Source organism: Paenibacillus endophyticus, from assembly GCF_014192395.1.
Taxonomy (GTDB): Bacteria; Bacillota; Bacilli; order Paenibacillales; family Paenibacillaceae; genus Pristimantibacillus; species Pristimantibacillus endophyticus.
On record NZ_JACHXW010000006.1, the window covers coordinates 57,672 to 115,342 of the forward strand.

The 57,671-nt window shown below is 48.8% G+C and carries 48 protein-coding genes (2 of these 48 cut by a window edge); 37 read left to right on the forward strand and 11 right to left on the reverse strand.

Annotated elements, in window-relative coordinates:
- The 9 genes from FHS16_RS11820 to FHS16_RS11860 form a co-directional block, all read left to right on the forward strand.
- Window positions 1-119, forward strand: partial view of an S-layer homology domain-containing protein gene (locus FHS16_RS11820; protein ID WP_183562247.1) — the final stretch only. 907 nt of this gene lie to the left of the window's left edge; only the last 119 of its 1,026 coding nucleotides appear in the window; its start codon lies beyond the left edge, outside the window; its stop codon occupies window positions 117-119.
- 305 nt (window positions 120-424) lie between these two features.
- Window positions 425-1,663: an alpha-L-fucosidase gene (locus tag FHS16_RS11825; protein WP_183562249.1), complete on the forward strand. Its 1,239-nt coding sequence runs from the start codon at window positions 425-427 to the stop codon at window positions 1,661-1,663.
- Between the two features lie 412 nt (window positions 1,664-2,075).
- Window positions 2,076-3,461, forward strand: coding sequence for an alpha-L-fucosidase (locus tag FHS16_RS11830; protein ID WP_376769668.1), 1,386 nt, complete (start codon window positions 2,076-2,078; stop codon window positions 3,459-3,461).
- Between the two features lie 158 nt (window positions 3,462-3,619).
- A complete protein-coding gene (locus FHS16_RS11835; protein WP_246431732.1) occupies window positions 3,620-5,833 on the forward strand; it encodes a helix-turn-helix domain-containing protein in 2,214 nt (737 codons plus the stop codon).
- A 308-nt stretch (window positions 5,834-6,141) separates the two neighbouring features.
- Window positions 6,142-7,110, forward strand: a complete 969-nt coding sequence (locus FHS16_RS11840) for an ABC transporter permease (RefSeq protein WP_183562255.1) — start codon at window positions 6,142-6,144, stop codon at window positions 7,108-7,110.
- A gap of 12 nt (window positions 7,111-7,122) precedes the next feature.
- On the forward strand, window positions 7,123-8,022 hold the full coding sequence (locus FHS16_RS11845) for a carbohydrate ABC transporter permease (RefSeq protein ID WP_183562257.1): 900 nt from the start codon (window positions 7,123-7,125) through the stop codon (window positions 8,020-8,022).
- 109 nt (window positions 8,023-8,131) lie between these two features.
- Window positions 8,132-9,784 carry a type 2 periplasmic-binding domain-containing protein gene (locus FHS16_RS11850; protein ID WP_312890865.1) on the forward strand — a complete coding sequence of 551 codons (1,653 nt, stop codon included), beginning with the start codon at window positions 8,132-8,134 and terminating at the stop codon, window positions 9,782-9,784.
- A gap of 83 nt (window positions 9,785-9,867) precedes the next feature.
- Window positions 9,868-12,180, forward strand: a complete 2,313-nt coding sequence (locus FHS16_RS11855) for a glycoside hydrolase family 3 N-terminal domain-containing protein (protein ID WP_183562259.1) — start codon at window positions 9,868-9,870, stop codon at window positions 12,178-12,180.
- A complete protein-coding gene (locus FHS16_RS11860; protein WP_183562261.1) occupies window positions 12,173-15,310 on the forward strand; it encodes an alpha-mannosidase in 3,138 nt (1,045 codons plus the stop codon). Before FHS16_RS11855 ends, FHS16_RS11860 begins: the two co-directional genes overlap by 8 nt.
- A 232-nt stretch (window positions 15,311-15,542) precedes the next feature.
- On the opposite strand, the gene FHS16_RS11865 is transcribed toward FHS16_RS11860, so the two are convergent.
- The 3 genes from FHS16_RS11865 to FHS16_RS11875 all read right to left on the reverse strand — a co-directional run bounded on the left by FHS16_RS11865 (window position 15,543) and on the right by FHS16_RS11875 (window position 20,088).
- Window positions 15,543-16,430, reverse strand: coding sequence for a tetratricopeptide repeat protein (locus tag FHS16_RS11865; protein WP_183562264.1), 888 nt, complete (start codon window positions 16,428-16,430; stop codon window positions 15,543-15,545).
- A gap of 18 nt (window positions 16,431-16,448) precedes the next feature.
- Window positions 16,449-17,414, reverse strand: coding sequence for an ATP-binding protein (locus FHS16_RS11870; protein ID WP_183562266.1), 966 nt, complete (start codon window positions 17,412-17,414; stop codon window positions 16,449-16,451).
- 82 nt (window positions 17,415-17,496) lie between these two features.
- Entirely contained in the window at window positions 17,497-20,088 is a 2,592-nt protein-coding gene (locus tag FHS16_RS11875) for a winged helix-turn-helix domain-containing protein (RefSeq protein ID WP_183562268.1), read from the reverse strand.
- Window positions 20,089-20,250: 162 nt separating this feature from the next.
- On the opposite strand from FHS16_RS11875, the gene FHS16_RS11880 reads away from it, so the two are divergent.
- The 7 genes from FHS16_RS11880 to FHS16_RS11910 all read left to right on the forward strand — a co-directional run bounded on the left by FHS16_RS11880 (window position 20,251) and on the right by FHS16_RS11910 (window position 29,972).
- Entirely contained in the window at window positions 20,251-23,817 is a 3,567-nt protein-coding gene (locus FHS16_RS11880) for an S-layer homology domain-containing protein (RefSeq protein ID WP_183562270.1), read from the forward strand.
- 171 nt (window positions 23,818-23,988) lie between these two features.
- Window positions 23,989-24,900, forward strand: coding sequence for a Gfo/Idh/MocA family protein (locus FHS16_RS11885; RefSeq protein ID WP_183562272.1), 912 nt, complete (start codon window positions 23,989-23,991; stop codon window positions 24,898-24,900).
- A 13-nt stretch (window positions 24,901-24,913) separates the two neighbouring features.
- Window positions 24,914-25,711: an alpha/beta hydrolase gene (locus FHS16_RS11890; protein ID WP_183562273.1), complete on the forward strand. Its 798-nt coding sequence runs from the start codon at window positions 24,914-24,916 to the stop codon at window positions 25,709-25,711.
- Window positions 25,712-25,911: 200 nt separating this feature from the next.
- Window positions 25,912-26,277: a GntR family transcriptional regulator gene (locus tag FHS16_RS11895; RefSeq protein WP_183562275.1), complete on the forward strand. Its 366-nt coding sequence runs from the start codon at window positions 25,912-25,914 to the stop codon at window positions 26,275-26,277.
- Window positions 26,274-27,185 (forward strand): ATP-binding cassette domain-containing protein, encoded by a 912-nt coding sequence (locus FHS16_RS11900; protein ID WP_312890866.1) that lies wholly within the window; start codon window positions 26,274-26,276, stop codon window positions 27,183-27,185. The genes FHS16_RS11895 and FHS16_RS11900 overlap by 4 nt, the downstream gene beginning before the upstream one ends.
- Window positions 27,154-27,900 (forward strand): hypothetical protein, encoded by a 747-nt coding sequence (locus tag FHS16_RS11905; RefSeq protein WP_183562277.1) that lies wholly within the window; start codon window positions 27,154-27,156, stop codon window positions 27,898-27,900. Before FHS16_RS11900 ends, FHS16_RS11905 begins: the two co-directional genes overlap by 32 nt.
- 170 nt (window positions 27,901-28,070) lie before the next feature.
- Window positions 28,071-29,972: an ATP-binding protein gene (locus FHS16_RS11910; RefSeq protein ID WP_183562279.1), complete on the forward strand. Its 1,902-nt coding sequence runs from the start codon at window positions 28,071-28,073 to the stop codon at window positions 29,970-29,972.
- Between the two features lie 39 nt (window positions 29,973-30,011).
- On the opposite strand, the gene FHS16_RS11915 is transcribed toward FHS16_RS11910, so the two are convergent.
- A complete protein-coding gene (locus FHS16_RS11915; RefSeq protein ID WP_183562281.1) occupies window positions 30,012-30,263 on the reverse strand; it encodes an NHLP leader peptide family RiPP precursor in 252 nt (83 codons plus the stop codon).
- A gap of 329 nt (window positions 30,264-30,592) precedes the next feature.
- On the opposite strand from FHS16_RS11915, the gene FHS16_RS11920 reads away from it, so the two are divergent.
- Window positions 30,593-32,494, forward strand: a complete 1,902-nt coding sequence (locus FHS16_RS11920) for an ATP-binding protein (protein WP_183562283.1) — start codon at window positions 30,593-30,595, stop codon at window positions 32,492-32,494.
- A gap of 47 nt (window positions 32,495-32,541) precedes the next feature.
- Here the strand turns inward: FHS16_RS11920 and FHS16_RS11925 are convergent, their stop codons facing one another.
- Together FHS16_RS11925 and FHS16_RS11930 are read right to left on the reverse strand one after the other, a co-directional pair.
- Window positions 32,542-32,784, reverse strand: coding sequence for an NHLP leader peptide family RiPP precursor (locus FHS16_RS11925; protein WP_312890867.1), 243 nt, complete (start codon window positions 32,782-32,784; stop codon window positions 32,542-32,544).
- A gap of 103 nt (window positions 32,785-32,887) precedes the next feature.
- Window positions 32,888-33,835, reverse strand: a complete 948-nt coding sequence (locus tag FHS16_RS11930) for a class 1 isoprenoid biosynthesis enzyme (RefSeq protein WP_183562287.1) — start codon at window positions 33,833-33,835, stop codon at window positions 32,888-32,890.
- Between the two features lie 375 nt (window positions 33,836-34,210).
- Here FHS16_RS11930 and FHS16_RS11935 point away from each other — a divergent pair, with 375 nt between their 5' ends.
- The 10 genes from FHS16_RS11935 to trhA all read left to right on the forward strand — a co-directional run bounded on the left by FHS16_RS11935 (window position 34,211) and on the right by trhA (window position 43,592).
- A complete protein-coding gene (locus FHS16_RS11935; RefSeq protein ID WP_183562289.1) occupies window positions 34,211-34,780 on the forward strand; it encodes a C40 family peptidase in 570 nt (189 codons plus the stop codon).
- Between the two features lie 80 nt (window positions 34,781-34,860).
- Complete coding sequence (locus tag FHS16_RS11940) at window positions 34,861-35,943, forward strand: Gfo/Idh/MocA family protein (protein WP_183562291.1); 1,083 nt, start codon at window positions 34,861-34,863, stop codon at window positions 35,941-35,943.
- A 176-nt stretch (window positions 35,944-36,119) separates the two neighbouring features.
- Window positions 36,120-36,983, forward strand: coding sequence for an iron uptake system protein EfeO (gene efeO / locus FHS16_RS11945; RefSeq protein WP_183562293.1), 864 nt, complete (start codon window positions 36,120-36,122; stop codon window positions 36,981-36,983).
- Window positions 36,984-36,987: 4 nt separating this feature from the next.
- A complete protein-coding gene (efeB, locus tag FHS16_RS11950) occupies window positions 36,988-38,295 on the forward strand; it encodes an iron uptake transporter deferrochelatase/peroxidase subunit (protein ID WP_183562295.1) in 1,308 nt (435 codons plus the stop codon).
- Between the two features lie 66 nt (window positions 38,296-38,361).
- Entirely contained in the window at window positions 38,362-40,170 is a 1,809-nt protein-coding gene (locus FHS16_RS11955) for an FTR1 family iron permease (protein ID WP_246431719.1), read from the forward strand.
- 169 nt (window positions 40,171-40,339) lie between these two features.
- Window positions 40,340-40,669, forward strand: a complete 330-nt coding sequence (locus tag FHS16_RS11960; RefSeq protein WP_183562299.1) for a LapA family protein — start codon at window positions 40,340-40,342, stop codon at window positions 40,667-40,669.
- Window positions 40,670-40,694: 25 nt separating this feature from the next.
- Window positions 40,695-41,612 carry a TRM11 family SAM-dependent methyltransferase gene (locus FHS16_RS11965; RefSeq protein WP_183562301.1) on the forward strand — a complete coding sequence of 306 codons (918 nt, stop codon included), beginning with the start codon at window positions 40,695-40,697 and terminating at the stop codon, window positions 41,610-41,612.
- A 32-nt stretch (window positions 41,613-41,644) separates the two neighbouring features.
- Window positions 41,645-41,848: a hypothetical protein gene (locus FHS16_RS11970; protein ID WP_183562303.1), complete on the forward strand. Its 204-nt coding sequence runs from the start codon at window positions 41,645-41,647 to the stop codon at window positions 41,846-41,848.
- A gap of 318 nt (window positions 41,849-42,166) precedes the next feature.
- Window positions 42,167-42,862, forward strand: coding sequence for a lipase family protein (locus FHS16_RS11975; protein ID WP_183562305.1), 696 nt, complete (start codon window positions 42,167-42,169; stop codon window positions 42,860-42,862).
- Window positions 42,863-42,941: 79 nt separating this feature from the next.
- The gene (trhA, locus tag FHS16_RS11980; protein WP_183562307.1) at window positions 42,942-43,592 is read left to right on the forward strand and encodes a PAQR family membrane homeostasis protein TrhA; all 651 of its coding nucleotides are present in this window, start codon (window positions 42,942-42,944) and stop codon (window positions 43,590-43,592) included.
- Window positions 43,593-43,675: 83 nt separating this feature from the next.
- Here trhA and FHS16_RS11985 read toward each other — a convergent pair whose 3' ends face one another.
- On the reverse strand, window positions 43,676-44,491 hold the full coding sequence (locus FHS16_RS11985) for a lipase family protein (RefSeq protein WP_183562309.1): 816 nt from the start codon (window positions 44,489-44,491) through the stop codon (window positions 43,676-43,678).
- A 151-nt stretch (window positions 44,492-44,642) separates the two neighbouring features.
- On the opposite strand from FHS16_RS11985, the gene FHS16_RS11990 reads away from it, so the two are divergent.
- A complete protein-coding gene (locus FHS16_RS11990; protein ID WP_183562311.1) occupies window positions 44,643-45,611 on the forward strand; it encodes a Gfo/Idh/MocA family protein in 969 nt (322 codons plus the stop codon).
- A gap of 108 nt (window positions 45,612-45,719) precedes the next feature.
- On the opposite strand, the gene FHS16_RS11995 is transcribed toward FHS16_RS11990, so the two are convergent.
- Window positions 45,720-46,895 carry a magnesium transporter CorA family protein gene (locus tag FHS16_RS11995; RefSeq protein WP_183562313.1) on the reverse strand — a complete coding sequence of 392 codons (1,176 nt, stop codon included), beginning with the start codon at window positions 46,893-46,895 and terminating at the stop codon, window positions 45,720-45,722.
- 220 nt (window positions 46,896-47,115) lie between these two features.
- Here FHS16_RS11995 and FHS16_RS12000 point away from each other — a divergent pair, with 220 nt between their 5' ends.
- Window positions 47,116-47,670: a general stress protein gene (locus FHS16_RS12000; RefSeq protein ID WP_183562314.1), complete on the forward strand. Its 555-nt coding sequence runs from the start codon at window positions 47,116-47,118 to the stop codon at window positions 47,668-47,670.
- 96 nt (window positions 47,671-47,766) lie between these two features.
- Here FHS16_RS12000 and FHS16_RS12005 read toward each other — a convergent pair whose 3' ends face one another.
- Together FHS16_RS12005 and FHS16_RS12010 are read right to left on the reverse strand one after the other, a co-directional pair.
- Window positions 47,767-48,996: an NAD(P)/FAD-dependent oxidoreductase gene (locus tag FHS16_RS12005; protein ID WP_183562316.1), complete on the reverse strand. Its 1,230-nt coding sequence runs from the start codon at window positions 48,994-48,996 to the stop codon at window positions 47,767-47,769.
- 89 nt (window positions 48,997-49,085) lie between these two features.
- Complete coding sequence (locus FHS16_RS12010) at window positions 49,086-49,955, reverse strand: AraC family transcriptional regulator (protein WP_183562318.1); 870 nt, start codon at window positions 49,953-49,955, stop codon at window positions 49,086-49,088.
- A 201-nt stretch (window positions 49,956-50,156) separates the two neighbouring features.
- On the opposite strand from FHS16_RS12010, the gene FHS16_RS12015 reads away from it, so the two are divergent.
- The 4 genes from FHS16_RS12015 (at window position 50,157) to FHS16_RS12030 (ending at window position 54,641) form a co-directional block, all read left to right on the forward strand.
- Window positions 50,157-51,329 carry a galactokinase gene (locus tag FHS16_RS12015; RefSeq protein WP_183562320.1) on the forward strand — a complete coding sequence of 391 codons (1,173 nt, stop codon included), beginning with the start codon at window positions 50,157-50,159 and terminating at the stop codon, window positions 51,327-51,329.
- A 34-nt stretch (window positions 51,330-51,363) separates the two neighbouring features.
- Window positions 51,364-52,353, forward strand: coding sequence for a UDP-glucose 4-epimerase GalE (gene galE, locus FHS16_RS12020; RefSeq protein WP_183562322.1), 990 nt, complete (start codon window positions 51,364-51,366; stop codon window positions 52,351-52,353).
- Between the two features lie 32 nt (window positions 52,354-52,385).
- On the forward strand, window positions 52,386-53,975 hold the full coding sequence (locus FHS16_RS12025) for a UDP-glucose--hexose-1-phosphate uridylyltransferase (protein WP_183562324.1): 1,590 nt from the start codon (window positions 52,386-52,388) through the stop codon (window positions 53,973-53,975).
- Window positions 53,976-54,188: 213 nt separating this feature from the next.
- Entirely contained in the window at window positions 54,189-54,641 is a 453-nt protein-coding gene (locus FHS16_RS12030) for a hypothetical protein (RefSeq protein WP_183562326.1), read from the forward strand.
- A 109-nt stretch (window positions 54,642-54,750) separates the two neighbouring features.
- Here FHS16_RS12030 and FHS16_RS12035 read toward each other — a convergent pair whose 3' ends face one another.
- Window positions 54,751-54,978 carry a DUF1128 domain-containing protein gene (locus tag FHS16_RS12035; protein WP_183562328.1) on the reverse strand — a complete coding sequence of 76 codons (228 nt, stop codon included), beginning with the start codon at window positions 54,976-54,978 and terminating at the stop codon, window positions 54,751-54,753.
- A gap of 150 nt (window positions 54,979-55,128) precedes the next feature.
- Between FHS16_RS12035 and yyaC the strand changes: the two genes are divergently transcribed.
- The 4 genes in view from yyaC to FHS16_RS12055 are tightly spaced (at most 57 nt apart) and all read left to right on the forward strand, a layout consistent with a single transcriptional unit that may run on beyond the window.
- Window positions 55,129-55,710 carry a spore protease YyaC gene (gene yyaC, locus FHS16_RS12040; protein WP_183562330.1) on the forward strand — a complete coding sequence of 194 codons (582 nt, stop codon included), beginning with the start codon at window positions 55,129-55,131 and terminating at the stop codon, window positions 55,708-55,710.
- A gap of 15 nt (window positions 55,711-55,725) precedes the next feature.
- Complete coding sequence (locus FHS16_RS12045; protein ID WP_246431720.1) at window positions 55,726-56,586, forward strand: alpha/beta fold hydrolase; 861 nt, start codon at window positions 55,726-55,728, stop codon at window positions 56,584-56,586.
- Window positions 56,587-56,609: 23 nt separating this feature from the next.
- A complete protein-coding gene (locus tag FHS16_RS12050) occupies window positions 56,610-57,263 on the forward strand; it encodes a DUF6483 family protein (RefSeq protein WP_183562332.1) in 654 nt (217 codons plus the stop codon).
- A 57-nt stretch (window positions 57,264-57,320) separates the two neighbouring features.
- Window positions 57,321-57,671: the 5' end (the start) of a class I SAM-dependent methyltransferase gene (locus FHS16_RS12055; RefSeq protein WP_183562334.1), read on the forward strand. 837 nt of this gene lie beyond the right edge of the window; only the first 351 of its 1,188 coding nucleotides appear in the window; its start codon is at window positions 57,321-57,323; its stop codon lies off the right edge, out of view.

Below are 57,671 nucleotides of genomic sequence, written 5' to 3' on the forward strand. Positions count from 1 at the left end.
TATTCACTTTTGGCGTAATGAACGGTACGGGCAGCAACAATTTCAGTCCAAAAGGAACGTACACACGCCAGCAGGCTTATGCGACCATTTTGCGTTTGAGCAATTTAATGGCTGAATAACCATTGCATGCCATTGAAGAGATGCTGTATGGTCTACATGACCGAACAGCATCTCTTTTTTTATGCCAAGATATACAGGCGGAAGTTCTCTTTATTCTCCATATAGTTCATGAATAGAAAATAGTGATGCCGTCTATTCGCTATTATCGATTGTTTAATGGGAGCAACTGCTGAAAATAGGGGAAAAGGATGAATATTTCCTGTTGTACCAGGTTCAAAAACGGATTATGGTCAAAGAAACCTAGGCAGTTGCAAGGTGATGAAAGCTTGTGTATGTCGACACGGCATAAATGGAGGGGATAAATATGGATGAACCGTATTTAGCGAAGCCAACGCAGCAGCAGCTGGCATGGCAGGACTACGAGCTGGGCATGTTTTGTCATTTTGGATTGAACACGTTTTGCAATCACGAATGGGGAGAAGGCAAGGATAGCCCTGAGGCGTTCAACCCGACTGAACTGGATGCAAGGCAATGGGCAAAGACGGCTAAGCAAGCGGGATTTCGCTATGTCATGCTTACTGCGAAGCATCATGACGGCTTCTGCTTATGGCCGACGAGGACGACCGCATACTCCGTCCAATCTAGCCCATGGAGGAATGGAGAAGGGGATGTCGTTCGCGAATGCTCGGAGGCTTGCCGGGAAGAGGGGCTGGGCTTCGGCATTTACTTATCGCCTTGGGATCGGCATGATCCGCGCTATCTGGATGAAGCAGCCTATGATGAGGTTTACTGCGAGCAGCTTACGGAGCTGCTCACAGGTTACGGTCCGCTCGTTGAAGTGTGGTTCGATGGCGCGGGCTCTGAAGGCAGGCAATACGACTGGCCACGCATCATGAGTCTTGTAAACAAGTACCAGCCTAATGCCATGGTATTCAATATGGGTGCGCCGACCGTACGCTGGGTAGGCAACGAGGAAGGTTTCGCTCCTTATCCTTGCTGGAATACGGCGGATGCGGCGCGAGTCAGCATGTACACGAATGATATGACGACATGGCTGCCGGAAACCCCGGATTGGGTACCGGCTGAATGTCCCGTTCCGATCCGGGGCAATCATTGGTTCTGGCATCCGAATGACGAGACGCCGCTCCGTTCACTGGAGGAGCTCATCGATATATATGAAAGATCCGTCGGCCACGGCGCTATGCTGCTGCTAAACGCAGCACCTGACGACAGGGGCTTGATTCCGGATGCGGAGGTCAAGCGGTTGTTGGAGCTGGGCAACGAAATCAAGCGAAGATATGGAACCCCCCTTGCGGTGAGCAGCGGCAGCCATTCGGTTTCGATTCGTTTGGAACAGGAGGCGGATATCCATCGCATCGTTCTGATGGAGCAAATTGAGCGGGGGGAACGGGTTAAGAGTTATATAGTGGAAGCGGAAAGCGGCGGCGAGTGGACGGTAATCGCGAGAGGCAGTGCGATCGGCCATAAGAAGATCGATCCGCTTCCTCAACCTGCTCTAACCTCACATATTCGCCTAACGATATTGGAAAGTGTGGGAATACCCCATATTCGTTCTTTTTCCATTTATAATACGAAAGATTAAGGCAGGCTTTTTTGCCATGACAGTGGACGTATGATTGGTCGTAATAAAGCGGTATTCATTCCGCGGATATAGGATGGAATCGGAGAAAAGGCCGCACTTTGTTATGCAAAGTACGGCTTTTTTTTGTGGAAAACCGTTGTTTTACAGCGCTTTCCGAAAAATGCAATCTTTTCGAAAATGACGTACTTTACAGCAGGCATCTTTACAAAGGATTAACGAAAAAAGTGAGTTTGTTGGAAAGATGGCAATTGCGGGCGCTGCGGCTTTTGTATTATACATGAAGGAAATCTATTGTAGTATACATGAAGGAAATCAGCAGCAGTCATAGGCTCGGCAAATAAATATACGCGCACTTAGAGGAGGAGCAGGCAAAATGAGCAATGGGCAAATACAGCAGCACGAGGAAAGCGTTATGGACGAAGCGGCATTGGAAGCAGCAGAGGTGGAAAATGGCGTACATAACTTCAGCGCGGAGGAAGAGTGGGTCAAGCCGGATAATCCGCTTATTCTGGAGCGTCTGGAATGGTTCAAGGATCAGAAGCTCGGCATTATGATGCATTGGGGGCCTTATTCGCAGCTGGGTCTCGTGGAATCATGGGCGCTTAGTGACGAGGACGGAGATTGGTCCCGTGACGGCATCGACTGGGGCGTGGACAGCGAGGAGCTGAAAAGGCAATATTTTGGACTGAACAAAACGTTTAATCCGGTCCGGCTGCAGCCGGAGGCATGGGCAGAGCTAGCCGCAGAGGGCGGCTTCAAATATTTGACCTTTACGACAAAGCATCATGACGGCTTCTGCATGTGGGACACCCATACGACGGATTACCGGAGTACCGGCCTCGAGACGCCGTTCCATACGCATAAGTACGCCGATATTTGCAAGCATGTATTCGATGCCTTCCGCAATAAGGGACTAGCTATCTCGGCTTACTTCTCCAAGGCCGATTGGCACACGCCTTATTATTGGGCGCCGGGCATGGAGCGGGGTACGCATACTTGGCGCGGTCCCTCGTATGATCCGAAGCAATATCCATGGCTTTGGGAGAAGTTCGTGCAGTTTACTCACGAGCAAATGATGGAGCTGCTGACCAAGTATGGACGCATTGACGTACTGTGGCTCGATGCCGGCTGGGTAAGGGATGGCGGCAGAGTGCCGCAGGATATTCGCTTGGGCGAATTGGTCGATCGCGCGCGCGAAACGCAGCCGTGGCTGCTCTCGGCAGATCGAACGGTCGGCGGCCCTTACGAGAATATCGTAACACCGGAGCAGACGATTCCGGACGGACCGATGAACGTACCATGGGAGAGCTGCATTACGCTTGGGACCTCGTTCTCGTTCCGATATGAGGACAAGTACAAATCCTTGCGCAAGGTGGTCCATATTCTGATGGAGGTCGTTGCCAAAGGCGGAAATCTTGCGCTCAATGTCGGCCCTCAGCCGGACGGAAGGCTTCCGGAAGGAGCGATTGCAACGATCAAGGAATTGGGCGGATGGATGAAAACCTACGGTGACGCTGTGTACGGCACAAGAATATGTACCCCTTATTTTACCGGCGGCTTTGCGTTCACCCGCAAGGAGAACAGCGTATTCGCCGCTTATTTGTACCCTTCCGAGGATACGGCAGTTGTAGAGCATGTCGTGATTCCATATACCGAGCCCGTGAACAGCGTCGAGCTGTTCGGTACCGATGAAAGCCTGCCGTTTGAACGAACGGAGGCTGGCCTTATCGTTCAGCTGCCGCCAAGCGAGTATGCTGGCAAGGCTCCTGTTGCACATATATTCCGGCTGCTTGCCTAATTAATCGGTTGCCCGACCATTCGACTGAGACTGACGTCCTCCTGCAGGCGTCAGTTTTTTGGATATCCAAAATAGGAAATGATGTATCTTGTCCTGCTCTTTTAGATAAGGTACGCTTATAGGTAAACAAGAGGAAGGTGATACAAGGGTTGAACAAAATGTGGTTTCGCCGTTTGTTGTTATCGTATCTACCGATCTTTTTTATCGTGACGATGATACTATTCGTCGTTTTTTTCCAAACCTTGAATGAACAAAATCGAAGAGAAGCGATAAAAGCCAATGATTTTTTGGCGCAGCAGGTCATTCTTTTTACGGATAATTCATTAAAGGCAATCGATTATCAGGTCGTAAGGGAAATATTGACGAATCCCGATATCAGCCATTTTTTTAGCAGAGACAGCATGGATGTGGCTGCTAATATTAAAGCGCTTAAAGTGATGGATGAATTGAAATTCAATTATCCGATTATTGATTCCATCTATTTCATGCGATTCAAAGATGAGTTTATATTTGGGGATGTTCCAAGAACATACGAGGATTTCCAGGATAAATCTTTTATTGAGAAATATGAAGAGCAAGAAAGCGGGGCAAAGTGGTCGGGAGAGCGGACGTATAAAGCATTTTCCGATTCCGACATCGACGCCGAGAACGTCATCAGCTTAGTACGAACAGCTCCATTCAATATGGGAGTGAAACAGGGCTATTTTGTCGTAAATGTCAGCTTATCCAAGCTGCAGGATACGGTCAGCCGGATGTATAACTCCGATATAAGCTTTGTCAGCATGATAGACGATGAAGGCCGCAATCTGCTTGGGGATGAAGTTGATCCATCGGCTACGGGTCCGGTTTTAGCCAATTATACGTCTCCTTACACAGGGTGGGAGATTAACAGCGGTATTTTGGACAAGAATGGCCTGAAGTTCGTGCTTACCTTTTACAATGTATGGGTCGTATTTGCGATTGCTGTCGTGGTGTTCGGTATTCTATGGGTTATTTACGTGACCAAACGGAACTATAAGCCGATTCAGCAGCTCGTATCACTCATTCAGACGTATTCGTCCAAGAGCGAAGGAGCGGGAGCGACGTCTGAAAGTGAATTTATTTTTATCCAAAACACGCTTGAGAACCTAATGAGCGAAACGAAGCAATTCCAGCAGCAGTACCGGGAAAAACTTATTTTGCAAAAAAAATATCATTTTCACCAGGTGCTTGAGGGTGCCGTTCAAATGACCGATGAAGCCTGGATTTCCGAGCTTCGCAGCTATGATTTGGACGTAAAGGGGAAAATATCGACGGTTCACGTCATTGAAATCGATGATTATTTCGCATTTCAGGCGATTTACAATGAAAGGGATCAATCGCTGCTGAAATTTACGCTATACAGCGTTATTCATGAGACGGCCAAAAATCTAGGCGTGACGGTATGGGCGGAATGGACGACCGATCGCCGCGTATCCTTTATCCTTTGGCTGCCGCAGGAAGCGAACGTGATGGAGAAAAACGATTATATCATTCAGGAGTGCCGGACCTGGATTGAGCAAAATGTCAGCTTCAATATTACGATTGGGCGCGGAGAGCCGGCGAATACGCTGGAAGAGCTGCGCGGCTCCTACGAGAAGGCGAACTATTGCTTGCAATACAAAGCGGTTCTCGGAAGCAACCGGATCATAGCTTTGGAGGATACCATAAGACCGCAGACCGAAATTCAAGAGTATTTCAAAACCATTTATTTGCTTTCGCAGTCACTGCGCCTTGCCGAGAATGAATGGCTGAAATATTTAAACTTGTTTTTCGACCAGATCAGGGATTCACTGCTGCCCCGCAAAGAAATCGAGAGCCTTCTGCAATTTTTCGTCCATCATTTGGAGGGCGAGGTGCTTGAGTTATCGAAGGAGTATCGCAATATTTGGCGGGCCGTTCATACCGATTTGCGCGAGTTGGCGATGCGATGGGATAATCTCGATGATTTGCAGCAGGGCTGCAGCAGCATTTTCGCTATGATGAACGAGAAGATGCAGATGCAGCGGGAATCGCATAGCAACAAGGCGCTTTTTATAGAGATAAGGACTTACATTGAAGAAAACTATGCGAACTCCGAGCTTTCACTTGATTTTCTGAGCAACAGGTTCCAGTTCAACTCCAAATATTTGAGCAAAATGTTTAAAGAGGAGTTCGGGGAAAATTTCGTCGATTTCCTCATTGGCCTCCGTATCGCTAACGCGAAGCAGATGCTCTCGAAAACACAAAAGCCGATGCAGGAAATTAGCAGCGAGGTTGGTTATTATAATTACAATTCCTTCAATCGTGCGTTCAAAAATGTCGTTGGTTTATCGCCGCGCGACTTTCGAAAGCAGCTTGGGGAAGGCAGTTAAGCAGTGGAGATTCATGAAGGGAAGAGCCTTGAGCGCGGTGTTCCGCATACTCGGGGCTCTTTTTTTTGATTGCCAAGAAAAGCGCGGAATGCTTAGGCACTCTAGGTTGGAGAATTATGAATGGTAGGTGAAAAATGCATGAAACGGCTTAACTAGCAGCAGATCTTGCTCATTTAGAAAAAGGTGAGGTGCAGGAATCTTACGAATTGATGAAGATTTCGTAAACGGGCTAGAATTGATTTGTGGGCAGGACATCATCGACAACGGCCATAATGGCTTCGTCACATTGCTGCAAAGGAGAGCTGCGAATGAATCATGTACAGGCGAACGCGTTAGAGAAAACGAAAATCCACAATCTGCGTTTCAAAAGAAAGCTGTCGGCATGGAAAAAAATAAAGAAGCATTGGGAATTGTACTTTTTGGTTCTTCTGCCAGTCCTCTATTTAATTATTTTTAAATATGTGCCGATGTTCGGCGTGCAGATCGCGTTTAAAGATTTTAACGTCATACAGGGCATTTGGGGCAGTCAATGGGTGGGGCTGAAGCACTTTGAAACGTTTTTCAATTCTCCAAACTTCTGGCTGATTATAAAAAACACGTTAGGCGTCAGCTTCTATTCGCTGCTTGCCGGCTTTCCGATTCCGATTATGCTGGCTCTTGCTTTGAATGAAGTACGTACGGGGAAATTCAAGAAGTCGGTGCAAATGGTGACTTACGCGCCGCATTTTATTTCTACCGTCGTGATGGTTTCCATTATCATGCTCATGCTTACCCCGCATGTCGGCGTCATAGACAGATTGTTTTCCTTCTTGGGCTGGGAAATGACCAACTTTATGGGCGTTCCGGAATTTTTCAAATCGATTTATGTATGGTCGGGGGTTTGGCAGGAAATGGGCTATGCCTCCATTATATATATTGCGGCGCTCGCCAGCGTCGATCCTTCCCTGTATGAGGCTGCAAGAGTAGACGGAGCCTCCAGATGGAAGAAAATCATTCATATTGATCTTCCATCGCTGATCCCGATTACAGTGATCATGCTTATTCTAAGTCTTGGAAACGTGATGGGCGTCGGCTTTGAGAAAATATATTTGATGCAGAACCCGCTCAACTTAAGCTCATCTGAGGTTATATCCACTTACGTGTATAAAGTGGGGCTCGTCGGGGCGAACTTCAGCTTCTCATCGGCGGTCGGCCTGTTCAATTCTGTGATTAATTTGATATTGCTGCTGCTCGTCAATTCCTTTGCAAAGAAAATATCGGAAACCAGCTTGTGGTAGGGAGGGATGAACATGATAGAATCCAAAAAAATAAAGGAATCGTTTGGAGATCGCATGTTTTTGTTAGCCATTTACATCTTTTTGGCACTGCTTATGTTAGCCGTCATGTATCCGCTCCTTTATATTATCAGCTCATCCTTCAGCTCGCCGAGAGCTGTCGTATCGGGACAAGTATGGCTGCTGCCCGTGGAGTTCAGCTTAAAGGCGTACAAGTCGATCTTCAACAGCTCGCAATTAATGTACGGTTATTACAATACCATCATCTATACGGTGTTCGGTACGCTAATCAATTTATTATTCACGATACTGCTTGCTTATCCGTTGTCGGTCAGAAGCTTTTACGGCCGAAGCCTGGTCATGATCCTGATGATGATTACGATGTTCTTCAGCGGAGGGCTCATACCTACCTATCTCCTAGTCAAAGATTTGGACATGCTGGACACACGCTGGGCGATGTGGCTGCCAGGCGCTTTCTCGGTATTCCAGGTCATCGTGGCGCGAACGTTTTTTCAATCCTCGATTCCGCATGAATTGTCCGAAGCGGCGCAAATTGACGGCTGCAGAGATTTGAGATACCTGGTCAGCATCGTGCTGCCGCTGTCAAAGCCGATTATCGCGGTAATGACCCTCATGTATGCGGTTGGCCACTGGAATGCGTACTTTGACGCTCTCATTTATTTGCGATCGGAGAAGCTGTTCCCGCTGCAATACGTGCTGCGAAATCTGCTTATTCTGAATGCGTCAGATCCGGAAATGCTGGCCAATACCGCCCAGCAGGCGCGGGTGCAAGGCTTCGAGCAGGTGCTGAAATACGCATTGATCGTCGTAGCTTCGGTCCCGGTGCTTATTATGTATCCATTCGTGCAAAAGCATTTCGTAAAAGGCGTCATGATCGGTTCATTGAAAGGTTGAGCGGGTTTTCATTTATACTAGGGAGGTGATGCGGCGAGTTCATGATGCGCGGCTGGAATTGTAAGCAAGAAGCGATAAGGATATTATTACCATTTTAGGAGGGGTCCATTTGAAAAAAACATTCTTCAGCATGCTTGCACTTGTATTAAGTGTGACATTAGTATTGTCAGCTTGCGGTAATAGCAATGAGGGCAATAATACGACTGCGAACACCGGAGACAAAAATACAACCGAAGAAGCAGGGCCGGTTTCGATGACATTTTTTGCTCCTCAAGGGAAAGCTCCCTTAGAAGACAACAGCTATACGAAGCACGTTGAGGAAAAATTCAATGTCAAAATAAAATGGGATCTCGCTCCTGCGGACGCGCTGACGGACCGCCGTCAATTGCTGCTTGCCAGCGGTGATTATCCGGAGGTTTTCCTTGAGGGTAAATTCTCGCATACGGATTTGCTCACCTACGGCAAGCAAGGCGTATTCCTTCCTTTGAACGATTTGATTGATCAATATGCTCCGAACATTAAAGCGATGATGGAGAAGAAACCGTATTTTAAAGACGCCATTACGGCAACGGACGGCAATATTTACGCTCTGCCGCGTCTTAATGAATGCTACCATTGTACCTTCTCGCAAAAGTTTTGGATCAACCAAGAGTGGCTCGATAAGGTAGGTTTGGCTGTTCCGACTACGACAGACGAGCTTTATGCGGTATTGAAGGCTTTCAAAGAAAAGGATCCGAACGGTAACGGCAAAGCCGATGAAATCCCGCTCACAGGCGCACCTAACAAAAACGTATGGAACGGCAACATCGACGCTTACTTAATGAATTCCTTCATCTATAACGATAATGGCAAGTATTTGACCTTGAACGATGGAAAGGTAGACTTTGCAGCGAACAAGGAAGGTTGGAAGCAAGGCTTAATTTACATGAATAAGCTGTACAAGGATGGTCTGATCGATCCAGCGGCATTTACCCAAAACGATCAAGCGATCGGTCAGCTTGGCAATCGCGAGGGTGACGAAATCGTAGGCTCGATTTCGACTGCGCTTGTTAGTTACCTGGTTAATCCATATGATGAGAAGCTTACCAGACATAAGCACTGGGTCATTGTACCGCCGCTCAAAGGACCAGACGGCGTGCAGCTGGCAGGCGCTTCGCAGGGCATTAGCGAATTCCAATTCGCTCTAACGAATAAAGCTTCCGAGGCACAGCAAATCGCTGCGATTAAAATGATGGATTATGCCTTCAGCGAGGAAGGAGCGATTAAGAGCGAATATGGCTCGGAAGAAGGAATTGGCTGGAAAACAGCAGAAGCCGACGAGAAGAATATTGACGGTCAAGCTGCCAAATACAGCTTTAAAGGAATTCCGGTAGCTGATCCGGACGCGATCCGCAATGACAGCTGGTCTTTGATGGGCCCGAAGGATTTGACGAAGGAATTCCGCGATCTGTTTGCCGTAGGACAGGATCCGCTCGCTCCTGACGGCTACGAAACGCGCCTTGCGCAAGCGACAAACGCATTCGCCCCTTATTCGCCAAAAGAGATTTACCCGTCCGGCGTCTTTATTCGTCCGGAGGACACGGATGCCGCATCGCAATTGACGACATCGATTCAAGATTATGTAACAACCAATATGGCTCAATTCATTATAGGCAGCAAAGACATCCAGAAGGATTGGGATGCTTACGTGAAAGGCTTTGACGGCTTGAATCTCGCTAAATATATTGAGATCTACGGCAACGCGATCAAAAAAGCAGAATAAGAAAATAGAATGGCTGGCAGGGAGTATAACCTTAGGGTATGCTTCCTGCTGCTATATACGGAGCATGATAAGGAGAGCAGGCAATGAGCTATAAGGATTCGTCATTCTCAATCCCGGAACGGGCAGGGCATTTGCTGAAGGAAATGACGCTACATGAGAAAATTGGCCAGCTGCTGCAACCGTTTGGCTGGAAAACATATGCGAAGGAAAATGGAAAAGTCGTACTGTCGGAAGACTTCCAAAAGCAGGTAAAGGAAGGCGGTATAGGCTCGTTATATGGCGTTCTGCGTGCCGATCCATGGACGGAGGTTACGCTTGAGAACGGCCTCTCGCCTGAAGAAGGGGCAAGGGCGATTAATGATATCCAGCGCTTTGTAATCGAAAACTCACGGCTTGGCATTCCGATTTTGTTTGGTGAGGAATGCTCGCATGGCCATATGGCAATAGGCGCGACCGTCTTCCCTGTGCCTTTATCCGTAGGAAGCGCCTGGAATGTTGATCTGTACCGCGAGATGTGCCGGGCCATTGCGCTGGAAACGAGAAGCCAAGGAGGGGCAGCGACGTACTCGCCGGTGCTAGACGTCGTGCGCGATCCACGTTGGGGCCGGACGGAGGAATGCTTCGCCGAAGATCCTTATTTGATCGGCGAGCTGGCGGTAGCGGCAGTGGAAGGGCTGCAAGGAGAAAGGCTGGATGCGGAGGGAAGCGTCATTGCGACGCTTAAGCATTTTGTCGCTTATGGCAGCTCAGAGGGTGGACGGAACGCGGGACCTGTCCATATGGGCATGCGCGAGCTGCATGAATCGGATTTGCTTCCATTCCGCAAGGGCGTGGCGGCAGGCGCTCTCTCCGTGATGACCGCCTATAACGAAATCGACGGCATTCCCTGTACCTCCAATGCTTATTTATTAAAGGAGCTGCTCCGCGGGCAGTGGGGCTTTGACGGCTTTGTCATAACGGACTGCGGCGCCATCAATATGCTGGCATGGGGACATGACGTAGCCGAGGATGGCGAGCATGCGGCGGCACTTGCTCTGAAAGCCGGCGTTGATATGGAAATGTCGGGCGAAATGTTCGCCAAGCATCTAGAGTCGGCGGTGCAGAATCGCTTGCTGGATGAAACGGTGCTGGATGATGCCGTTAGACGCGTATTAAGCATAAAGTTCAAGCTTGGACTTTTCGAGAATCCGTACGTTAATCCTGCTAGAGCGGCGGAGGTCATTGGCTGCTCCGAGCATGTCCGGCTTGCCCGGCAAATCGCGCAGGAGAGCATTGTGTTACTGAAAAATACTGACCAGACACTTCCTTTGAAGAAGGACATGCGCAAAGTTGCCGTTATCGGTCCTAATGCCGACCAGATGTACAATCAATTAGGCGATTATACCTCGCCTCAGCAGCGCAGCCAGATTGTTACGCTGCTGGACGGCATTCGCAATAAGCTGGGCAGTGGCGCGGACGAGCAGGTGCTGCATGCGCTCGGCTGCCGAATAAGAGGCGATGCCAGGGAAGGCTTCGAGCATGCGATCTCCTGCGCGGAACAGGCAGACGTTGTCATCATGGCAATCGGCGGCTCCAGCGCACGGGATTTCGGCGAAGGCACGATTGATTTGCGTACTGGCGCATCGGTGGTTACCGAGCATGCATGGAGCGACATGGAATGCGGCGAAGGGATTGACCGTGCTGGTCTGGGGCTGCTGGGCGTTCAGTTGGAGCTCGTTCAAGACATTTATAAATTAGGAAAGCCGGTCATCATCGTTTATATCAATGGTCGTCCGATCGTGGAGCCATGGATTGACGAGCATGCTCACGCCATTGTCGAAGCATGGTATCCTGGGCAGGAGGGAGGAAACGCGATTGCCGATATTTTATTCGGAGATGTGAATCCTTCGGGACGTCTGACGGTATCCATACCTAAGCATGTGGGCCAGCTGCCTGTTTATTACAACGGCAAGAGAAGCAGGGGCAAGCGGTATTTGGAGATGGACAACAAGCCGCAGTATCCGTTTGGCTATGGGCTTAGCTATACGGAATTCCGGTATGATCGCTTGCAGATCTCTCCGCAGCAAATCGGTCCCGGCGAAGAAGCAACCGTTCAAATCGAAGTGACGAATATTGGTCAGGCAGCGGGCTCGGAAGTCGTACAGCTATATGTAACGGATAAGATCAGCTCGGTAACGCGACCGAATAAGGAGCTGAAGGGTTTCCGTAAGGTGCACATCGCCCCTGGCGAGACAACGACGGTGACGTTCTCGATTGCGCGGGAGCACCTGCAGCTTATTAATCAAAGCTTTGAGCCTGTAGTAGAAGACGGTGAGTTTATCATAATGGTCGGAAAAAATGCCGAGGATTTCGTTAGCGGCAGCTTAATGGTAAAGGATGAGGGAAAACATGCATAGAATAAACCGCTTTTTGAAGAAGCTGGCAGGCATGCAGTGGAAGGAGGCAATCCCGCTTCCCAATTGGGAAATGAGGAAAGCGCGTTATATCGTGCCCGGCGTTTATGAATATGAGTCAGATGATTTCTTCGTCCAGACGATGGACCCTTTGAACAGCGCGCAGGGCGTGACTTATTTTTTGCGAAAGCAGCTTGAAATACCTTCTGCTTGGCTGGGGGATCCCATTGGATTGTTTGTAGAAGGCGGGGGCGAAGGGATGCTGAAGGTAAACGGCGTTCCGTATCATGGCTTAGACCGCAACCACATGTTTGTCCCGCTGCACATGGAGGGAGTCGGTTTGAATCCATTGATCGAAATCGAGCTGTATGACCCGATACCGGAGCCGGTCGATCCTTTGAACGCGCAGGCGACGATCGCTCCGCCTATAGCCTATATCCGTATCCAGCTGGTCCGCGTGAATAAACCGATGCAAAGCCTGATGTATGGCATGAAAGCAGTCTGTGAATCGGTATGGCTGCTGCCGGAACAGGATCTGAAAAGGCTGAGGCTCCAGGATGCTTTGTATGAAACGATGGATGAGACGGAGCGTCGGCTGGATAATGGGAGCCTAGACGGAGAGAGGCTGCATGGCTTGGAGGAAAGGCTTGCCAAGCAGGTCAAAGCGTTCGCGCCTGCGCAGGGTGTTAACGGCAAGATGCATATGGTTGGCCAGTCGCATATCGATGTTGCGTGGTTATGGCCCGTGCGGGAGACTGTTCGCAAGGTAAGCAGAACCTTCTCCACGATGAATACGCTGATGCAGGAATATCCGAATTTCGTTTATTCGCAGAGTCAGCCGCTGCTGTACGCTTTCGCAAAGGAGCATTATCCCGAGCTCTACGAGCAAATCAAGCTTCGAGTAGCCGAAGGCCGCTGGGAGCTAGTGGGCGGCATGTGGGTCGAGCCGGATTTGAACATTCCGAGCGGAGAGTCGCTTGTGCGGCAAATTTTGTACGGACAGCTCTTTTATAAAGAGGAATTCGGCAAAACGTCCAGTATCGAATGGCTGCCCGATACGTTTGGTTATTGCGCGTCGCTTCCACAGCTGTTGAAGCTGGCAGGCGTCGACTACTTTATGACAACCAAACTAAATTGGAATGACACCAATCGGTTTCCGTATGATCTATTCCACTGGGTCGGCATCGACGGCACGTCTGTCCTATCGTATTTGAATCATGGCTTGAACGAGCATACGAGGCCGAAGGACGTACATGAGCATTGGGAAGCATACCGGCACAAAGACAAGCTGGATGAGCTAATGCTGCTTTACGGGCATGGAGACGGCGGGGGCGGCGTGACGAGGGAAATGGTAGAGTTTACTCAGCGCTCCGAGATGATGGTCGAACTGCCAAGCAGTCATTTCAGCACGGCAGCCGAATTTTTCGAACGCGCCTGGGAGAAGCGGGATGACTTGCCGAAGTGGCATGGCGATTTATATTTGGAGCTGCACCGGGGCACCTATACGACGCATGCTCGCAATAAGCGGAGCAACCGAAAGGCGGAGGTTCTGTACCGGGAGGCGGAGATTTGGAGCAGCTTGGCTCGAGACGCCTTTCAGCCTGGCCAAGCAGAGCCGGTACAGGCGATGCTGCATGAGGGATGGAAGCTTATATTGCTGAACCAATTCCATGATATTATTCCAGGTACGGCTATTCCGGAAACGTATGTGACATCAGCTGAAGAGTACGAGCGGGTGTTCAAGCTTGGAGAAGCATGCCTGGAGCAATCGCTGACGGCTCTCACAAGGCGCATTCATGCGCAAGATGAAGGCAAGCCATATTTCGTATTCAATAGCTTGGGCTGGGATAGAAATGCTGTTGTATCGATCGAGCTGAATGGCGAACATAAGCAGCTCTCAGCATTCGATGAGGATGGAAATCTGCTGGACAGCAATCTTTTGCACCATTGCGGCAGCGCAACGCTGGATATTAGCGTGAAGAGCATTCCTGCCTTCGGTTATACAACGGTTTGGCTTAGGCCGGCGCCGTTAGCAGGAACGGAGGGCGTAACGGATCCGAGGGAGCTGGGCGATTCCTGGGAAACATCGCATTATGCGATCGCATTTAATGCCCAAGGAGAAATTATACGCTGGTTTGATAAGTCTGCGGGCCGCGAATTGATTCTGACCGGTGAGAAAGCGAATGAATTTCAGCTATTCTTCGATAAGCCCTTAATTTGGGATGCGTGGGATATCGACCCTAGATTCGAGGCGCAGCGCGCGGACTCCGTACAGCTGCTCAGCAAGGAGGTTGTCGTTCAAGGGAAAGCGCAGGACGTGCTTCGCTTTAAGTGGCAGATCGGCCAATCCTTCATCGAGCAGCATATTATTTTTTACCATGATAAGAAACGTGTCGATTTTAAAACCAATGTGGATTGGAAGGAAGAGCATAAGCTTCTGAAGGTTGCCTTTCCAGTCGACGTAGTAGCAAGCAAAGCTACTTATGAGATTCCGTTTGGCGCTTTGGAGAGGCCGACGCATACGAATACGAGCTGGGAGCAGGCCCAATATGAGGTTTGCGGTCATCGCTTTGCTGATTTATCCGAGGGCAATTACGGAGTAAGCTTACTGAATGATTGCAAATACGGCTATGACATTAAAGAAAGCACGATGAGGCTCTCTTTATTGCGTGCCCCAAGATGGCCGGATCTGACGGCGGACCAAGGAGATCATGTGTTTACCTATTCGCTATATCCGCATGAGCAGGATTGGCGCAGCGCCCATGTCCTGCGAAACGCGATGGAGCTTAATCATCCGGTGCGGGTAATGGAAGGCCATGTCGACGCCGCAGCCGAAACAAACGGGCGAAGTCAAGCAGGCGTACTGCCTTCGAGGCAACAACTGGTTCGGTTTGAGAGCAATCATGTCATTCTGGATACGATCAAGGCTGCCGAGCAGGGTGTAGGAACAATCTTTCGATTATATGAATCAACCGGCGCACGCGAGCAGATTGCGCTGCGGCTGCCGCTGGCCGCAAGGGAGGCGGCTGTCGTCAATTTATTGGAACAGGAGCTCTATCAGCTGGACATTCAAGATGGTGTCGTACAGCTGAGCTTCAAGCCTTTTGAAATTGTAAGCATTCGCGTGCAATAATCTGCTGCCAGCTTGATAACAAAATAGGATGAAACGAAGAAACATCGCTCCGCTTCCAACGATTGTTGGAAGCATGAGCGATGTTTTTCAACGTATAGGAAAGTATATGGGTTTTCTCCTACTTTCTCTATACGTTTCGCTGAAACGATGGCGTCTATTGAAAGGACGCCGTCAGGCGTTTCTCCTTAGATGAAGCCTTTATTTGGTTGCAGATGCTCTGCTCGGAAGCCGTTTATCGACGAAAGTTCCAACCGAACAGCTTAACATGCACCATTAAGCGTGTAATCCAATAGGTCGCATAATAGAGAACAATAAAGACAATGACCAGCGGCCTGAAGATAATCCAAAGCCCAATCCATATGACCAGCACCTGCCAAGGCTTCATCCGTTTCGCTAGACTGCTAGGGTATAAGAGAACACGGTAAAGCTTGTATGTCTTTTGGAGTCCTTCCATGTATTCCTTGCGTATTTGCTGATCATCGGGATCCAGCCGTATGGCATTCTTCAGCATGTTCAGGTAGTCATCATAATCGTTCCGTCTCTCTGCGGACCAAGCGAGGTAGAGATAAACAAGATCGGATTCGACTTCAAGGCGCAGCGCCTTGCTGGCGAGCAGCCTGGACTCGGGGAAATGACGAAGGAGCGCTTCATTATAGCTTAGATTTGCGAGATACAAAGCATTCTCGGGAGATATTTCAAGCGCCTTCAGCAATAGATCTCTCGCTTCTTCGAATTTGCTCGTCTTATTGCAAATATTGGCGCGCAGGAAAAAATAATGGGGCTCGTAGGGATCAATGCGCTGGCCTTCGACGATCGCCTCCATGGCAGATTTCCAATGCTCCATGGTGTAATAGGTGTTGCTTCGTACGAACCAAGCTAACGTATTCTCCGGATCATGCCGAAGCGATTGGCCAGCCCAATGGAGAGCCTGATCATATTGGTCCTGATGCAGGCAAATATGAGCGAGCAGCGCGATAGCGTTCGGGTCATCCGGCGTATCCTGTATAAGGGAGACGGCTAGCTTCCGAGCTTCCTCAAGCTTTTTCCATGCAATTAGCTGTTCGATTTGCTGATAACGCGTATTCTGAAGCTCTTCATCCCAGTTATCCATCCCAGTCATGTCCTCGCTCTATGGTCATTATTTCAATCCGCTCTGTTTCATGTAATCCAAAACAATCTGGTAGTCTTGATTAACATCGCTGAAGGTGGCGTAGTTTTTGGCTGTCGCGAACCAATCCAGCGTGGTCGCTTTCCGCTGTTTGGACGCTTTCTTCAGATCATCCTGTACGATGGGCTGAATCTCTCCCGTTTCGAGTGTACGCTCCAGTGCGCATTCGACGGCATCCTTAACGATTTGCTCCAAGTCCGCTCCTGAGAAATGCTTTGTTTCTTTGGAGATTTTGCTCAAGTCCAGCGAGGACATCGGCTTTCCGGCTAGCTTCAGCTGCAGAATAGCTGCCCGCTCGGCTTCCTCTGGCGGCGGTACAAAGATCATATGATTAAAGCGGCCCGGCCTGCGTAGCGCAGAGTCGAGGTACCAAGGCGTATTGGTAGCGCCGATTACAAATACCTGATCGTTAAAGGTACGCAGCCCATCGAGCTCCATCAGAAGCTGATTTACAAGTATTCGGTCATGATGCTGGCGCATCTGGTTCCGGCTGCCGCCCATGGCGTCCAATTCATCGATGAAAATAACGCAGGGCTTGTTCTCGCGTGCCTTCTCGAAAATGTCATGCAGGTTGTTTTCGCTTTGCCCGACATACATGCCAAGTATGGCTTGCAGCTCGATATGCATGAAATTGGCGTCAATTTCGCCGGCAACCGCGCGCGCAAGAAAGGTTTTGCCGCAGCCGGGCGGCCCGTAGAGCAGAAGGCTGCCGCCAGCCTCTTTGCCGTAAGCGGCGAAGAGCTCGGGCTGCTTAAGCGGCAATATGAAGTTCATGCGGATCTTTTTTTTCACGTCTTCAAGCCCGCCGACATCGGAAAAATTTTCTTCGGGCTTCTCGGATTCTACTAAATCCTTGCCGTTGTTATCGAAACGAAGCACCTTCAGCTTGTTGCGGCGGCGATCGGCAAGATCGTCGCGGCCGTTATCATCCGACATGGTCATCATCCTTATACAAACAAATTTGTTATTAGTGTACCAAATTTCCGGCAAAGATTGGGTATTTTATATTAGCCGAAAGTTATTCTTCTTTCAGCAGCTGCAGTTCTTCGGCGGCAAGCAAAGCTTGCGTACGCGAGGAAACGCCTAGCTTGACATAAATACGAGAGAGATAGACTTTGACGGTGCCCTCGGACAGCATAAGGGTTTGGGCGATCGTTTTGTTCGAAGCGCCTTGACGGATGAGCTGAAGGAGCTGAAGCTCGCTGCGGCTAAGCTCTTCCAGCCTTGAATCGGCAGAAGCCTTGGCTCCTCTCGCAGGGAAGGCTTGCAGCAGCCTTTGTACGTAGTCCTCTGATACAGAGCCAGGAGGGCTTGCTTCCGGCGAATGCTCGCGATGATTCATATACCTTTGGAGCAATGTCCGCATACGCTCGCCTTCATCCGTATAGCTCCGCAAATAGCCAAACGGCTCAGTCAGCGCAAGTGCTTCGTGCAAAGTGTCGAGCGCATTTTTTCTTCGGCCTAGCTGATCCATCAAGCAGGCTTCAAGAATAGTCAGTTCGACGGTGCTCACCAAATGGCCTTCTCTCATGGCTTGAGGCTTTAGATAGGATACAATCCGAAGCGCTTCGGTTTCTTTCCGCTGCGCTCCCAAAAGTCTCGCAAGCAACACATATTCAAAATAGCGATTGAAGACCGGCTTCTCCTTCATGGAGATTTGCAGCTTCGGAAGCTCCTTCTTGGCAAGGGAGATGCTGCCATCAAGCAGATGCAGGCGAATCTTACAGGCTATTAGAGCTTGCTTCCAATGAAGGCTAGCTTGCTCGAGCAAAGCGAACTGCATCGCTTCATCGATCGTATCATGGGCCAAATAGGAAAGCCCTTGTGCCATATAAGCCATGGCTTGAGTAATTCGGTTAGGCACAAAAAGCCCGAACGTCTTGCTCAAGCGGGCAGCGCGGTCAATAACGCCTAATAGAGCTTCAGCCTCCTTCAGGCGGTTCCACTCGTAATAGCCTTCGCATAGAGACTGCATCACATATAGGTTGATTAGCGATTCGTTCCAGTTATGTGCTTTGAGCGTGCTGGTAAAGAGCTTCGCAATCTGCTCGGTGTCGGCGGTCAATGTGCCGTTCATACCGAAGGAGGTGCGCCGAACGAGCGGCTCCGTAAGATTGTAGTTGAAATTATAATAAATCGAGCTATGTGGAAGCATGTCATCTAAGCCTTTGCTGGCAAAGGCAAGCCATTGCTCGAATCTGCCGCTTGAGAACAGCAGGTTGGACTTTACGAATAATAAACCGCTTTGCATTTGCTGATCGTGGGCGGCTTCAGGCTGCTGTTCAATATGTGCAAGCATCTCCTCTGCGCGATCGGGCTGACCGTTAACGATGAGCACGAAGGCGTGAAGAAGCGAGGTTTCCTGCGCCCTTCCAGCTGTCGTCTGAGGAAAGAAATCCAGCCAGCGCAGCAGGCTGGAGAATTCACCTTGCATTAACAGTGCTGGCGCATGCTTCTCTAGCAGCTTTTCCGTCAGCGCCGAGTCATGCGCGGCAAGGGCATGGTCAAGCGCTTCAACGATAAATCCGCGCTCGGCCAAGCTGATGCTTGCGGCATGGTTATAAGCTATCCACAGGTCAGGGTGAAGCTGCTTTAATCGATTCTGCAAAAACTCGGCGAACAAATGATGATACCGAAACCATTCGTTGTGCTCATCGAGGGAAATGAGAAATAGGCTCTGCGCCTTCAACTGCTCCAGCATGCAGCGGGAATCGGGATGCTTCGTGATTACGCTGCAAAGCTCAGCATCCATGCGCCCCAGCATTGCGGTCTGAAGCAGAAACCGAGACATGTCCTCGGGCAGCCCGGTCAATACTTCTTGAAACATGAAGTCAGCGACAGCGCGGTGACCGCCGGTAAAGCTAGCGATGAGACGATCGTAATCGGTCTCCGTTTGAAGCGAGATGGAGATGAGCTGGAGTGCAGTAACCCAGCCCTCGGTTCTCTCAAATATGCCATTCAGCTGTATGGCAGTTAAAGGGAGCAGCGTGGTTTCCTTGTAATACGCTTCCGTTTCATCCCGCGTGAATTGGAGCTGGCCGATAGGAAGGTCCAGATGCTCGGATTTGGCCGTCCATTTGACAAGGGAGAAAGGCAGCTCTGAACGCGAAGCAATGACCAAATGGGCATTTATTGGCAGATGGTCGATGAAATAAGCCGTGCTGCTATGAATGTCTGGGTGCTGTATATATTGGTAGTCATCCCAGATGAGGACAATCGGTTGTTCATGCCTATGCAGCTCATTGATAAAGGCGTCCAGAAAAGTATCGATGGATGCCGAGGAGAGCAACGGCAGCAGCCTTGCAAAATGCTCCATGGGCTGGGCAGATGGCATGGAAGCCACTGCCTGCACGGCATAACGCCAGAAACGAACCATGTCGTTATCGCGTGCATCCAAAGAAAGCCAGCTTGCATGAAGGCTTGTTTGATGAAGCCACTGGCTCAGAAGCGTTGTTTTACCAAACCCCGCAGGAGCGCAAATGCTTGTTAATCTGCGCTGAGTACCGTCGTTCAGCCGATCGGTTAGACGATTTCGGGCAACGAGATTTGAACGCATAACCGGAAGCACGGTTTTGGTTTGCAAAAATACGTGATGAAGTGATGGGTTCATAATGCCTCCGCTAGTGATGACAAAATTGTCTATTATTCTATTATAGGCTACCTTTTCCGACAAAATCGAGCAAAAGTTAACTTTCGTCAATCGTTTTTCTGTTTATGAGTTGCTAGTATCAATAAAAGCGATCAAGCACTCAAAAACAGGAGAAAAATCACGATGAGGGAAGTGGGACAATTGTTTCAATTAGCAGGCAGGAACCGAGCAGCAAAGCTGGCGTTAGCGGCATCTTTGTTCTCATATGGCTGGGCAGGAATGGGGCAAGGCATTGCAGCGGCGGAAGGGATGACCGAAAGCTACAGCTTCGAGCGGATGGCGCCGGAGAAAGCCCATTATTTCAAATCGATAACGGACGTTGCGGCAGACCGAAGCGGAAACGTATTCGTCACAGAGTGGAATAAGCAGGAAATCAGCATATTTAATGCGGAGGGAGAGAAGCTCGGCGAGCTCGGAAGCATGGACGGAGCTGATTTTAGCCCCCGTAAATTGATTGTATCCGAAGCTGGTTTTGTATATGTGACAGACGGAAATGCGGTATTTAAACTGGAAGTGGGCGCAGACTACGATTTTACGATAGTTGAGGAGTGGAACGGAGTAGAACAATTCGGCTACATTGCTTCAATTGCCGTTGATGAGGCGACAGGGAGAGTCTATGCAGCGGATGAGAGCTTGAATCAAATATGGCTGCTTGAAGAAGGGGATTCTGATTTCGAGAGCTGGACGGCCTATGCGACAACAGAGGAAGCCAGCATTAGCTTCAACCGCCTATCAAGCATTTCCGTTGATGCATCGGGGCATCTTTACGTTGCAGAGGACGGCAACCGCATTCTAAAGCTAAGCGGCGAGGGCTTGCTGTTGGATCAATGGGATGGAGATGGAGATGAAGAGCAGGCTTCGTTCGACACGGTATTCATTGACGATATCGGAGACATCGAGCCTGACGGTGAAGGCAATCTCTATGTGACAGATCGAGGCAATAACCAGATAGTACGTTTCAACTCGGAGTGGAAGGCTGTTGTCGTTGGGGAGGAAGGAAGACGCAACGGGCAGTTCAATTCGCCAGAAGCGATAACCATTGCAAATGACGGAAGTGTGTATGTTGCAGACAAATATAATTATCGTGTTCAGAAGTTTGATTCTTCTCTTGGGCATATGGATACATGGGGGAACCTTGGCGGTGAGGCGGGACAATTTTTTATCCCCGAAGATATAGCAGTTGACACGGTTGGCAACGTATTTGTAGCGGATCAAGGCAATAATCGCGTGCAGCAGTTTAATAATGAGCTGTCATATATGCAGGAAAAAGGCGGCGATTCCGATTTCTTACCTATCGGATTGACGGTTAATGCAGCGGGACAGATATATATGACAAGCTATGGCAGCCTTATTAAGTATGATCCGGCGGATGAATCAATTGCTGTCCTTAGCAATCGGCTTGGTGAGCCGCGTGACTTGGCCATGGATCGTGAAGGCAATGTTTATGTCGCAAATACAGGCGGCCATACCGTTGAAATATTTAATTCGGCTGGAGAGAACGTAGCCAGCTTTGCCGGTGAACCGGATTACAGCGGTGGTTTCTTTTACTTTAGGCCGCAAAGTATTGCAGTGGATAGCGAAAGAGACATTGTATACGTGACGGACTCTTTCCGTGTACAGACGTTTACTCGTACGGGCGAGCCTCTACAAGTCGAGTGGGCCGGATTAGGCGAAGACGATATTGGATACCTGTCGGATATCGCGCTTGACGTAATGGGCAATGTGTATCTTGCCGATAGCGTGAATAATCGCATCCGGAAATATGCTCCAAACGGCGAGCTTCTGGAGAGCTGGGGAGAAACGGGCAATCAAGACGGGGCATTCGATGGATTGCGAGGCATCGCTGTTGATCGGTTCGGTAATGTTCTGACAACCGAGAGCAATAACAACCGGCTTCAAAAATTTGAGTTTCTGCAAAATCAATTAGCGGGAATAGCATTGTCTGCGGGGACGTTAAACGAAGCATTCGAAGGCAGTCGGAGTACCTATACGGCTAATGTAGAAAATAAAGTCTCGAGTATTTCAGTCACACCATCTGCAAGGCAGGCGGGTGCTCGCATTGAAGTGAACGGCGAGCTTGTGGAAAGCGGAGCGGACTCGGCAGCCTTTGCACTTACGGCAGGTGAGACGGAAGCCATTGAAATCAAAGTTACTGCGATGGACGGCCAAGTACGGAGCTATGAGCTTTCTGTGTTACGCGCCGCAACTGGAGATGGCGGCACTGGCGGAGATGGCGGAGACGGCGGCGATGGTGGTACTGGCGGAGATGGTGGAGATGACGGAGATGGTGGAGACGGAGGCGATGGCGGTACTGGCGGAGACGGCGGAGATGATGGAGATGGTGGAGACGGGGGCACTGGCGGAGATAGCGGTACTGGCGGTGACGGAGGTAGCGGAGGCACTGGCGGCACCGGAGGCGTCTCGCCGAATCCTGGAAGCGGGCTGTTGGACCAAACGATAGGCGGACAGGCTGGGCAAGTCATCCTGCAAAACGCAGCTGTCCATCAGACTGCTGCCGGAGTTGCTGAAATTATGATTAACAGCAGCGGCGTGGATGCGCTCCTCGCGCTAAAGCCGCTGCCGACATTAGTTACTATTGGCGTATTGCCGGGCTCCGTAGAGCAGGTGAATCTGAAGCTTCCAGCTGCAATCACACAGCTGTCAACGCAAAACCCGGAGGCCGAATTAGAGCTGAGGACCTCTTTTGGCACATTGAAGCTTCCTCTTCTGGAGTTAGCGAAGCAAGTGGACCCTTTGACCGATTCGATTCGGATTACGATACATGCGTTTAACGGTGCAAGCTCGGAAACGAAGGAAACTGAGCGTGTCATGCAGTTGAATAGCGCAGAATCGGTGGGCTCCCCGCTGCTCGGCTTGAAGCTGGAAGCTCTGAGCGCGGACGGCACTGTCAGACCGCTCGAATATCAAGCTGGCTATGCTAAGCTCATCATTGAGCTGCGTGCGGGCGATGCCGAGCAGGATTTGGCTGCTGTTTCGTTCATGGGAGGTATGAGCGGAAGCGTGTATGGCGTCCCGGCAAGCTATGGCGAAGGCAAAGCGGAGCTTAAGCTGAAGAATGGCGGCAATTACACGGTATGGCGGCATGTCACCAGCTTCAAGGATGGAAAAGATGCAGCTTATGCGATAAAAGCTATCCAAGCGTTAAGCAACAAATTTATAGTGCAAGGAATGAATGACAGGAGTTTTCTGCCGTTTGGCGAGGTGACTCGCGCGCAGTATATAACGATGGTTTTGCGGGCGGTAGGCGTAAAGCTTGCTCCTGTACAAGCAGCTGCATTTATAGATGTGAAGGAAGGACAGTGGTATGCCGATGCTGTCATGACGGGTTATCGCTTGGGGCTGGTTAATGGTTATGAGGATGGCTCCTTCAGACCTTCCGGCGTAATAAACCGTCAGGAGATGGTGACGATCCTGTTCAATGCGCTTAAGTATGCCGGACACATAGAAGCTATACCTGCTGAGGAAGCAGATAAATGGTTGGAAGGATTCAGTGATGAAGGAGAAATTTCACCTTGGGCACGACAAGCAGCAGCCTATGCCGTAAAGCATGAATGGATGCAAGGCACGGGCGAGGGAAGACTTAGCCCGGCTGCTGAAGCAAATCGTGCACAGGGGGCTGTGCTTATTTACAACATGATGCAAGGGCTGGGTTTAATAAGCAGCGAATAGAGTCAAAAGGGTATTTCTTAGCAGGCTTTTCGCCTGTTGGAGAAATATCCTTTTTTTATCATATGTACAGCTTTACAATCTGCGTAGAAACCAACGCTAGCAGTCTTGCTTTGCTAGAGACATATGTTCTAGCGTATGATAAAGGCTGGACAAAACAGGAGGCGTTAGCAGATGAGCAAGCCGCGAATCGGTATGGTTGGGCTGGGAGGCATTGCACAGAAGGTTTATCTGCCTATTTTAACAAGAGCGGAGAATTGGAGCTTTGTGGGTGCCTATTCTCCAAATGAAGAGAAACGTTCGCTTATTTGCTCGGCATACCGCATCGGCGCTTTTGGCAGCCTATCCGAGCTTGCAGCGTGCTGCGATGCTGTATTTGTACATAGCTCGACAGACTCGCATTATGATGTCGTGTCAACGCTGCTTGCGAAGGGGAAAGACGTATACGTAGACAAACCCCTTGCTGCGACATTGGAGCAGGCGGAGCAGCTGGCTGAATTAAGCACTAAGCTTGGACGAAAGCTGATGATTGGCTTTAATCGCAGGTTTGCGCCGCTGTACATACACGCGAAACAAAAGATGAGCGACACGGCGTGGGTCCGAATCGAGAAGCACCGTTCGGACGCGATTGGTCCGCAGGATACAGCCTTCACGATGCTCGATGATTATCTTCATGTTGTAGATACCGCAAGATGGCTTGCGAAGGGCTCGTTAACTACGGCTACAGGCACGGTACGAACGAATGAGCAGAAGCAGCTTCTCCACACACAGCATCATTTTGACACGTATGAAGGCTTTACGATATCCACCGCGATGCATCGGCATGCAGGCACGGGGCTTGAGCAGCTTGAGATCGTTCAAGCCGGTGAGATCATCCGTGTTCAAAATATGAATGTGCTTGAAGTGGAACGTGCGGAGAGGATCGAGAAGACCCTCCCTCCATCTTGGCAGACGATTCTGAGCCAGCGCGGCTTCGAGGACGCTGTTCGGCATTTCATGGACTGTCTTCTCTACGATCAAGTGCCGGCAGTGGACGCCGAGGAAGCTTTGAAATCACAACAGCTGCTCATGAGCTTGCTGGAATAAAGGGAGTGCAGGTATGAGTCAACAATCACAGGCGCTGCAAGAGCCTAAGCAGTGGCGGAAGCGGAAAAGACTGATATGGGCAGGAGCTATCGTTTTGCTGCTGTTATTACTGCTTGCCGTCGTTTACCAAATAATGCTCTATACGCCATCCGATGCAGCGAAGGCTGCAATGAAAAGCGATGAGCAAGTCGAGGTCAGCATCGGACAAGCCGGCTATCGTTTCCAACCGAAAGCGGGTGATGAAGCGGTCGTTGAACCAAGTGTTATTTTGTATCCGGGAGGCTTGGTTGACCCTAAAAGCTATGCACCGCTTGCTCGTAAACTGGCAGAAGCAGGGCACCGTGTATATATCGCAAGCATGCCCCTTCATTTAGCATTTACGGGAACGAACAAAGCAGATAGCTTCATTGCCGAGCATCCGGACGAGAGCTACGTCATCGGCGGGCATTCGCTTGGAGGCGTGTTTGCATCACGATATGCCGCGGGGCATACGGATCAGATAGATGGCGTGTTTTATCTTGCTGCGTATGCGGATAAGAAAGGAAGCCTAGCGGATGCCAAGTTCCCTATCCTTCAAATAACCGCATCAAATGATGGGGTTATGAACTGGGAAGCTTGGGGCAAAGGAAAACAATATATGCCGAGCCAGACGCAGTACGTTACGGTTGAAGGCGGCAATCACGGACAGTTCGGTTCATATGGCTCCCAAAAAGGGGATAAGCCGGCTGGAATTAAACCGGAACAGCAGCTGGAGGCCGTCAGCAGCGAACTGCTCGGTTGGATGAAAGGGATGCAAGCCGGCGAATCTTAAACGGGTCAAAGGTAGGTTCCAGCCAATAGGTAAATTGAAAGCTGCTTTCGGGAGGCAATTGCCTCCTGGAGGCAGCTTTTTGCTATGTACTTGCTCAAGCGTGCTGGACGAGCTCTCATTACTAATTGTTGACATGGAATAAGTTATGTTATATGGTTAGTTACATAAGTAATGAACCATAGAGGCGAAGAGGTGATCACTTGTTTGATGATCGTAGTCCCATATACCAGCAAATTGCTGACAAAATCAAAGACGATATCGTAAGCGGCATATTGCAAGAGGATGAGCAGGTTATGTCTACGAATCAATATGCGGCATTTTACCGGATTAATCCGGCCACGGCAGCGAAAGGCTTTCATTTATTGACGGAGGAAGGCATTTTGTATAAGAAAAGGGGGATTGGCATGTTTGTTAGCGGTGAAGCGAAGCAGTCATTGCTTAGGCAGCGGAGAGAGCGTTTTTTCGAAGAGGTTGTAGATCGAATGCTGGCGGAAGCAGAAACCATTGGCGTACCGATCTCCGAGATTATTGGACGAATCGAACAGGCGAAAGGAAGCGATGAATGATGACGCTTGGCATTGAGGTTAACAATCTGCAATTGAAATACGGTTCTTTCGCGGCAATTAAGAATGTGACTTTTTCTCTTGCAGGCGGTAGGATTTACGGCTTGCTCGGACGGAACGGCTCCGGTAAAACGAGCTTGCTTTCTATTCTCGCTTCCTATCGCGAGCAAACAAATGGCCAAGTGACCATTGGCGGAGAAGCGCCATTCGAGAATGCCAAAATAATGGAACAGGTTTGCTTCATTCAGGAAAGCGGCTCTTTCTCAGACAGCTCCTCCGTATCTGACGTTCTGAGGCTATCCGCAAGCTGCTGGCCGAATTGGGACAGCGAATACGCAGCGCATTTAATAGCATTATACGACCTGCCGTTAAAAAAACTGGTTTCAGCGCTCTCGCGCGGCATGAAATCTGCGCTTGGCGTTACCATTGGCCTTGCAAGCCGTGCTCCGGTGACGATATTCGATGAAGCTTATCTCGGTATGGATGCGCCGTCGCGCTATGCGTTTTACGATGAGCTTCTGAAGGATTACATGGAAACGCCTCGCACGTTTATTATATCAACCCATTTGATCGAGGAGGTTGGTTCTTTGTTCGAGGAGGTGCTCATCTTGGATCAAGGCCGTCTTATTATGCATGAGGAGACGGATGTGCTCAAATCACGCGGTGCTTCGATTACCGGCTCTGAACAAGCGGTGGACCAAATCACTGAGGGGCTGACCATATTAGGGCAGCAGATGCTGGGCAGAACGAAGTCGGTGACGGTGTTCGGAGAGTTAACGGAGGAGCATCGCAAACATGCTCTTGCCTTAGGTCTTGAGCTGGGGCCAGTCTCGCTTCAGGATTTATTCGTACATCTGACCAAGAAGGAGGGGCTGAGCAATGAGCAGAAAGAGAAAGCATCCCGCCCATAATGTAGCCAGTGAGCTGTTGTACACGTATCGTTGGACGTTCATCGTGTATTGGATTATTTTCATTTCTATATTTCTAGGCATTGCCGTGTTTATGAATACCAATATGTTTAACAATGAGGGGTTTGATTCCCAAAGCGCATGGGAAGGCGCGTCCAACTCGCCTAAAATCTTTCTTATGGTTATTGGTATTTTATTGACGCCATTATCGTTAGCCAGCTTCGTTTCCAGCGGTGTTACGAGAAAGCATTTTGTAATCGGCGGCAGTTTCCTGGTAACGCTGATATCGGCCATATTTGCGTTAATCATGACAGCAGGGTATCCGATTGAGCAAATGATTTATGAGCAGAACAACTGGACGCCAGCGCTTAAAAATCCCCATATATTCTCTTCCTCCGACCAGTTGGCAGGTATTTTCTTTGAACATTTCTTTTTGTTCTTTGCTTATTTCGGAAGCGGCTGGATCATCGGCTCAGGTTTTGCTCGTTTCCGCTGGCAGCTTGGCGCGATTATATCCGTTGCTTCCCTATTGCCCGCAATGGCGATGGAGGTGGTGCTCTCATCCGATTGGATGGGAAGGCTCATGCAGAACGTATTTGAGGTTGATCGCAACCCAATCGCAGTAGTTGTCGTGCTTGCGGTTATCGTGATGGCGTGTATTGTCGGACTGAATTATTTGCTGCTTCGACGCGTGGCAATTAAGAAACGAATGGTTTAATGAAATCGATAGGTTTGCCTCCCGTGATCTTAGTGATCGGGGGGCTTTTTTTCGTAAGTAGCCTGAAATTGCTTACTATTTATTTGTATACGCGGTAAAATGGAAGTAGGAGTTTTATCGAAGATTGTCGAATTATAGCGTATAGTATCTATTAATGGTTGAGGTGCAGAATGAAAGCATTACATAGATGGATTGCATTCCTTATGATAGCGGTGCTCGCCCTTTCTTTCTTTTGGGTGGCGACCTCAAAGGTTCAAGCTTATACAAAATTGAATAGCATACCCCAATGGGAATTGATGTGGGATGAGGATTCCGCGCCTGCCATTGAAGAAGCGAACGGCGTCTTTGCGGCGGGAGAGTGGCAATCGTTTACATTCGATGACGCATTGCCGGATAAGCCTGCCCACATTCGTGCTGCTTGGCTCAGATTTAAGCTTCCGGATTACGATTTGAGCAGACCAGCTGTTTTAATAACTAAGCTGACGGCCAAAGACGTTATGATCTTTATGGATCAAAAGGTTGTTTATGAATCAAGCCGAAATTATCCCTTTAACAAAAATGAGATTTTATTGTCGCTAAGCGAATCGGAATCAGGTCAGTTCGTCTATCTATTTGTACAAACAGATTCGGATTGGCTTGGCTTAAAGGAACAGCCGAAGGTTGGAGAGGGACAAGCGCTCAACAAGGATTTCTTGAAAAAGGAAGTCTATGACGTCATTCTTGGGTCCATTTTACTGTTTGTCTCCTTGGCACTGCTGCTTTGTTTTATATTTCTGAACAGAACCTACCTCGCAGGTTTAGTTTCTCTTAGCTTTTTCATTCTCTCCATAAGCTTAATGATTCTATCACTATCCCCATATTTGCACACGATGTACAGTCAGTATGGAAGAGTGATGTATTATCTGTTTGACATAGGCTCTAATTTATTGATGCCGTCTTTGTTTTTCTTCTTTGAGAGGATTTTCGGAAAAGGGCCATGGAAGATCATTACCCGATTTAGAAAGCTGCAAGTTATCGTTTCTATCATTACTATTATTTGGTTACTCCTTTCCTTTTCTTCTAGCGAAATTAGCAGCGCGTATACATCAGCTACGATTATCACCTTCGGTGGAACGATAATTATAGGAAATGGTCTGCTACTTATTTTACTCATCCGTTTTTGTTTCCAGAAGAATAAAAATGCGATCATTATGGCAACGGGCTTTGGCATATTTGCAGCAATTGGCGTGATGGAAGTTATCTGGTATTTCATAAGCGAAATGAACTATGAGATGTTTTTTTGGAAATGGGGCATACTGACTTTCCTTGTCTCACTTTTATTTATATTGGCTAGAAGAATCATTGAAAGCTATGATCAGGTATTGAAATACTCTCGGCAGCTAGAGGTGTTCAATAATGAGCTTCAACGCTCGGAGAAAATGGAGATTATTAGTCAACTAGCTGCTTCCGTAGCCCATGAGGTGCGCAATCCTTTGCAAGTTACAAGAGGGTTTCTACAGGTGCTGGGTGAAAGTACAAGGAATGAGAAAGAGAAAGGCTTCATGGCGCTTGCAATCGAGGAGCTTGACCGGGCATCGGAAATTATTACGGACTTTCTGATGTTTGCCAAGCCGGAGCTGGACCAGATGACTACTCTTAACGTAGCAGAGGAAATATTGAAAATCGAAGCGATACTCGTCCCTCTTGCTAATATGCAAGGCAGCATCATCCAGGTTGAATCGGCTTCGGATTTATATGTGAATGGCAATTCGTCCAAGCTCAAGCAAGCACTTATTAATATTATTAAAAATAGTATTGAATCGCTAAACAAAGGCGGAACAATCGTCATACAAGCCTATTTAAAAGATGATCGTCATGTAATTATATGCATTAAAGACAACGGGGAAGGTATGAACGAGCTTGAACTGAAGAAGCTAGGAGAGCCTTACTATTCCAAAAAAACAAAAGGAACGGGATTAGGCTTAATGGTAACCTTTCGAATTATCGAGGTCATGAAGGGGAGCATTTTCTTTACAAGTGAAAAAGGAGTTGGGACGGAAGCTACTATTCAGTTCCCCATGGTAAAAAAATAGCGCTGACTGCTCAAGAGCAGTCAAGCGCTATTTCTCTGTCTATTGCCACGCGGCTCCGTCGGAATCGCCGTCATTGCTTATGTCTGAAGGATTTTGTGGAAGCACGAAATAATATTTGTTTGCAGTTTCTTCTACTACTTCTACCTCGATGGAATCAGGTATATCAATGCCGAAAGCTTCTTTCACCGCTGCTTTAGGATCTGCAAGTAATTGTTTCTTAAATTCAGCATCTTCCCATGCTTTTTGAATAATTTGTTCCTGCAAGGTTTGCTCTGCGGCCACATTGATCATCCTCTCGAATATGTATAAGTCTTTCTTCCTAATTGTATCAGGAAATTTCGACACAATCTATATGAAAACTGTGTTTTCGACATATAATAGATGCTATAGAACCTTTAAATTATTGTTATAATATGAAAAGTGGTCTAAAAGTCCTTATTTATATACTATTAATTTAAAAAAGCTATCGTATACTAGAATTGGGCGGTATTATTTGTATAGGGTAAATTTGTTTCAAGTTATTATTTTTGGTAAAAAAGGAAACGGATAAAGGTAATAAATCGAAGATTGTCGAAATACAGTAGGGTAGAATGTTTATATTATTTGTATAGAGGTGTCCGATGAAGGGGTTCAAAAAGCTTTGTTTTATAACAATATTGTTAGCAGTCATATTTGCATGTATTCCAGCATCTCTTTTATATGCCTCAGATCATCCTTCTATTGAAATTACAAATTGGGAAATCATGTGGGAAGATAGTGCATCCGCTTCAGCTTTGGATACGATTACTGCTAAACAAGAGAGACAGTGGGTATCATACTCATATGGTGATGAATTACCAGAGAAGCCGACTGATGTTAATTCGGTTTGGTTAAGGTTTCAACTCCCGTCGTTCAACTTAGACAGGCCAGCGTTATTAATAAACGAGCTTATCTCTAAAGATGTGCAAATATACATCAATGAAAAATTAGTATATGGTAATTTTCGGGATTATCCTTACAATAAAAATGAAGTTTTGCTCCCATTAAATGATAATGAAGCTAATTCACATGTATATATATTATTAAACACAGAAAGGGACTGGGTGGGGCTGAAAGGAAAGCTTATATTAGGAGAATATAAGCTTTTAGAAAAAGAATATTTGAAACGGGATTTTTTGGATGTTATTTTAGGTGCAGCGCTTATTTTTATTTCGATTGGAATGTTTGTAAGTGTCGTTTTTTTAAATAAAACCTTCCAAAGAGGATGGCAATCATTAAGCGCTGTTATATTATCAATAGGCGTAATGATTCTTACATACTCTTCTGTATTGCAAAGTATGTATCCGGAATATGGGAAGTTATCTTACCATTTATTTGATATAGCATCAAATTTATTAATGCCATCTATTTATTTTTTCTTTGAGAAGATATTCGGGAAAGGGCCTATTGGGTTAGTATCTAAGTTTCGTAAAATACAAGTTATTCTAGCTTTATTAAGTATAATGATGCTACTAGGAAGTTCTTCCTCAGAGGTTGTTGAAAAACTCTATTATATAGTAGGCATTTTTTACTTTGGAGTTTCTATTATCCTTGGAAACATACTATTAGTCACTTGCCTTGTTATGTACTGTATAAAAGGAAACAAAGAAGCGGTTATCCTAGCGTTTGGTTTTGGAGTATTTGCTCTAATTGGTGCGGGAGAAGTTACTTGGTACTTTGTGAAGGATATGGGCTACGACATGTTCTTATGGAAGTGGGGATCGTTAAGCTTTATAACGTCGTTAGTAGTGATCTTAGTACGAAGAATGCTCTTAAACTATGAGCAGGTAATTAATTACTCACAACAAGTTGAGGTATTCAATAATGAGCTTCAAAGATCTGAAAAGATGGATATTATAAGTCAATTAGCTGCCTCAGTAGCGCATGAAGTGAGAAATCCATTACAAGTAACACGAGGTTTTCTTCAATTGCTTGGTGAAAAGTCTGCTTTTGAGAAAGACAAGGCTTTTATGGGACTAGCCATTGAAGAGCTCGATAGGGCCTCAGATATTATTACCGATTTTTTAACGTTCGCTAAACCTCAAATGGAACAGGTCGTGTTGTTAAATATTGAAGAAGAGCTACGTCAAATAGAGGTAATTCTTGCTCCGTTAGCAACCATGCAAGGCGGTACTTTATATACGGATATTTCAACTGACTTATTCGTGAACGGTAACTCATCAAAGTTTAAACAAGCACTTATTAATATTATCAAAAATAGTATTGAAGCTTTAAATCAAAATGGAGAAATTGTAATTCGTGCTTCTAAGGATACGGAAACAAATAAAGTGAAGATTCATATAATAGATAATGGTGAGGGAATGAGCGAAACTGATTTGAAAAGACTTGGTGAGCCGTATTATTCCAATAAGTCTAAGGGGACTGGTTTAGGGTTAATGGTTACTTTTCGTATTATAGAAATAATGGAAGGGAAATTAGAATTCTATAGTAAGAAAGGTAGTGGTACGGAGGCAGTGATTTACTTGCCGGTTGCAAATAAATAGCGTCAAGGACTCATATCTAAGAGTTCTCGACGCTTGTTTTTTATAAATTACTGCCACATTGGGTGTGCTACATTTTCAGCGTCTTTTACTGCTGCAGGGCTTTCCGGAAGTACCAAGTAAAATTTATTAGCGGATTCTTCAACAACTTCAACTTCGATTGCGTCCGGAAGATCTACGCCAAATGCTTCTTTGACTGCTGCTTTCGGATTGGCAATAAGCTGTTTTTTGAATTCGGCGTCTTCCCACGCTTTTTTTATGATTTGTTCTTGAAGATCTTGTCTTGTTGACACAATAATCACCCTTCCGAATATGTATAAGTTTACCATACTCAGTCTATCATGTCCTTTCGACAAATTCTATATAAATTTTCAAAAATTCGACAAATAATAGAATCTATTGGACCTGTAAATGAGTGGAATTGGTCATAAAGTAATTGAGTCCGCCTTTTAAAAGCGCTTTTTTGTTTGATTCTAATGCATCACGGATCTGGTTCAAATGGTCTAATATAAACGAATGGAAATCTATCAGTCCGCTCATTCCTGCATCCAATTCAAGCAGCTTCTTATGATTGTCGGATGCATGCTGCACATATTGCTGCATGCATCCCCGAATGTATATGGCATTCTCAGCATCTTTTTCGGTTAAAGGCAATTCGCCTGTGCTTCTCCCCGCAGCAATCATTGCAAGCAGGCCGTTATAGCTGCCTTCAGCCATATCTTCCTTCCAATCCGCGTAGTCATCTGCCATTTGTAGTGTCATAAGCACGATTTCGATAGCACGCTCAAGCTTCTCGATCAGATCAGTACGGCCAGCTAAAAGGAGCGCGCCAGTACTTGCGATTTTGACGGGACCAGCTTTGCCGGCGGTGCGGATAGGATCGCTCACAAAATAATCCTCGCGGTCCTCGTTCGTCACGCTTTCAGCCCATACGGCTGCATATCGGTTATAATAGCCCCAAAATGGGGAGTTTGAAGGGAATAGCTGGCGGAATACGTTATACATCTCGAGCAAAAAGAGATTTCCAAGGACAAGCTGTTCCTTCCAGCCGGAAGAAGGCTGGCTGTCCATCACGTCATCTTGAATAAAAAAATAAAGCATTCCATATACATTAGCTAAAGCAAGTCGCTCGCACTCCAAATCGCTGATGCCGCTTGGCTCCTTGACCCAGAATGGAAGCAGGCTGCAAATATAGTCTTTGCCGCTGTGATCCTTAACCGGGTTGTGTTTGTCTGCATAGGCAAGACCTAATGTCCGCAGAGGCTCGGGGAATTGCGCGATGGAAAGCTCGGCCTGCGAGTAAACTTGTCCCAGTTGTTCTTTATAACGATTAAACCATTCCATAGATAAACCCTCCGCTGCCATTGTAATGAAAGTAAAACGACTATACTAAATTATTTTCGAGCGCATATAAATAGTTTAAGCAAGACGTAAATCTTTTCCTACTATATCATCTCTCAGATATGCAAATGTTAACATTTTTTTAAGCATGAGGGAGAAAAGGGCGACTTTCTTATTGAGTAAAAGGAGAAAATCCAGTAATATGGAGTAAGGTTATGCAAGTAGGAGAGTTTGGTAGACGATCTTCTGTCACACTATGCTTACAGAACTGGACTAAGGTCGGGGATAGGCCTATTACCTGAGCAGGTTTAGAATTTAGTTCTCCTGCATTAAAGTTAATACCTAGATGAAAGTTCTTTAATGTGGAGGTAGTACGGCATGAATAGAGAAAAGGAAATCTATGTGCTCTTAACGAACACGGGGACATTATTTTCGAAGACAATTAGATGGTATACAAAGAACATGCTGAACCATGCGTCGATTGCTTTTGACAGCGATTTGAATGAGGTCTACAGCTTTGGGAGAAAAAACCCAAGTAATCCGTTTTTTGCTGGATTCGTGAAAGAGGACGTACGAGGCGTGTTTTTTGAACATTCGACCTGCGCACTATACAGATGCACGATTAGTCATTGTGCCTATATAAACATAAGAAATCAGATCCAGTATATGGAGAAGAATCGCGATCAATACAAGTACAATCTGCTTGGCATGCTCGGCATTATGCTCAACATTGAGATGAAACGGGATTATGCATATTTTTGCTCGCAATTCGTTGCTTCTGTTTTTGAGGAGAGCGGAGTGAATTTAGTCAATAAGCCATCTTTGTTCGTTACTCCAGCCGATCTGGAGAATACAACATTGCTTGAATTAGTCTATCATGGCAAGCTGCATGCGTATACGGGCGTCGCAGAGGAAATTAAAGCAACGGGCACCTTCAGAACGGCATAAAGAAGATCTCTCATGAAGAGGTCTTTTTTTCTTTTATACCCGATACGAATGACTTTCAAACACGGAGGTTGAATGAGAAAATGTCGATAATCAGTTTCGGAATTGTTGGCGGCGGCTGGCGCGCGGAATTTTATATAAGGATCGCCAAAGCGATGCCTGACCGCTTCCATATCCATGCCATCATGGTAAGGGATGAACAAAAAGGATTGGAGCTGGAGGCGAAATGGGGCATACGGACGGTCCGCACGCTTCGGCAATTGATGGAGGAGTCCAGCCAATTCAGTTTTGTAGTTGTTTCTGTTCCTCGGCTTGTTGCGCCAGAGATCATGCTTGAACTAGCGGAGAGAGGAATACCCGTCTTAGCCGAGACGCCCCCAGCGGCTGATATTGCAGGTCTCCAAGCATTATGCGAGTCCATGCCGAAGGACGCGAAAATCCAAGTAGCGGAGCAATATTTGTTTCAGCCTATGCACGCAGCACGGATTAAGCTTGCCCATTCCGGGAAGCTTGGCGAGGTGTCGCAGGTACAGGTTTCGGCTGCCCATGATTACCATGGAATCAGCTTGATTCGGCAGCTTCTGGGCATTGGCTTCGAACCTGCAGAGATTAGCGGGCAGGAGTTCGAATCGATGCTCATGAAAGGGCCAAGCCGTCAAGGCGATCCGCAGGAAGAGCAGCTGGCTCCGTCCATCCAAAGAATCGCAACTTTCCGCTTTGGCAATAAGCTGGCCGTTTATGATTTCACAGGCGATCAATATTTCTCATGGGTTCGCCGAAGCCGAATGCTGGTAAGAGGCAGTAAAGGGGAGCTTGTTGACAACGAAATGAGTTATTTGCATGATTTTACCACACCTATCTATACGAAGCTTCAGCGTGTGGATACAGGGCACCATGGCAATTTGGAGGGCTATTACCACCGCGGTGTCATGGCAGAAGGGGAGTGGCTGTATCGAAATCCGGCCGCTCCCGCTAGACTGAGTGATGATGAAATTGCGATCGCGACCTGTTTGCTCCGAATGGGCGATTACGCCGCAGGGAATGGCCCGTCATTCTATAGCTTGGCAGAGGCTGCACAGGACCACTATCTTGCGCTTCTGATGGATCAGGCAATCATGACAGGTAAAACGATCCGTTCCACTGTAATGAATTGGTTCTCTGAATAGAAATGGTGATTGAAGAAAATATGGATTAGCCGTGAGCGGCTCTCTCAAGCAAGATAAATGGGAGAGGCCGCTTTATTTAGTACTAAAATATTTAATTGACAATGATTATCACATGCGAATATACTTCATTTTAGAATAAAACAGATCGAATCTATTGGAGTAGGGGAGCAATCATAATGAAGTTTAAAGTCATGTCTTTTTTAGTGGCGTGTACAATCGTATTTACGGGCTGCGGCTCAAATGCTGTGGAGAATGATAAAGTGGCTAATGAGAGCGCCTCGACGAATGCAGCGAATGAAACGGCTGCAGCGGACGACGCATGGGCGCCGATACTTGAGAGCTATCGGCAATTTACGATTGAGCAGGCAGACACCTTTATAATAGAAACGGAGAAGTTCGTGACGGCTGTGAAAGATGGCGACGTGGAAACGGCGAAGCAGCTTTATGCACCAACACGTATGTATTTCGAGCGAATTGAGCCGATAGCGGAAGCGATTGGTGATCTAGACCCCAATATCGATGCACGGGAAAATGACGTTGAGGATAAAGATTGGCGTGGTTTCCACCGAATTGAGCAAGGTTTGTGGGAGAAAAACTCGACAGCGGGCATGGAGGAATATGCCGATCGCCTGCTGGAGGATGTCAAGCTGCTTCGCGCTTTGATGGAAACTGTCGAGGTGGAGCCTAGCTTGCTCGTAACGGGTGCGGTAGAGCTGCTGAATGAAGTATCATCCTCTAAAGTAACGGGCGAGGAAGAGCGTTACTCGCATACGGATTTGTATGATTTCGCTGCGAATGTGGAAGGCGCAGACAAAATCTATCAGCTGGTTAAGGGTGAATTGAATAAGAAGGATGCGGCTCTTGACGAGCAGATTGGGAAAGGCTTTGCTGATCTGGAGCAGGCGCTTGCCGGATACAAATCAGGTGACGGCTATGTATCCTATTTGGAATTAAAAGAAGAAGATACGAAAAAGCTGAGCCAGCTCATCGACGCGCTCGCAGAGCCGCTGTCGCAAATGGGGACCATATTGGAGGCATAACAGCATGGACAGACCTACAGAACATAATGAAGGTCAAACGAAGAGCAAACCGACAGATAATAAAATCAGCCGCAGGGATTTACTGCGGTTGGCTGGCGTTGGCGGGGCCGGCTTGCTGCTCGGAGCAACGGGAGTGGGAAGTTTATTCTCGGGACAGATGCGCAGTGCGGCGAAGCCGGCGTCGCAGATTCCCGAAGACAAATCAGCTGATATCGTTAGCTTCTATGGCAAGCATCAAGCCGGAATTACGACGCCGGCACAGGACTTTATCATCTTTGCTGCGTTTGATGTAACAGCAGCTGCGCTAGGAGACGTGCGCAAGCTGTTCCAGGATTGGACCAAAGCGGCCGCGGCGATGGCTAAGGGGGAGCTGCTGGGCGATTCGAACGACAACTTAAACTTGCCGCCATCGGATACGGGGGAGGCGGAGGGGTTATCCCCTTCGCGCACGACGATTACCTTTGGCGTAGGTCCATCCTTTTTCGATGGGAGATACGGCTTAGCTGGGAAACGGCCTGCACCTCTCACCGACTTGCCTGCATTCGGAGGGGATGAGCTGCGCGAGGAATGGTCCGGCGGCGACATTGGCGTTCAAGTAAATGCGAACGACATGCAGATTGCCTTTCATGCGCTGCGCAATTTGGCTCGAATTGCGCGTGGGAAAGCCGTGCTGCGCTGGACGCAGGAAGGCTTTCAGCGCACAAGCAGCTCCGATCCGTCGGGAGCGACGCCACGGAATTTAATGGGGTTCCGTGACGGAACGGGCAACCCTGATGTAACGGACGAAGCGGAGATGAACAAGGTTGTATGGGCTTCTGCTGCTGATGGCATGGCTTGGATGAACGGGGGCAGCTATATGGCAGTTAGGCGGATCCGGATGCGGGTAGAAGTCTGGGACCGCTCGACGCTTGGCGATCAAGAGGCTACCTTTGGAAGGCATCGCGCTAGCGGCGCACCGCTCGGCGCTGTTCATGAGAGGGATAAGCTCGATTTTGATCAAAAGGATGAGAAGGGCAAGCCCGTCATTCCCATGAACGCTCATGTGCGTCTCGCACACGGCGACGGCACGGTGAAAATCCTGCGCCGCTCTTATTCATATTCAAGCGGCATTGACAACAAAACGGGCCAACTCGATGCTGGCTTGCTGTTTATTTGCTATAATCGCGATTCTCGGAAGCAGTTTATCCCCATGCAGCAAAAGCTTGGTCAGAGCGACCTGTTGAACGAGTACATCGTGCATACGGGAAGTGCCGTATTTGCTTGCTTCCCCGGGGTCAGCGAAGGCGGCTATATTGGAGAAACGTTATTTTAGATATTTTAGATGCGAGAGCTCGCAATGAAACGATAGAAGCTCTTCGGAATGAAAGGAGCGGACAGCATGTTCGCACAACCTAGCAGCGGAATGAAACGATATCTAAAACGTTTCGTTTCCGTTGTTTTTCTATTCGTCCTATTAGTGGCAGGCGTTATTCCAATTCATGCAGAAGATGAACAGGCAGCTGAGCTGAATCAGCTGCTGCCGCTCATCGGCAGCGCTTTGGTTGAAGCCGGGCAAGGAAAGTGGAAGGAAGCAAGCGTCCACGTAGACTCTGCTGCAGCAAAGTGGCAGCAGCTGAATCCATTATCCACCAAGGAGTCGGCTGCTGTAGACTCAGCGTTTGCAGGGGCGGCGAAAGCGCTGTTGGCAGCGGGCAGCGCGGCGGATGAAGGTAAAGGCAAGCAGTCGCTTTCTACGCTCGCAAAGGCATTGAACAACTATGTGGAAAGCGTACAAGAGCAGGTCCCGCAGCTTGATGGAAAAGCTGCTGCGGCAAGCTTGCTTCCGTTGGTTGGACAGCTGCTTGCTCATGTTGATGCAGGGGAATGGGAGCAGGCGAACGCCGCTTACAAACAAATCAATGCAGGCTGGCCTAAGATCGAGCCTGCCGTAAGGGCGGATAACCTTGTCGTATACGGAAGCTTGGAGACAAGGATGAGCATGCTGCGCATCGCCATTCAGGCCGATCCGCCCCGTACAGAGCAAGCGCAGACCGAGGGAGCTGCACTCATTCAGCTCATTCATGATTATGAAGCAGGTAAGGTTGCGGCTGTCACAGAGGATGCGGGCTTGACTGTCGCAGATGCCGTTGACATGCTTGCACAAGCGTTAAACGACATTCAGCTCGGTCATTTTCCTGAAGCAGCTGGTCAAATGAATGCATTCATTGCCTCTTGGCCCGCAATCGAAGGCGATGTCCAGCTCCGTTCTGCTGCGGTGTACAGCCGCATTGAAATTCAGATGGCTGAGGCAGGCGGATATTTGGCATCGAATCCTCCTGCTGCGGATAATGCAGAATCGGTCATTTCTGAAATGTTGACCGAGATGGAGCCAATGATGCAGGAAACACGCTATACGGCTTGGGATGCAGGAATGATATTGCTCCGTGAGGGGCTTGAAGCGATATTGGTACTCGCAGCTTTGCTTGCTTACTTGCAGCGTACGGGCAATCAGGACAAGCGAAAATGGGTCTGGTCAGGCGTATGGGCGGGGCTATTGCTCAGCGGCATCATGGCTGTCATTTTAACGTATGCGATTGCGCAGGTAGCAGCGGGGAGCGCGCGCGAATCGATAGAAGGCATTGCAGGTTTATTGTCCGTGGCGCTTATGATTACGGTCGGCAATTGGCTGCATAATAAGTCCAATATCCACAACTGGAACCAATATATTGATAAACAAATGAATCGTGCACTGGCTCGCGGCAGCCTTTGGTCCTTGTTTGCCGTTTCCGGGCTAGCTATTTTCCGGGAGGGCGCCGAAACAACAATTTTTTATGTCGGCATGGCACCATCGATTGCGCCTTTTCAGCTCGCGCTCGGCTTCGGTGTCACATTCGTACTGCTGCTGGCATTAGGCTATGCCATCATTAGATTCAGTGCGAAGCTTCCGGTACGCCCTTTTTTCTTAGTGGCATCAGCACTTATCTATTACTTGGTCGTTCGTTTTCTTGGAGAGAGCATCCATTCCTTGCAGGTTTCGGGCTGGTTGCCGACACATACGGCTTCAAGCCTACCGACTATTGGCGCGATAGGCGTATACCCAACCTGGGAGACAACAATACCGCAGCTTGCGGTCCTTTTGTTTATTGTAATTAAGGTTGGTATGACACAGCTGCGCCAAGGCGCATCAAAGGCAAGCGTGCGCAAGTGAATTTTCAGTCCATAAGCGGGTGTCAGGAGACATACGCCTCGTTATTTGCTTCATACGACCTTAAATACGTTTAAGTAATTAAGGAAGCGGAGGCATGTCCAAGCATGGCTTGACAATAGGCGAATCGATGGTGTTTATGGTATGATTTCTGGAAAAGGGAGGTATCGGAGTGAAGGGACAAAGCATTCTTATATCCGCACTTGTATTTGCGCTTCTAATCGCAATTTTTGCGGTGATAAACGTCGATTCGGTGCAGGTAAATTTCCTATTTACGAAAACGACGCTTCCGCTTATTCTTGTGATCTTGGCATCGACGCTGCTCGGCGGCCTTACGGTAGGTCTTCTTGGCATGATACGGCAAATCCGGCTTCAGCGCACAATAAAAACGTTGGAGAAGCAGCTGGCGGAGCTTTCTCACGAAGGAAGCCTGCCGGGTACAGCCGGAAAGGAAATAAGCGGCGAGCAAGAGAAATCGGCGTTCGCGCCGCAGAACGAGTAACTTTTTTGTGATAGCGGGGGCATCTATGTTTATTTATACGTACGCTTGTCATGAGGATGAAGCGGACTTGTGTGCCCTTGAGCTCAAGCTGTTGTTCGGAGAGCCAGCAGCTGGAGGCGCATGGCTTAGCAAGCGAATGATCGCCGTTGACCGCAGCCCTTTCATGAAGCGGCGGATTGAGGTTCTGAAGCAAGCAGACAGCTTGGATCAGCTGCTCACGCAGCTATCGCTCGTTGAGTTAGGCGGTCTGACATTCAAAGTTCTCTATACACAAGGCGACGAGGCAGTCTCCTACGAGGAGCAGAGGCAGCTGGAGCGGGCTGCAGGCGCGGTTATCCGCGGAAAAGCGGAAATGCGAAAGCCTGAGCGGTTATTCGGATTGACAAAGCTGCATGGCAGCTGGTATTTCGGTTTGCTGGAGGAAAGCAGCGCGGTATGGCTGAAGCATCAAAACAAGCCGCAAAACTACTCCACTGCGCTACCGACAAGGGCTGCGCGTGCGATTGTCAATATTGCCGCAGGCGCATCTCCAGAGCAGCTTCGCCTTATTGATCCTTGCTGCGGCATGGGCACGGTCCTTATTGAAGCATTATCAATGGGGATCGCGATCGTTGGTCTTGATCTCAATCCACTGGCGGTGAAGGGAGCAAGGGTCAACCTGGCCCATTTCGGCTATCCCGATCTTGTTAAGCTTGGCGACATGCGGCTTCTCGAAGGGATGTACGATGCGGCAATCATTGATATGCCATACAATTTGTGTTCCGTGCTGCCGGAGAATGAGCAGCTGGCTATGTTGGGGAGCATAAAAGGATGGGCGAAACGCGCGGTCATCGTAACGACGGAACCGATCGAGCGGCAGCTGGGTTTGGCGGGCTTGCGCATAACAAATCACACAACCCTGAGCAAAGCCTCTTTTACCAGATATATAAGTGTAGTAGAATAAGAAATACGTAGCGCATGAAGCGAGGTGAACCTATGTCTACAATCGAACAAAACGAATCCGCAGAACAGCCGAAGAAGCTGACTCAAGCGGAGAAAGCGAAACAGCTGCTTGCTCAGAAGAAGCAATCGAAAGCTGGCGGAGCCCCTGGCCAAACGCATCTTTCTACCGGGACGCAGGCACTGAAGAGCCAGAACACGAAGAAAGTAAACAACCAGCGTAAAAAAATGGGCGTATAACTGCCGACTAGGCAAGCTTAACGCAGCAATAGCTAAGGAGGAGCGCCGGCTGGAAACAGCTAGGCGTTCTTCTTTTTGCCCAGCTCTTCGCGGCACCTATTCCTCTCGTGCAACGTAAAATAATGGACGGGAGCAGAAAAAACGGTCGCCGCGATGCATCAATCGCAGCATTCGTGCCTGGGCGCATAAGCTGACCGTAACAGCGTTTGAGTGGATGTGGAAAACTGAATTTCAAAGAAATAACAAATAGGTCGAAGAATGATATTTGCTGCTATCCCACATAATGAATATACGCATATGATTTTGGAGGGATTCGTTATGACGGCGACCAAACCATCACGCATGAATATTTATTTGCTAGCCGGTGTCGCAACATCCAATAGCATATTTACCGAATGCAAAATAAAGCTTGAAAAACTGTTCCAATCCGATGGCATTGATCCTGCCATTCATGTTATTTTCCCTTATGGCGATGCAAGCCGGAACTTAGTCAGGCAGGTGCTAGAGGTGAGAAGCGACCTCTCCAACCGTTTAACAGCGGGCAGAATCGGGGGCCAGCACGCTCTCGCAAAGATTAAAGAAACCTTTAGCGGGGAGCGCATGCTGCTGATTGGCCACAGCGGAGGCGGAGCAGCGGCCTATCAGGCGGCAAAGATGCTTCATGAGCAGGAAAAAGTCGAAGACTTCCGCATCGTACAGGTCGGATCGCCAAGAACGCCGATTGATCCCAAGCTGCAGAGCCACGTAAGCTATTTCCATTCCATTGACAGCTTGGGCAAGCTTAATGATCCGATTAGCCGAATCGGGACATGGGGCGGCTGGAGCCGGGATCGTTATACGATGCCGAGATGGAATCGCATGAAGTACGCGCCTGGCTATGTCGAGGGCATCCCGATGGTAGGGGGACATGCCGATTATTTCCGTCACACGGAGGATTATGCAGATCAAGAGGCAGTCTGCAACCTTGATAAAACGGTTGACCGCGTGCGCGGCTGGTTGAAAGGGTGGGTGTGATCCATTACACTGAGTAGAGGCAGGCTGGCGAGAGATAGGCTTTATCGCAGGCTTGTGCGACTTGGGAGGTGGGAATCGCATGGCGAATACACATACGTATTCCAAAAAGGAAGAAGTTGCGAATGCCGTTACGCATGGCATTGGCGCAGCGTTAAGCGTTGCTGCTCTGGTGCTGCTAATCGTGTTTGCTGCTTCGAAAGGAACGGCCATGCATGTGGTCAGCTTTACGATATACGGAACAGCTATGCTGCTGCTTTACACAGCTTCAACGCTCGTACACAGCTTTCCAGCAGGAAAAGCCAAGCGCATATTTGAGTCGCTTGATCACTCTTTCATCTACGTCTTTATTGCAGGTACTTACACACCGATTCTGTTCCATATCGTACAAGGCAAGCTTGGTTGGATTCTGTTTGGCATCGTCTGGGGAGCCGCTCTCATAGGCGTGGTCTTCAAGGCGTTTTTTGCCTCTAAATTTTTATTTACTTCCACGCTCATTTATATTGCAATGGGATGGATCATCGTCTTCGCTTGGAAGCCCTTGAGTGAGCACTTGGCCCCTGGAGGGTTGCAACTGCTCATTACCGGAGGCTTGCTATATACGTTCGGCACGGTGTTTTATGTGTGGCGAGGATTTCCTTACCATCACGCGGTATGGCATCTGTTCGTACTTGGAGGATCGATCGTTCATTTCTTTGCGATTCTGCTATATGTTCTTCCGGTTCGTCTGTAGTGAAACAACGCTCATTCTCCATGAACATGGTTACATGGAGACAGAGCATTGTCTCACTATTTTTTTTGGACAAACAATGGAAGCTAGAGCTGAATGTCCGGGCACCAGCCGGGTGGATCAGCGCAAATCGATACGGCAAAGGCAGGATCCTCATTCACAAGGTCGGCGAAATAGCTCGAAAGAATATGGTTCCCAGCGATGGATCCCATCCGAAACGAGCGTTTAACCTCTCCTTTTACATGCATATAATAATAGCTTTGTTTGGTTTTGGGTGATTGGTATACGAGTGTAGGCAGATGGGGGACGATGTCAAATTCGTTCTGAAATCGCCAATGGGTCGCGATTGCGGCATTATAGCTGCTTGCGAATTTAGGATCTCCGACCCGCGGCGCGCCAAACGTATAGATGATCGGCGCTGCAAATGCGGAATTACTCGCTATGTCCATGGCTGCAAGCGTTGCGAGCGCCCCGCCTAAGCTATGGCCCGTGATGAACAACGGCTTATCCGGGGGAAGCTGCTTTAATAAATCGAGAATGCGGGCACGGGCAGACATATAGATGTCTGTAAATCCCTTATGCGTAAGACCGTTGTTTTTTACCGGCCGATAGGAGGTTTGCTGAGCGATGAAATCCGATACCCAATCTACGGCGGATCCGCTGCCGCGAAATGCGAGAACGGAGGCTCTCTCGGAGGTTAGAACGAATCCGAACCGTTCTTCGCTGCTATCATACGCTTTTGCTGTGAATTCGCCGACTAAGCTGTAGCCTCTTGGCACAAGAAACAGGCCGTCATTATTACTGTACTGCATGTAGGTTTGACCGCAAACGGCAGCTAGAAACACTGCCGTTCTGAGATCGAGCTCCTGTGGAGCCTGAACAGTTCTTGAGTTTGCTCCCATATCCATCCCTCCGCTCTTACGCCTTACGACCATTCCGATGTTATAGTGTATGAAGCTGCGGGCAGATGGGTACCAGCGGAAAACATAGACTTTCCGAAGCGTTTCCAAGTATAATCATGGAAGCAAGCCGATTCTGAAAGGGGATTCATAGATGACACTTCAAATAGGTATAGTGGGCACAGGCTGGTTCGGCATGATGCATGCAGAGAAGTTGGCCAAGCTAGACGGCGTTAAAGTGACAGGTTTTGTTGCAACAAGCCAGCAGAAAGCCGACGAGGCTTCCAAGCGCTTCGAAGGGTCCAAAGGCTATTCTTCCATTCATCAGATGTTGGACGACCGTAAGTTTGATGCGGTGTATATATGCGTGCCCCCATTCGCACATGGCGAGATTGAGAAAGCGCTCATAGCGCGCGGCATCCCGTTTCTCGTCGAAAAGCCGCTGGGCGTAGACGAGGAGCTGCCGACTGAAATCCTTAAGGGCATCGAGGAAAAGAAACTCATTACCTCTGTCGGCTACCACTTCCGTTATATGGAAGGGACAGATCGCGCCAAAGAGCTGCTTCGCGAGCGTACGGCTTTAATGGCACTTGGCTATTGGATGGGTTCCATGCCAGGGGTAAGCTGGTGGCGTAAAATGGAAGGCTCCGGGGGGCAATTCGTCGAGCAAACCACTCATATCGTCGATCTGCTCCGTTATACGTTAGGTGAAGTAAGCGAAGTTTATGCTGCTTACGGCGAGCGCTATATGAGCACTGTCGAGGAGGGTGTATCGGTACCGGATGTGGGAACCGTTACCCTAAAGCTCGCTGGAGGCGCTGTTGCTACCATTAGCAATACATGCGCGATTCCGGCCGGAGACCGTTCAGGCTTACACATCTATACGAATAAAGGCGTGCTGGAGCTTGGGCATAGCGGATTGATCGATACGGAAGCTGGCCGCAAAACGGAATATGCGAACCGCCAGGATCCGTACGAGCTGGAGAACGATGCATTCCTGCACGCAGTCAAGACGGGGGATACTTCACGCATTCGCTCTACCTATGCTGATGCAATGCAGACGCACCGTGTAACGGTTGCAGCTAACGATTCTGCGCGTACGGGCCTTCCGGTGAAATTATAAGCTTTAACATACAAAAAACCGTCCATCAAGGGTATGTCTTGACTGGACGGTTTTTATGTTGTGTTTGCTACGTATGCTCGACCGTACAATGGCTGCGATTAATCAACTTTATTTCCTATGTGTTCGACTTTTCTCCTTCGTTGCAGAAGAAGAAGCTGAAGCCTTCACGCGGCCAGCTCTCCTGCGGTCAGAGCGCTTCACTTGAATCGGAGCGTCCTCGGCAGCTACAATCTCCTTCGGTGACCGTCCATTAAGCAGATCGCCGGTCCAGCCCTTCTTCCACAGCCAAACGTACATGCACAACGTAATGATGAGAATAGCCCCGATCATTGCCGTGAAGCTCCATTTGTATTCCTTGAAAGGGAGATTCTCGAAGTTGACGCCCCATATGCCCCCTATAATGGTAGCAGGCAAGAACAATACGGTAAAGATCGTCAAAGTCTTCATAATGTCGTTGCCCCGAAAGTTAGAGATAGCATCGTCCATGGATATCAATGTATCGATCTCCAGCGCATAGTGCTTGAGCAGCGCTTCAATCCTCTCCAGCTTATGCGTAATTCTTTGAAAGCTGTCCGATTCAGTCAAGTCGTCCATGAATGCTTCCTTGGCTGCGCTGTGCACTTCGCGTACCGGAATGAATAGATGGCTCCAATGCAGCAGATCGTAACGCCGCTCAAAGATGACATCGATGAGTCCAGTCCGATTCTCTTGGCGCATCGTGGTCTCCAGCTCGCCAAGCCGTTTCTCGAATCCATCCAAGCCAGCATGGAATGTGTCCAGTATAATGCTGAGCATAATGAACATCGCTTCGGGAGCAGTCGTGCAGCTCTCAAGCTTTGGAGCATGCTGAACGGCTTGCAGTCTTAGCGGCAAGCGCATATCTTCATGCATCGTAAGCAGTTTCTTATCGGTAAGCCAGAAGTGGAAGGGCTGCACGTCTGCTTGGTCATCCGTTACTTGAAACATAAGGGTGCCATAAAGCAGCTTGCCTGATCGTGAAGTTTCCCCAACGGATATATTATTTGTTCGCCTGCCCGCGCACTCATCAATCCAAGCGGCAGATTCTGGAAATTGTAGCTTTAATTCATCCATATGCTGCTCTGCCGCGTCTTGCTCTTGCTTCGTAAAAGCTTTAACGGCTCTTTGCTCTTCTCGCGAAGAGGCTGCTAATTTATGTGCATTTTTTCTGCTGGGCAAGGGCTCATCCCTGACGGTTTGCTGCCTTGCTTGCTGCAGTACATGCCATTCCCATCCTGCGGGATAGCGAAGCATCCGATGGATCATCGCTTTGCCTCCTGCTTGTCCGATTTTCCAATATCTATTGCTTCATCATACCGCGAACTGCATGGATGTACAACCTGATCATTGGATTCAAGCAATCCTTTATGTTTCTGCGCCATCATTCTACACAATACGACTTATTCCGCCAAAACTGGGCATAACAACGATAGCTTGATCTATAGAGTGTACTTTTATTTATATCTGTAATCAGGAGGGATAATCAATGGCAAGAAAAATTGGCGTATTTGCTACCGAACAACAAGCTATTACTGCAATCAACCAGCTGGAGCATGCGGGCTTTACGAAAGGTGAACTGAAGGTGCTTGCTAAGGACTCCGAGCATTCAAGGCGCATTGAGGCTGAAAGCGACGTCCATGTTGACGAGCTTCGGGAGCTAGAAGACGTTTCCGAGCATGAGGGCAACAGCATATTTGGAATGGCTGCCGCAACCGGTTACGTGAGTAATGGAACGAATGCGGTACTTGGCATGACAGGGTACGGCACTGCTCCGTATACCGTAGGGGGCAATGCTTTTGCCGCAGCCTGGCTGCTCGGAGCGGACGAGCATATTAGCGCGCTCCATGCACTCGGTCTTGATGACGAAGAAGCGGAAATATGCAAGCAAGCGCTCCAGAGCGGCTCGGTCATCGTGATGGTTGAAACTGATGAGACCAAATCGATGTTCGATAAGGATGGCGGGCCTGATATATCACGGCTCGGCGCGGCGGAAGCTGTTTTTCGGACATGCAGCGCTTCACTGATTGTTGCAGGAGCATAACGTTATAAGAGAAGGAATAAAAAAGAAGTCTCATATATTACGCAAGAGGGTGCTTGCGGATAGATGAGGCTTCTTCTTTTGGGCTTATGAAGCTCGCTAAACCTTGGATAAGGATTGACGATTCAGTTTGACGATCTCGGTTAGAGGATGTTCTTTGCCATGAATGAGGCAGCAGAGCAATTCAGCTGCAATCATACTGTATACGGTGCCGTTGCCGCCGTAGCCGAGGCAGTAATACACATTGCTCCAAGAGGGATCGGCTCCGATAAAAGGCAAATGATCTCGTGAATCACCGAAAGTGCCATTCCACTCAAATTCGATCGGCGCCTTCAGCTGAGGAAAGAGAGCCTGCATCTTTTGCAGCAGCTTCTGGCTCCGTTTCATTCGTTCTTTACCGCTATGCAGCGGCTGCTCAATTTCTTCATCCAATCCGCCAACGACGACACGACCATCTATTGTTGTACGCATGTATAAATAGGGACGTGCGGTTTCCCACACTAAATATCGCTCATGCCAGCTTTGGAGATCGGGCTGAACACCGGTCACGATCACGAAGGAACGGTTCAGCTCGGCTTTGACCAGCTTGCCGCGCAGCTCCTCAGGTTCATATCCAACCGCATAGACGACATGCTCGGCCTCTATCTCACAGCCATTTGCCGTTTTAAGCAAATGAAGCCCATTCGGAAGAGTTTCATGCGAGACAACATCGGTATTCTCGTGAATTTCAAGTCCGGCGCGGGCAGCAGCGTCGGCAACAGCATTTACGAATTGGTAAGGATTGACCTCCGCGTCACCATGAGTTACGATTGCTCCCGATTTGCGGAAAGGGAAATGAGCCTCAATTTGCTCAGGCGTCCAGAACTCTACTTCCAGGCCGCAAGCGCTCAATGCTTCGAATTCTTCCTTTAGCTTGGGTAAGTCTTGCTCCGTTGATGCATAATAGAGGCTGCTTCTTCTAATGAAGTCTACGTCAACAGGCAGGCTGCTCGCTGCTTTTTCAAGCGAATCCACGGCATCCTTGCACGCTCTATAAAAGAGCTGCGCATTATGCTCACCGATTTGGTCGATCAAATCGGTGAGCATAATGTCATTGCAGAATTGAAGCATTCCGGTATTGGCTGAGGTGCTTCCGCCTGAAACCTGGCCGCGTTCAACCATAATGGTGCTTAGCCCGCTCTTCACGAATTCGGCTGCGCATATCGTCCCTGACATGCCGCCGCCGATGATCGCGACCTGCGTTTTCTTGTTTGTTCGCAGCGGCTCATATTCCAACGTGTCGTCTAATGTAACCGGCCAATATAGTTTCCCGGTATGTAGCTCCTTCATGGCTCATCACTCCCTAAGGTAGTATTACCCGAATTGACGAATATGAAGCGGGCGAAAGACCATACTAGAGCATGCTGGTAACGCGACTATTAATCGGATAAACTCTTCATGGCGTTGCGGTAGGCTGTAGGGGATTGTCCGTAAAGTCGGCGGAATTGCTTGGAGAAATAAAGCGCATCCTGCAAGCCTACCGAAGCCGAAATTTGTTCAATGGTCAGCTCGGGACGCTCGCGAAGCATATGCCTGGCTTTGTCGATGCGAAGCTTAAGCAGAAAGGTGACAGGCGATTGCCCGGTTCGCTGCTTGAAAAGCCGTGACAGGTACGCTCTGTTATATCCAAGGGACTCGGCCATTTGGGCAATGGAGACTGGATGCGCGTACTGTGTCGATAAATAATGGACAACCTGCTGCAGCAAATGGTCTCCCTCTGGCAGTCCGCTGTTCGGCGAGCCGCCGCTTGAAGCATGCAGCAATGCCTTGTACTCGGCCATCAGCAGATGCAGGTAGCCAGCGGCCTTCATGTCCGCTGCGGCACCGCCTCGCCGGAACGTTTCAAAGATTTGACGAAACAGCGCTCCCGTTCGGCGCTTGTCCGGCGTGAACACAACCTGGCGTCCCTCTGCGAAGCCGGCAGCGGCAACGAGGTCGGATGCTTGCGTTCCTTTAAAAGCGACCCAGCGATACCGCCACGGATATTCGATGTCCGATTCGTAGCTGATCAGCTGCTCCGGTTCAATCAGAAAGGTATGGCCAGCATGCAGCTCATGCCTAATGCCGCCGTATATGAAATGACCCTTCCCTTCCAGGACGGTATGCATCAAATAGAAGTCGTAAACTTTCGGTCCAAGGCGATGAAGGGGCTTCGTCTGGCTTTCGCCCGCGAACAGCACATTAAGCGGCGAGGCGTCGCTAAGGGCGATAACCGGGTTGGAGGCAACCGTATACATATCCTGCTGCATTTTACTTTACACCTGCTTTATAATGAAATAGGAACGTGATCGAATGTAGGTTTTACACTATCATAGCATGTCCTCTCAAGGCGTGAGAAGTCACATAAATCCATACAATAAGCATTTGGCGCCATTTCGTTTCATCCTTCATTCCCTTATACTGAAGTTGCAATCAACACACTAAATCGATAAAAAGGAACGTGATAGCAAATGGCAAACATTGACGCGCTAACACAGCAATTCATACAGCAATACGGCGGAGAAGCGGGTGACATCGCCGTGTTCCATGCTCCGGGCCGTGTCAATCTCATTGGCGAGCATACCGATTATAATGGCGGCTACGTTTTTCCGGCGGCTCTGACCTTCGGCACAACGCTGCTTGTACGCAAGCGCGCAGACAAGGAGCTCGGTCTAGCGACAACTAACTTCCCTTCTTCCAAGAGCTTCTCGATCGATTCCATCGTGTATGACGAGGCGGATGACTGGATGAATTATCCGAAGGGCATCGTCTATGAGCTTCAACAAACTGGCGTGCAATTCAGCAGCGGCTACGACCTGCTCTACCATGGCGAGATTCCAAACGGTGCGGGACTATCCTCGTCTGCTTCCATCGAAGTCGTTACGGCATTTGCGCTGCAAACGCTCGAAGGCCTTGAGACCGATAAGGTGAAAATCGCGCTGCTCTCCCAGAAATCGGAGAACGAGTTCAATGGCGTGCAATGCGGCATCATGGACCAGTTCGCCGTGGCAAACGGCAAGAAGGATCACGCGATCCTATTGATGTGCGACACGCTTGAATATGACCTGATTCCTTTCGATTCAGGAAACTACAAGCTCGTAATCGGAAACACGAACAAGCGCCGCGGTCTTGTCGACTCGGCATATAACGAGCGCCGTGCCCAGTGCGAGCAAGCGGTTGTCGATTTGCAAGCAGCTTTTCCTGATATTACACTGCTTGGCCAATTGAGCTTGGAGCAATTCAATTCAGCCAAACATTTGATTAAAGATGCAACGGTGCAAAAACGCGCTCAGCACGTTGTAGAAGAAATCGACCGCGTCCTGCAATCGATCAAAGCTCTCAAAGCCAATAATCTTGCAGAGTTCGGCAAGCTGATGAATGGCTCGCATGACTCGTTGCGCGATCTATATGAAGTAACGGGCGACGAGCTTGACGCGATGGTTGCGGCAGCGCGCCAGGTGCCAGGCGTTCTAGGTTCCCGCATGACGGGCGCAGGCTTCGGCGGCTGTACGGTTTCCCTTGTGCATGAAGACAGCATCGATGCGTTCCAAGAAGAAGTGGGCCTAAAATACAACGAAGCGACGGGCTTAACGGCTGATTTCTATGTATGCACAATCGGCAATGGCGTAGAACGTCTAGTCTAATCAGAAATAAACGAATAGAGAGGGGAAATGAATCATGGCCGTTTTAGTAACTGGCGGAGCAGGCTATATTGGCTCGCACGCAGTAGCAGCTCTTCAGGAGCGCGGAGAAGAAATCGTAATCGTTGACAATATGCAGCAGGGACATCGCAAAGCATTGCTTGGAGGCAAGCTCTATGAGGGCGACCTTCGCGACGCGGCATTCATGGACACGGTATTCCAGGAAAACGAAATCGACGCGGTCATTCACTTCGCAGCGAATTCACTTGTAGGCGAAAGCATGAAGGATCCGGGCAAATATTATCACAACAACGTATTCGGTACGCTATGCTTGCTGGAGAAAATGAATGAATACAATGTTCGCAAAATCGTTTTCTCATCAACGGCGGCGACCTACGGCGAGCCGGAGAACGTGCCGATCGACGAGTATGATCGTACGCTACCGACCAATGCTTATGGCGAAACGAAGCTGGCTATGGAAAAAATGATGAAATGGTTCGACGTGGCTCATAACATCAAATTCGTGTCGCTTCGTTATTTCAACGCGGCTGGAGCGCATGAAAGCGGGAAAATCGGGGAGGATCACAGCCCGGAGACGCACTTGATTCCAATCGTTCTTCAAGCAGCGCTAGGTCAGCGTCCTCACATCTCCGTATTCGGAGAGGATTATGAGACAGCGGACGGCACGTGCATCCGCGATTACATTCATGTAAGCGACCTTGCGGATGCGCATGTGCTTGCCGTAGACCGCCTGCGCGGCGGTGCCGACAGCGCGGTATATAACCTTGGCAATGGAACGGGCTTCTCCGTCAAGCAAGTGATTGAGATTGCGCGTGCCGTTACAGGGAAAGAAATTCCTGCAGTATTCGAAGCTCGCCGTGCAGGAGATCCTGCGACGCTCGTTGCTTCGTCAGACCGTGCACGCAAAGAGCTCGGCTGGAATCCGAAACGCGACAAGCTGGAGGATATCATTAAGAGCGCTTGGAGCTGGCATGAAGCGAATCCAAACGGCTATGGCGACAAGTAGGAAACGGGCATAACGGAAAGGGGCAACAACAAGTGTCAAACCAACAACAAGCGCAACCCGCACAAGAGGCGCTGGCTCTAATAGAAAGGTTGCTGCAATTCGCAGAGCAGCGCAAGCTGCTCGTGGACCCATTGGACGCGCATGCGGCAAGAAATCAACTGCTCGATTTATTCGGCTTCACTGAAGCATTCGAAGGAGAAGTCATCGCTGAGCAATTGGACAGCGCGGTTCCGCTGCTTGAGCCGCTGCTCGATTATGGCTTTGCAATTGGATTGATTCCTGACAACACGACGACCTATCGCGATCTTCTGGATGCCCGCATAATGGGCATGCTATTGCCGCGTCCTTCCGAGGCAAGCGCGTCGTTCGAGCGCACGGCAAAGGAGGAGGGGCTGAAGGCGGCTACAGATGCGTTCTACAACCTCAGCATCGATTCCAACTATATTCGAATGGACCGCATCCGCAAAAACCTTTATTGGCTGCATGATACAGCGTTCGGCAAGCTTGAGATTACGATCAATCTCTCGAAGCCGGAGAAGGACCCGAAGGAAATTGCGCTGCTCAAAACGATGCCGCAAGCGAAATATCCGAAATGTCTGCTCTGTATCGAGAATGTCGGCTATGCAGGACGGCCGGATCATCCTGCTCGCCAGAATCTACGCGTATTGCCGCTTACTCTTCAGAATGAGCAGTGGTATTTCCAATATTCACCATATGTATATTACAATGAGCATAGCATCATATTCAAAGGCGCGCATGAGCCGATGGTTATTTCCCATTCATCCTTTGCGCGGCTGCTGGATTTCGTTGAGCTGTTCCCGCATTATTTCATAGGCTCGAATGCAGATTTGCCAATCGTTGGCGGGTCCATACTCAGCCATGACCACTTCCAAGGTGGAAGGCATGTTTTCCCCATGGAGGCTGCTTCTACGGACACCTTGTTCATTGATCCGAAGCTGCCTGGCGTGCGCTTTGGTATCGTGAACTGGCCGATGTCTGTCGTACGAGTCAACGGCTCCTCCAAAGCGGACGTGCATAGCGCCTCCTGCCGGATTCTCGATGAATGGCGTGCTTACAGCGACGAATCGGCTGATGTGCTGGCATTCACTGAAGATGGGAGCGGGAAGCGAACGCCTCACAACACGATCACGCCGATTGCCCGCTTGAGAGACAATGGAGAATACGAGATCGATCTGGTGCTTCGCAACAATCGCACAAGCGAGGAGCATCCGGATGGCATCTTCCATCCGCACAAGCATCTGCACCACATTAAGAAAGAGAATATCGGATTAATCGAAGTAATGGGGCTTGCGGTGCTGCCTGGACGTTTGAAGGATGAGCTGGGACAAATCGCTGCTTATCTGACAGATGCTTCCTCGGCTGATCCTACAGCCCTTCAGACAGCGGAGCATCCGCTTCATCATCACGCGGGCTGGCTGCTAGCGCTCATCGAGCGATTCGGCACGGCAAATTCGGCTGATCAAGCCAAAGCTATCGTCGAATCCGAGACGGGCGCTAAATTCCTTGATGTGTTGAAGGATGCTGGCGTATATAAGCGAACACAAGCCGGCACAGCGGCATTTGAGCGATTTTTAACGTCGATTGGGCTTCAAAAAGCTTAAGATAGCTAAACCTCCATTCCCCCAGCTTGCTGAGCGTGGGTAAGGAGGTTTTCTTTTTTTATATGGATTTTATAAACCGGATGTATATTTATGAAAAGTGAAATTATATTAATTTGTAAAGTGACAAAATTTATGGTATTTTTTATATGATAAACAAAGCAATATGCATTATTATATTTATAACTCTATAAACTATTTATCGGAGGGGTCAAGATGTCCGAAAAAATGCTGCCGCTGGACGACTTTTTGCAGCTGAGCACTGATGAGCAAGTAGAGAAGCTTAAACGCTGGAAGATGGATTATACGCTTAAGGATATCCGCGAGGCTTGGAATTTCAAGCACTCTGCGCAATATTACATGCTGTTGAAGAAGCTGCGTATCTATGAGAGAGTTGTGAATAAATCAGATAAATTTTACCCTGTTCAGGAGCAGCTGATCGCCCGTGCGAATGCAGGCGGCGACCGCGGCTGGTCCGGCTCAAACGCACTGTCAGAGCGCAAACTGCCTGCAGACAGCTTTGACTATCATTTGAATATGACCTTGAGCGGTCCGGAGCTTGCGGATAAGCTGGAGCGAATTGCCCATTTCCTTAAAGGCGAGCATAAAGACGTATCTATAAAGCTTTCGATCGTAGGCGTGGTAGCGGAAGAGGAAGAACAGAATTAGTTGATTGCCGAAAAGAACCGAGCTAGGCGCAGTTGCCAGGCTCGGTTCTTCTTTTGTCGCAATATGAAAATAAATGTCTGATACTGGAATATATTGTTTTAAAATGTTCTTATTGAATGCGGAGCTTGCCAAGTTCGGATACCAAGGCTTCAACTTCACTTATGCTGAACTTTTCCTTGGAAGCGACTACCTCATATAGGTCTCTTATATCTTCATATTTGCCGAGGTCGAAGTTGGAAGCTTGCATAGCGGCAGCGGAAGCCATTTTGAGCTTCGTTTTGATGACATCGATCATAAACTCGACGTTTTCTTGGGTTTGCTGGTCTAAATTAGTCATGTAGTGCCTCCCGAATGGTATTCGAGCCGAAAAGGGCTCGATGGATATGGTTTCTTCGTACATGTTTGCAATGCAGCAATTGTATCATGTTTCACTCGGCAATGACCACAAATTGAACAGGATCATAAAATTGGATACAATTAGACAGAAATGAAAAGTATACGATCACAGGGCAGGTGCACGGCCACGGAACAGTTAACGAAGTTCGAAATAGAACCCTTTCTTGCATCCATTGCAGCAAGGCACAGTGATCGCGACAGCATCGTATTCGTATGTATCGGCAGTGACCGGTCATCCGGCGATTCCTTGGGTCCGCTCATCGGAAGCATGCTCAAGGAGCGCGGCTGGAAGCAAGTGATCGGAACCTTGCAATCACCATGCGATGCACATGCTGAAGAGCAGGCAGTGCAAGCCGTTCCAAAGGAAGCGACGATAATCGCAATCGATGCCTGTTTGGGCAAGCCATCCTCTATTGGCCGTTTTTTGGTAGCGGAAGGCCCGCTTCAGCCAGGCAAGGCAATTGGCCGCAGGCTGCCTCCGATAGGCCAGTTCAGCATCGCCGGCGTCGTTAATGCGAACGGGCCTAAAGCCTATTGGATGCTTCAGACGACATCCCTTTACCAAGTCATGCGCATGGCACGCGATGCGGTAGACGCTATTGAGGCAGCATGGAGTAAGGATAAGGAACAGGACAAAACGCATGACACTGAATGGAAAATTCCGATTGTATAAAGGAGTATGAGAAATATGGGTAAAGAAGACGCTTTGGAAGTATATTCAATCGCACAGCGCAAGGTATTGCTTAATAACGGTTTAGAGCTTGCATATTATGATTCGCATCCCCATGACGGAGGTGCTGCCGACGATATTACAGAGGTTGTTGTATTGCTGCATGGCTATTGCGGAAGCTCTGCCTATTGGGAGCAAATCGTAGAGGAGCTGGAGCAGTCAGTACGTATCCTTGCACTGGACGCTCGCGGCCATGGCAGAAGTTCGGCGCCTGAAGAAGAAGTCTATACGATGGAGAAATATGCGGACGATGTTGCGGAGCTGCTCATTAAGCTAAACGTCCATAACGCGGTACTGCTAGGCCACTCTTTAGGCGGCTATATCACCTTGGCATTTGCTGAGAAATACAGCAAGAAGCTGTCTGCTATTGGGCTTATCCACTCGACAGCGCTACCGGATGGCGAGGCCGCGAAGGAAAACCGGGATAAAGCCGTTGCGGCATTGGAGCAAAACGGCGTGCCTGCATTTATTGACGGCTTGATTCCAAAGCTGTTTGCGCCAGCTAATCTAGAAGCGCTGCAAGGAGAGGTTGAGCGCGGCAAAGTAATCGGATACGGCACATCGCTGCGGGGAGCAGTGGCGACAGCTAAAGGCATGAAGGCAAGGGAAGACCGCAAGCATGTCATTGAGCAGTTGGAGCTGCCTGTTCTGCTCGTAGCTGGCGCAAATGATAAAGTGATTCCGCTGGAGAGCGCGTTTGCGGCAGTCAACGCCCAAACTACAAAGGTACAGCTTGACAGTGCCGGCCACATGGGGATGGTCGAGCAGCCTAAGGCATTGATTGCGGCAATCCGCAGCTTCGTGAACGCCAAGCAGTAGCAGGCAAGGAGAGGGGGAACCAAATGTTTCAACGCGACTATTTCATGCGCATGATTGAGCAGATGACCGAAGCGGTAGGCCAAATCTTAAATCTTAGGCGCGAGCGCAAGCATGAGGATGCGCTGCTCTACATCGATGAGCTGCTCGACAAAAAGTTCCGACTGAGCAGCAAGCTGATTCGATCCTTGTCTGACGAGGATTTAATGAAAATGATGACAACGAACGGGATATTGGAAACGGACCACCTGCAAGCGATTGCCTTGTTAATGAAACAGGAAGCAGAGGTCAATGCGGAGCTGGAACGCGAGGATGAGAGCTTCTTCGCTTATTTGAAATCCCTTCACCTCTTTGTGAGATTAGCGCTTGCCGGCGCAGAGCCAACGTTTGCCGAGCCTCGCGAGATGATCAAGGAGCTGCAGGACAAGCTCCTTCCTTATGAACTGCCCATGAAGTCCAAACGGCTGCTATTGGAGTGGAATGTAGAGGAAGGCCGATTCGACTCTGCTGAGAACCTCATGCATGAGCTGCTTGAGGATAACGCGCTCGGGCTGGCGGAGGCAGAGGCCATTTATCGGCGAATGCTCCTGCAGACAGACAGTGCGCTTGAGGCAGGCGGGCTGCCGCGGGAGGAAATAATGCTAGGGCTTGAATCATTGCCTGGGCATCATAACGTATAACCGGCTGAGCGCGAAGCGGCGTTTAGTTACATTAAGGGCTAGGAGTGAGACAGCATCATGACAGAACAATGGCAGCAAGACATCGCTGGCTGGATCGGCGGCAAGGAGCTGCTGCAAGCATCGCTAAGCCAGCCAAAACGCAAGGATGGTACCACAGCGCCAAAAACAATTATTCGTCCTATCGAGATGAAGAATGGTCTGTTCTACCAATTCGAATACCATTTCGCCAATAAGGTGACGCATGATAATCTTGCAGCGCCCGAGGCAGGCGAGCGAATGATCGCATTGCTGCAGGATCACTACAGGCAAGCGCTTATTAAAACATCTGAAGCGGATGTTCAGTTGCTCTTTAACAAGAAAGGCAAAGCTGCGATTCTGAAGAAGCCTCCAACCGGAGATGCTCAAAAA

Bases quoted from the DNA above. Each gene is read 5' to 3' on its own strand.
- FHS16_RS11825 (WP_183562249.1), top strand. From the start codon at position 425: ATGGATGAACCGTATTTAGCGAAGCCAACGCAGCAGCAGCTGGCATGG.
- FHS16_RS11830 (WP_376769668.1), top strand. From the start codon at position 2,076: ATGGACGAAGCGGCATTGGAAGCAGCAGAGGTGGAAAATGGCGTACAT.
- FHS16_RS11835 (WP_246431732.1), top strand. From the start codon at position 3,620: ATGTGGTTTCGCCGTTTGTTGTTATCGTATCTACCGATCTTTTTTATC.
- FHS16_RS11840 (WP_183562255.1), top strand. From the start codon at position 6,142: ATGAATCATGTACAGGCGAACGCGTTAGAGAAAACGAAAATCCACAAT.
- FHS16_RS11845 (WP_183562257.1), top strand. From the start codon at position 7,123: ATGATAGAATCCAAAAAAATAAAGGAATCGTTTGGAGATCGCATGTTT.
- FHS16_RS11855 (WP_183562259.1), top strand. From the start codon at position 9,868: ATGAGCTATAAGGATTCGTCATTCTCAATCCCGGAACGGGCAGGGCAT.
- FHS16_RS11860 (WP_183562261.1), top strand. From the start codon at position 12,173: ATGCATAGAATAAACCGCTTTTTGAAGAAGCTGGCAGGCATGCAGTGG.
- FHS16_RS11865 (WP_183562264.1), bottom strand. From the start codon at position 16,430: ATGACTGGGATGGATAACTGGGATGAAGAGCTTCAGAATACGCGTTAT.
- FHS16_RS11870 (WP_183562266.1), bottom strand. From the start codon at position 17,414: ATGTCGGATGATAACGGCCGCGACGATCTTGCCGATCGCCGCCGCAAC.
- FHS16_RS11875 (WP_183562268.1), bottom strand. From the start codon at position 20,088: ATGAACCCATCACTTCATCACGTATTTTTGCAAACCAAAACCGTGCTT.
- FHS16_RS11880 (WP_183562270.1), top strand. From the start codon at position 20,251: ATGAGGGAAGTGGGACAATTGTTTCAATTAGCAGGCAGGAACCGAGCA.
- FHS16_RS11885 (WP_183562272.1), top strand. From the start codon at position 23,989: ATGAGCAAGCCGCGAATCGGTATGGTTGGGCTGGGAGGCATTGCACAG.
- FHS16_RS11890 (WP_183562273.1), top strand. From the start codon at position 24,914: ATGAGTCAACAATCACAGGCGCTGCAAGAGCCTAAGCAGTGGCGGAAG.
- FHS16_RS11900 (WP_312890866.1), top strand. From the start codon at position 26,274: ATGATGACGCTTGGCATTGAGGTTAACAATCTGCAATTGAAATACGGT.
- FHS16_RS11905 (WP_183562277.1), top strand. From the start codon at position 27,154: ATGAGCAGAAAGAGAAAGCATCCCGCCCATAATGTAGCCAGTGAGCTG.
- FHS16_RS11910 (WP_183562279.1), top strand. From the start codon at position 28,071: ATGAAAGCATTACATAGATGGATTGCATTCCTTATGATAGCGGTGCTC.
- FHS16_RS11915 (WP_183562281.1), bottom strand. From the start codon at position 30,263: ATGATCAATGTGGCCGCAGAGCAAACCTTGCAGGAACAAATTATTCAA.
- FHS16_RS11920 (WP_183562283.1), top strand. From the start codon at position 30,593: ATGAAGGGGTTCAAAAAGCTTTGTTTTATAACAATATTGTTAGCAGTC.
- FHS16_RS11930 (WP_183562287.1), bottom strand. From the start codon at position 33,835: ATGGAATGGTTTAATCGTTATAAAGAACAACTGGGACAAGTTTACTCG.
- FHS16_RS11935 (WP_183562289.1), top strand. From the start codon at position 34,211: ATGAATAGAGAAAAGGAAATCTATGTGCTCTTAACGAACACGGGGACA.
- FHS16_RS11940 (WP_183562291.1), top strand. From the start codon at position 34,861: ATGTCGATAATCAGTTTCGGAATTGTTGGCGGCGGCTGGCGCGCGGAA.
- efeO (WP_183562293.1), top strand. From the start codon at position 36,120: ATGAAGTTTAAAGTCATGTCTTTTTTAGTGGCGTGTACAATCGTATTT.
- efeB (WP_183562295.1), top strand. From the start codon at position 36,988: ATGGACAGACCTACAGAACATAATGAAGGTCAAACGAAGAGCAAACCG.
- FHS16_RS11955 (WP_246431719.1), top strand. From the start codon at position 38,362: ATGTTCGCACAACCTAGCAGCGGAATGAAACGATATCTAAAACGTTTC.
- FHS16_RS11965 (WP_183562301.1), top strand. From the start codon at position 40,695: ATGTTTATTTATACGTACGCTTGTCATGAGGATGAAGCGGACTTGTGT.
- FHS16_RS11970 (WP_183562303.1), top strand. From the start codon at position 41,645: ATGTCTACAATCGAACAAAACGAATCCGCAGAACAGCCGAAGAAGCTG.
- FHS16_RS11975 (WP_183562305.1), top strand. From the start codon at position 42,167: ATGACGGCGACCAAACCATCACGCATGAATATTTATTTGCTAGCCGGT.
- trhA (WP_183562307.1), top strand. From the start codon at position 42,942: ATGGCGAATACACATACGTATTCCAAAAAGGAAGAAGTTGCGAATGCC.
- FHS16_RS11985 (WP_183562309.1), bottom strand. From the start codon at position 44,491: ATGGGAGCAAACTCAAGAACTGTTCAGGCTCCACAGGAGCTCGATCTC.
- FHS16_RS11990 (WP_183562311.1), top strand. From the start codon at position 44,643: ATGACACTTCAAATAGGTATAGTGGGCACAGGCTGGTTCGGCATGATG.
- FHS16_RS11995 (WP_183562313.1), bottom strand. From the start codon at position 46,895: ATGATCCATCGGATGCTTCGCTATCCCGCAGGATGGGAATGGCATGTA.
- FHS16_RS12000 (WP_183562314.1), top strand. From the start codon at position 47,116: ATGGCAAGAAAAATTGGCGTATTTGCTACCGAACAACAAGCTATTACT.
- FHS16_RS12005 (WP_183562316.1), bottom strand. From the start codon at position 48,996: ATGAAGGAGCTACATACCGGGAAACTATATTGGCCGGTTACATTAGAC.
- FHS16_RS12010 (WP_183562318.1), bottom strand. From the start codon at position 49,955: ATGCAGCAGGATATGTATACGGTTGCCTCCAACCCGGTTATCGCCCTT.
- FHS16_RS12015 (WP_183562320.1), top strand. From the start codon at position 50,157: ATGGCAAACATTGACGCGCTAACACAGCAATTCATACAGCAATACGGC.
- galE (WP_183562322.1), top strand. From the start codon at position 51,364: ATGGCCGTTTTAGTAACTGGCGGAGCAGGCTATATTGGCTCGCACGCA.
- FHS16_RS12030 (WP_183562326.1), top strand. From the start codon at position 54,189: ATGTCCGAAAAAATGCTGCCGCTGGACGACTTTTTGCAGCTGAGCACT.
- FHS16_RS12035 (WP_183562328.1), bottom strand. From the start codon at position 54,978: ATGACTAATTTAGACCAGCAAACCCAAGAAAACGTCGAGTTTATGATC.
- yyaC (WP_183562330.1), top strand. From the start codon at position 55,129: ATGAAAAGTATACGATCACAGGGCAGGTGCACGGCCACGGAACAGTTA.
- FHS16_RS12045 (WP_246431720.1), top strand. From the start codon at position 55,726: ATGGGTAAAGAAGACGCTTTGGAAGTATATTCAATCGCACAGCGCAAG.
- FHS16_RS12050 (WP_183562332.1), top strand. From the start codon at position 56,610: ATGTTTCAACGCGACTATTTCATGCGCATGATTGAGCAGATGACCGAA.